Genomic DNA, 51,115 nt, shown 5'->3' with positions numbered 1-51,115 from the left:
CTGGTCGCGGTGATGCGCAAGATGCTGGTGATCCTCAACGCCCGCAAGCGTGACGCGGAGGCCCAGATGGCCTCCGCCTGACAAGACAGTTGCTACAGCCAACGGATCTGGCCGTCGATGACCGGCTGCACCTGGCCGCCGATCCATACCGTGCCCTGCGCATCGACCTGTACCTGCACGCGACCATCGCGACCGACTTCGCGGCCCTGGCTGGCCACGTAGCGGCCCTCGCGGCCGGGCAGGGCATTGTGCTGCCGCAGCCAGGCGCCTATCAGTGCATTGGCACTGCCGGTCACGGGATCCTCGGGCACGGCGGGCGCATCAGCGGGGCAGAAGGCACGCACCACGCGGGTGTGGCCGGTGCCGGCTTCATCGGCGAAGACGGCCAGGCCTGTAGCGTCGGTGGCGAGGCTCCAGTCGGCCAGCGCGGCCATGTCCGGCAGCAGGCTGCGCACGGCGTCGGCATCGCGCAGTGGCAGCAGCCACCAGCGTGCGCCGTTGTCCCAGAGTTCCGGCACCTGCCCGTCGGCAGCGAGCGCCAACAGCGCGGCGGGCGCTCCGCCTGCCTCCGTGTCCAGTTGCCGTGCCGGCGGGCTGGCCAGCTGGATCTCCAGTGCCTCGGCCGGGCCGCTCACCCATACCGGCAGCAACCCTGCCGCGCATTGCTGCAGCAGGGCGCCGGCGCGCGGTTGGGCCAGGCCGCAGGTCACCGCCGCCCAGGCGGCGCCGACGCTGGGGTGGCCGGCGAAGGCCAGCTCACGGGTCGGGGTGAAGATGCGGATGTGGTAGTCGGCGCCGGGCGCGGTGGGGCGCAGGAAGAACACCGTCTCGGACAGGTTCAGCCAGGCGGCCAGGGCCTGCATCTGGCTGCTGGAGAGCGCGTCGGCGTCCAGGATGACGCCCAGTGGATTGCCGGTTCCGGGGCGGGGGCCGAAGACATCGAGCTGCAGGTAACGGAGGACGGCCATCTACGGGGATATTGCGCTTAGAATCAAAGGTTCCGCCCCCGAGGGCGGCTTCCCCACATTCTACATAGCCAATCCATGTCAGCTTCCCCCCTTGTCGATCGTTGGATCGTACTGAAGTTCGGCGGCACTTCGGTGTCGCGTCGTCACCGCTGGGACACGATCGGGAAGCTGGCGAAAAAACGCGCGGAAGAGACCGGATCGCGCGTGCTGGTGGTGGTATCGGCGCTGTCCGGGGTCACCAACGAACTGACCGCGATTGCCGACGGCGCGCCGGACAGCGGTGATCGCGTGGCAGCGCTTGTCGAGCGCCATGAGGGCTTCCTGGCCGAACTCGGCCTGGGCCGCGAGGTGCTGGCCGAACGGCTGGCGGCGCTGCAGGGCCTGCTCGACGATGCGCGGGCGGCCACCCGTCCGCTGGATTGGCAGGCCGAAGTGCTGGGCCAGGGCGAGCTGCTGTCCTCCACCCTGGGCGCGGCCTATCTGCGCGCCTCGGGCCTGGACATGGGCTGGATGGATGCCCGCCAGTGGCTGGACGCGATGCCGCCGCAGCCGAACCAGAGCGACTGGTCGCAGCGGCTGTCGGTGAACTGCCAGTGGCGCGCCGACGCGGAGTGGATGCAGCGCTTCCGCGCGCAGCCGACCCGCCTGCTGATCACCCAGGGCTTCATTTCGCGGCATGCCGATGGCGGTACCGCCATCCTCGGCCGTGGTGGCTCGGATACCTCGGCGGCGTACTTCGGTGCGCTGCTCGGCGCCAGCCGGGTGGAGATCTGGACCGATGTGCCGGGCATGTTCAGCGCCAATCCGAAGGACGTGCCGGACGCACGCCTGCTGACCCGCCTGGACTATTACGAAGCGCAGGAAATCGCCACCACCGGCGCCAAGGTGCTGCACCCGCGCTCGATCAAGCCGTGCCGCGATGCCGGCGTGCCGATGGCCATCCTCGATACCGAGCGCCCGGAACTGCCGGGCACCAGCATCGATGGCAGCGCCGCACCGGTGCCGGGGGTGAAGGCGATCAGCCGCCGCAATGGCATCGTGCTGGTGTCGATGGAAGGCATCGGCATGTGGCAGCAGGTCGGCTTCCTGGCCGATGTGTTCAACCTGTTCAAGAAGCACGGCCTGTCGGTGGACCTGATCGGTTCGGCCGAGACCAACGTCACCGTGTCGCTGGACCCGTCCGAGAACCTGGTCAACACCGATGTGCTGGCCGCGCTGTCGGCCGACCTGTCGCAGATCTGCAAGGTGAAGGTGATCGTGCCGTGCGCGGCGATCACCCTGGTGGGCCGCGGCATGCGGTCGCTGCTGCACAAGCTGTCGGACGTGTGGGCCACCTTCGGCCGCGAGCGCGTGCACATGATCTCGCAGTCGTCCAACGACCTGAACCTGACCTTCGTCATCGACGAGGCCGATGCCGATGGCCTGCTGCCAATCCTGCACGCAGAGCTGATCGACAGCGGCGCGATGCCGGTGGAGGAGACCGAAGTGTTCGGCCCGCGCTGGCGCGAGATTGCCGGCACCGTGCGCCCGCGCGGCACGCCGTGGTGGCGCGGCCAGCGTGCGCACCTGCTGCAGCTGGCCGATGCCGGTACGCCGCGCTACGTCTATCACCTGCCGACGGTGCGCGCCCGCGCCCGTGCACTGGCCGCAATCAAGCCGATCGACCAGCGCTACTACGCGATCAAGGCCAACAGCCACCCGGCCATCCTGCAGCTGCTGGAAGCCGAAGGCTTCGGCCTGGAGTGCGTGTCGCACGGCGAGCTGAAGCATGTGTTCCAGCACCTGCCGGAACTGTCGCCCAAGCGCGTGCTGTTCACCCCCAGCTTCTGCCCGCGCAGCGAGTACGAGGCGGCGTTTGCGCTGGGCGTGACCGTGACCGTCGACAACGTGGAAGCGCTGCAGCGCTGGCCGGACCTGTTCCGCAATCGCGAGCTGTGGCTGCGCGTCGATCTGGGCCGGGGCGAGGGCCACCACGCCAAGGTCCGCACCGGTGGCAAGGAGTCCAAGTTCGGCCTGCCGATCGCCCGCGTCGACGAGTTCGTGCGCGCGGCCACCGAACTGGGCAGCCGCGTGGTGGGCCTGCATGCGCACCTGGGCAGCGGCGTGGAAACCGCGCAGCACTGGCGCCTGATGTGCGATGAGCTGGCCGGTTTCGCCCGCCGCATCGGCAGCGTGCAGACCATCGATATCGGTGGCGGCCTGCCGATTCCGTACAGCGATGAAGACGAACCCTTCGACCTGGACGCCTGGGCCGAGGGCCTGGCCGAGGTAAAGGCACTGCACCCGGCATTCCGCCTGGCGATCGAGCCGGGCCGCTACCTGGTGGCCGAATCGGGCGTGCTGCTGACCCATGCCACCCAGGTGGTGGAAAAGGACGGCGTGCGCCGTGTCGGCCTGGACGCCGGCATGAACGCACTGATGCGCCCGGCGCTGTACGACGCCTGGCATGACATCGAGAACCTCAGCCGCCAGGGCGGTTATGCCGAAGCGGCGTTCGACGTGGTCGGCCCGATCTGCGAATCCAGCGATGTGTTTGGCAAGCGCCGCAAGCTGCCGGTGTCGACCGCGCCGGACGACGTGATGCTGATCGCCGATGCCGGTGCCTACGGCTATGTGATGGCCAACACCTACAACCAGCGGATGCTGCCGCGCGAAGACGTGATCGAATGAACACCGCCCGCGCCCTGCACCCGCCCACCGACACGCCCCGCGCCCTCGCGCGGACCCGTGCCTGACCGGATACACCATGACTGCTTTCGACAAACACCAGGTTTCCCGCTTCCGCTTCGTCCGCTGCGACTTCGCGGCGGATACCGGCGTGGCCCGGCTGGTCTACGCCTTCGACGACGGCCCGGAGATGGTGGAAACCATCACCGTGCCCGGCGCCCCGTTCGTGCTGGACGAGGCGCGCGCCGCCGCCGTGCAGCGTGCGCTGCAGCTGCTGCACCTGATCGCCGGCGTCAGCTACTACAAGGCCGGCGTACCGGATACGGTCAGCATCGACAGTTACAGCATCGATGCCGATACCGCCGCACTGGTGGAGACCATTTACCTCAATGGCCTGGGCGAATTCGCCTACCGCAACGGCCTGAACCTGCGCGGCCGCTTCCGGTTGCCGGTGCAGGGCGAGGCCGTGCAGGCGCCGGCGCTGGGCCTGCGGCCGCACGCGCTGGTGGCCATCGGCGGCGGCAAGGATTCGCTGGTCAGCATCGAAGCGCTGCGCCGTGCCGGCGTGGACGAGACGGTGACCTGGATCGGTGGCTCGCAGCTGATCCGTGCGTGCGCCGAGCGCACCGGCCTGCCGACATTGAACCTGGGCCGCACGCTGGCACCGGAACTGTTCGAGCTCAACCGCCAGGGTGCCTGGAACGGCCATATCCCGGTGACGGTGGTGAACTCGGCAATCATGGTGCTGGCCGCGTTGCTGCACGGCGTGGACCAGGTCGTGTTCTCCAACGAGCGTTCGGCCAGCTACGGCAGCCAGATTCCGGGCACCGGCGAAGTGAACCACCAGTGGTCCAAGGGCTGGGCCTGCGAGCAGGCGTTCGGCAGCCATGTGCGGAAGTACGTGGCGGCGGATCTGCAGTACTACTCGCTGCTGCGACCGATGTCCGAGCTGGCGGTGGCCCGCCAGTTCGCCAAGACTGATTTCTACGACGCGCACTTCTCCAGCTGCAACCGCAATTTCCACATCCTCGGCGAGCGCCCGGTGAACCGCTGGTGTGGCGTCTGCCCGAAGTGCCATTTCGTGTTCCTGGCGCTGGCCCCGTTCATGCCCAAGACGCGCCTGGTGCGCATCTTCGGCCGCAACCTGCTGGACGATGCCGAGCAGGCCGGTGGCTTCGATGCGCTGCTGGAATTCCAGGACCACAAGCCGTTCGAGTGCGTGGGTGAAGGCCGCGAATCGCGTGCGGCGATGGCGACGCTGGCGCAGCGCCCGGAGTGGAAGGAAGACGTGCTGGTGAAGCGCTTCTGCAACGAGATCCAGCCGCAGCTGGATGCCGCCGAACTGGAACTGGCACCGCTGCTGCAACTGCAGGGCGAGCACCGCGTTCCGGCTGCGCTGTGGGAACGGGTGCGTGAAGATTTCGAAGCTTGAAGGAAAGCGCGTCGTGCTGTGGGGCTGGGGCCGCGAGGGCCGCGCCGCGTTTGCGGTGCTGCGTGAGCGCCTGCCCGCGCTGCCGCTGAGCCTGTTCTGTCCGGCGGCCGAAGTCGGGGCCGCACGCGTGGAAACACAGGGCGCGCTGGACGTCCGTGGCGAGCCTTCTGCTGAAGCACTGGCCGCGTTCGACGTGGTGATCAAATCGCCCGGGATCAGCCCCTATCAGCCGATCGCGCTGGCGGCGGCAGCGCAGGGCACCACCTTCATCGGCGGCACCGCGCTGTGGTTCGCCGAACACGCGGCCGACGATGGCATCGTGCACGACACCGTGTGCGTGACCGGCACCAAGGGCAAGAGCACCACCACCGCGCTGGTCGCGCACCTTTTGCGCGCGGCCGGGCATCGCACCGGACTGGTCGGCAACATCGGCCTGCCGCTGCTGGAAGTGCTGGACCCGCAGCCGGCGCCCGAGTACTGGGCCGTCGAGCTGTCCAGCTACCAGACCGGTGAAGTGGCGCGCAGTGGCACCCACCCGCAGGTGGCAGTGGTGCTGAACCTGTTCCCGGAACACCTGGACTGGCACGGCAGCGAACAGCGTTACATCGAGGACAAGCTGCGGCTGGTGACGGAAGCCGCGCCGCGCATTGCCGTGCTCAATGCCGCCGATCCGCACCTGGCGGCACTGTCGCTGCCCGATAGTGAGGTGGTCTGGTTCAACCAGCCGCAGGGCTGGCATATGCGGGGCGACATCGTGCATCGCGGCGAACAGGCGGTGTTCGATACCCGCAACACGCCGCTGCCGGGCCGCCACAACCGCGGCAACCTGTGCGCGGTGCTGGCCGCGCTGGAGGCACTGGGGCTGGACGCGGTGGCGCTGGCACCGGCGGTGCAGGATTTCCGCCCGCTGCCGAACCGCCTGCAGCGCATCGGCGTGGCCGATGGCCTGACCTACGTCAACGATTCGATCAGCACCACGCCGCACGCCAGCCTGGCCGCACTGGAGTGCTTCGCCGGGCAGCGCATCGCGCTGCTGGTGGGCGGGCACGACCGTGGCCTGGACTGGACCGACTTCATGCAGCACATGGCGCACGATGTGCCGCCGGTGGAGATCGTGACCATGGGCAGCAACGGCCCGCGCATCCATGCCATGCTGCAGCCGCTGGCCGATGCCGGTCGCTTTGGTCTGCACGCGGCGTCGGATCTGCCCGAGGCGATGGCCTTGGCGCGCGCCGCGCTGGGGGCGCAGGGCGGTGTGGTTCTGCTGTCGCCGGGCGCGCCAAGCTTTGGTGCTTACCGCGACTACGTGGCGCGTGGCCGCCATTTCGCCGTACTGGCCGGATTCGATCCGGACAGCATCAGCGCGATTCCGGGGTTGGGTATCGCCTGATCCGCCGGATCGGGGTCGGATCCCTTTCCTCAGGAAAGGGCTCTGACCCCGGCGAGTTACCATGGGCGCATCCCCGGACGGACCCGGATAGCCGCGTGTGCACCTTCATTACCCTGTTCCTGCCCGCATCCTTATCGCACATTGAAGCCGCCGCGATCATGCAGCGCAGTGGCCGGCGCCTGTTCGCGCAGGATTCGCCCAGCCTGCAGTCAGCGGTCGGGCCCGGTTGGCAGCCGTGGTTGAGTGCCGTGCACTGCGATTGCGGCACGTCGCTGGCCTCGGCGCAGGCGGTTCGTGCGTGGAACGGCGATGCCGAACGCTGGCGCAGGAAGGGCTGGAGCGAAGCGAAGATCGCGCGCGCGTTGGCGGCGCAGTTGGCGCGGCATGAACAGGATCAGCAGGCACGCCGCGATGAAGCGCTGGACGATGCCGGCCAGTGGTTGCAGCGTATCGACGCGCTGTTGCAGGCTGGGGCCGCGCGCATCGGCCTGCTGGTGCGCGATTACGAGGGTTCGGTGGGTGCCCGGCAGCCGAAGCCGCCGGAACGCCACTGGCCGCGCGCGCATCTGGCGGCGTCGGATCTGCTGGCATTCGAGCCGGGCACGTTGCACTGGATCGAGCGTGGGTGAGGCCGTCATCCACGCATGGCGTGGATCTACTGTAGAGCCGAGCCCACGCTCGGCTGCCTTCATCCGTCTTCATCGATGAACGCGTAATCGCCATCGATCAGCTGCTGCAGATACACATCGAAGCTCCGCGCAATGACCGCATAGCTGTCCGGATCGTGCAGGTAGCGCACCACCTGGCCGACGGTGCCGCCTGGCGCGGGATCGAAATCCAGGTACAGCATCGACGTGCCACCGTTGTTCATGCAGTGCGAGAAACACAGCCGGCGGTTCATCGGCAGATCCGCGTCGATGCCCTCGCCGAGAATCTCCGGTTCCTCATCCAGCCACTCTTCGTAGATGGAACGGATGCTGTCGTCCCACTGCTGCTGGTCCTCGAAGATCTGCGCGACCGAGCGCAGGTAGTACGGGTAGCCACCGTCCTCCACGTCCGAGCCCAGCATCAGTACGCAGACCTTGCCGCCGGGGTACTCCCGGTAGTGGGTGCCATCCACGCGCGATAGGAGTTCCACCAGGCTGTCCGGCACCTGCGGCCACTGCGCACGCAGGCGCTGCAGGTCCTCGGCGCTGGCGCCCTGGACATGTGCCCACTGCGGGGCATCCTCGGCAGGCAAACGCGGGATCAGGACAGACAGAAAGCGATCAACAGGATTCATGCGAAAAAAGGGGACGGAGGGGACTAAGTCGTATCCAACCACACCTGCGTCACGCCGCCAATGCAGAATGCGGCGCGGGAGGGGCGATTACGGCTTAATCCCCTCCGTCCCCTTTTTCTTGCGGAGCAGGCGCATGAATCGTTGGCGTTGCGGTGTGGCGATGATGCTGGGGCTGGCGGCGATGCCGGCCTGGGCGGCGATGAAGACGCAGCCGGTGGAATGGAAACACCAGGGCACGACCTTCAGTGGCGTGCTGGTCTATGACGACGGCGAGCATGACAAGCGCCCTGGCCTGGTGATGGTGCCGAACTGGAAGGGCGTGAACGAATCGGCCATCGAGAAGGCCAAGCAACTGGCCGGTGACGACTACGTGGTGCTGGTGGCCGATGTCTACGGCAAGGGTGTGCGGCCGAAGACCGATGCCGAGGCCGGGCCGGTGGCGACCAAGCTGCGCAACGACCGGCCGTTGCTGCGTGCCCGCGCGCTGGAGGCGGTGAACGTGCTCAAGGCGCAGGCCGGCAAGGTGCCGCTGGATGCCGGCCGGATCGGTGCGGTCGGTTTCTGTTTCGGTGGCACCACGGTGCTGGAGCTGGCCCGCGCCGGTGCGCCGCTGGCTGCTGTGGTCAGCCTGCACGGTGGGTTGGGTTCGCCGTTGCCGGCGCAGGCCGGTGGCACCCATCCGTCCGTGCTGGTGCTCAACGGGGCCGACGACAAGAGCGTGACCGCCGAGGACATCGCCGCTTTCCAGAAGGAAATGGACGTGGCCAAGGTCGATTGGGAGTTCACCAACTACAGCGGTGCCGTGCACTGCTTCGCCGAGCGCGACGCCAACAGCCCGCCGGGCTGCCAGTACAACGAGCGGGCGGCCAAGCGCGCGTGGAAGGCGCTGGATGAGTTCTTCGAGGAACGCTTCCGGTAATAAACGGCGTGCCGACCAACGGTCGGCACCCACCGGAATGCCGGTTTGGTGGGTGCCGACCGTTGGTCGGCACACCTCAACCCATCAATGCGAGCGCTGCACCGCGTAGCGGGCCAGGCCGCGCAGGGCAGCCACGGCGTCATTGTCGCCCAGGCCGTCGAGCGCACGCTCGGCGGCTTCGGCGTACTCTTCGGCACGGCGGCGGCTGTACTCCAGGCCGCCGGTGGCGCGGATCGCGGCCAGCACTTCCGGCATCGCCGAGGCGTCGCCGTCCTGCACGATGGTGCGCAGGCGCTCGCGGGTAGCGTCATCAGAGTGGGCCATCGCGTGGATCAGCGGCAGCGTGGCCTTGCCCTCGGCGAGGTCGTCGCCCAGGTTCTTGCCCAGCTCCTCGGCGTTGGCCGAGTAGTCCAGCACGTCGTCGGCGATCTGGAATGCGTAGCCCAGGTGCATGCCGTAGTCGAACAGGGCCTGCTGGGTCGCTTCATCCACGCCGCTGGCCAGCGCGCCCAGGCGGGTACCGGCGGCGAACAGCACCGCGGTCTTGCGCTCGATCACGCGCAGGTAGGCGGCTTCGTCGGTATCCGGGTTGTGCACGTGCAGCAGCTGCAGCACTTCACCCTCGGCGATGCGGTTGGTGGCATCGGCCAGGATCTGCATCACCGGCATGCGCTCCAGCTCGACCATCAGCTGGAAGCTGCGCGAGTACAGGAAGTCGCCCACCAGCACGCTGGGCGCGTTGCCCCACAGCGCGTTGGCGGTGCTGCGGCCACGCCGCAGGCTGGACTCGTCCACCACGTCGTCGTGCAGCAGGGTAGAGGTGTGGATGAACTCGATGATCGCCGCCAGCTGGTGGTGCTCCGGGCCGGCCTGGCCGACCGCGTGGCCGGCCAGCATCACCAGCATCGGGCGCAGGCGCTTGCCGCCGGCGGAAATGATGTGGTCGGCGATCTGGTTGATCAGCACGACGTCCGAGGACAGCCGGCGCCGGATCAGGGCGTCGACGGCGGCCATGTCGGCCGCGGCAAGCGACTGGATCTGGGGCAGGCCCAGGGCGGGACGGGTGTCTTCGGTGATGGTCATGCGATCAGGCTTTCAGGCTCACCATCGATTATAGGCGCTGGCCGTGAATTCGGGCGCAAACCGGCCCGGGCGGCAATTCCAACCCGGCCTGCGCGGCCCTTCGCGTGAATACGTATGCAGGTTGCGCCATGCCCGCGAGGCCACCGCTAAGCTTGCCGGATCAGGATTTCGGCCCGCTGCCGGCGGGTCCCGCATGCCCGGAGGGGGGCTGTCGATGTCGCACTATCCATGGTGGCGCGGAGCCGTCATCTACCAGATCTACCCGCGCAGTTTCCTCGATGCCAACGGCGATGGGGTGGGCGACCTGCCGGGCATCATCGAGCGCCTGGACCACATTGCCGCGCTGGGCGTGGATGCGATCTGGATCTCGCCGTTCTTCAAGTCCCCCATGGCCGACTTCGGCTACGACATCGCCGACTACCGCGACGTCGACCCGCTGTTCGGCAGCCTGGACGACTTCGACCGCCTGCTGGCCAAGGCCCATGGCCTGGGCCTGAAGGTGATGATCGACCAGGTGCTGAGCCATACCTCGATCGAGCATGCCTGGTTCCGTGAGAGCCGCCAGGACCGCAGCAATCCGAAGGCCGACTGGTACGTGTGGGCCGACCCGCGCGAGGACGGCACCCCGCCGAACAACTGGCTGTCGCTGTTCGGCGGCTGTGCCTGGCAGTGGGAGCCGCGCCGCGAGCAGTACTACCTGCACAACTTCCTGGTCGACCAGCCGGACCTGAACTTCCATCACCCGGACGTGCAGCAGGCCACCCTGGACAATGTCCGTTTCTGGCTCGATCGCGGCGTGGATGGCTTCCGCCTGGATGCGATCAACTTCTGCTTCCACGACGCGCAGCTGCGTGACAACCCGCCCAAGCCGGCGGAGAAGCGGGTGGGGCGCGGCTTCAGCCCGGACAACCCGTACGCTTACCAGTACCACTACTACAACAACACCCAGCCAGAGAACCTGCCGTTTCTGGAGCGCCTGCGCGCGCTGTTGGATCAGTACCCGGGCGCGGTCAGCCTGGGCGAGATCTCCTCGGAGGACTCGCTGGCGACCACCGCCGAGTACACCCGCGAAGGCCGCCTGCACATGGGCTACAGCTTCGAGCTGCTGGTGGATGACTACAGCGCGGCCTACATCCGCGACACGGTCTCGCGGCTGGAAGCGGCGATGACCGAAGGCTGGCCGTGCTGGGCGGTGTCCAATCACGACGTGGAGCGGGCGGTCAGCCGCTGGGGCGGTCACCCGGCCGATCCGCGCCTGGCGCGGATGCTGGTGGCGATGCTGTGCTCGCTGCGCGGCTCGGTCTGCCTGTACCAGGGCGAGGAACTGGGCCTGGCCGAGGCCGAGGTACCGTTCGAGGCACTGCAGGACCCCTACGGCATCACCTTCTGGCCGAATTTCAAGGGCCGTGATGGCTGCCGCACCCCGCTGCCATGGACCGATGCGCCGTTAGCAGGTTTCACCAGCGGCCAGCCCTGGCTGCCGATTCCGGCCGAGCACCGGGCGGCGGCGGTGGCCGTGCAGGAACGCGACCCGCATTCGGTGCTGGCGGCGTTCCGGGCGTTCCTGGCCTGGCGGCATACCCAGCCGGCGCTTCTGCATGGCAGCATCAGATTCCTTGAAAGCGCCGAGCCAGTGCTGCTGTTCGAGCGTATGCTTGCAGATGAAACCCTCCTGCTGGCCTTCAACCTGTCGGCCGAGGCAGTGACCCATCCGCTGCCGCCGGGCAACTGGCAGCAGGTGGCGGTACCGGGCCCGGATGTGGGCACGGTGCAGGGCAATGAACTCCAGCTGCCGCCGCGCGCGGTGTATTGCGCCCGACGCAGCTGACCGTTTTCTCCGGTGGCGGTACTTGCGGGGACGGGGCCGAAGCGCCCCGTCCCTTTTTTGTGGGTGGGCCTTGCCGACCAACGGCCGGCATCCGCGCAAAAGAAAACCCGCTGCCTGCGCAGCGGGTTTCCGGTCCTGCTCCTGGCTTCCGTCGCCGGGCATGGCCCGGCGCTACCGATGGGGTGGTTGCCGGCCAGCGGCCGGCACTACCCGGCTGTGGTCAGAACTTGTAGTTCACGCCCAGCATGTAGGTGCGGCCCCACTCGATGTACTCCAGCGGGCGGTCCTTGCTGCCGGCGTAGGTGCGGTACGGCTCGTTGGTCAGGTTGCTGCCCTGCAGAAGCAGGGTCAGGCCACGCAGGGCACTGCTGTCGCTGAAGGTGTAGCTGATCTGCGCATCGGTCACGTTCTCGCCGACCACGTAGCGCAGGCTGCGGTTGCCGTTGAAGTTGCCGATCTCACCGATGAAGTCCGAACGGCGGCGCTGGCTCACCCGTGCCTCGAAGCCGCTGCGCTCGTAATACGCGGTGAAGTTGTACACGCGCTTGGACAGGCCCGGCAGGCTGATCGGATCACTGCCCACGCTGGAGGCGCTCTCCGGGTCCAGGATGGTGATGTCGCTCTTGTTGAAGGTCGCGCTGGCCTGCACGCCGAAGCCACGCAGGCTGTCGGTCAGCATCTCCAGCGGGAACGATGCGGTCAGTTCCAGGCCCTTCAGCGTGCCGCCCTTGCCGTTCTGCGGGGCGGAGAAGGTGCCGGTGGTCAGCACCGGTGCCGTCATGCCCGGCGGCGGCACGTAGCTGCCCAGCAGCGCGGTGAAGTCGTAGTTGTCGACCGATTGGGTGTAGACGTAGCTCTTCAGGTCCTTGTAGAAGATCGCGGCGGCCACGTAGGCCTTCTCGCCGAAGTACTTCTCGTAGGACAGGTCCAGCGCGGTGGCACGCCACGGGTCCAGCAGCGGATTGCCGCCGCTGCCGCCGGGGCGGCCGGTGCCGGTGTCCACGCCGAACTCCAGGCCGGCGCGCATCTGGTCCACGCGCGGGCGCGCGACCTGCTTGGCGACGGCGAAGCGCAGCGTCTGCTGGTGCGGGAACAGGAAGGCCAGGTTCAGGCTCGGCAGCCAGTCGTTGTACGTGCGGCCCGCGGAGTAGGGCTGGATGTTGTTGCCGGCCGTTTGCGAGCTGTCCCAGTAGCGCGAATCCGAGCTCTGGTCGGTGTGCTGCATCTGCACGCCGATGTTGCCGCGCACGCCAACCACGCCGATGTCGGTGTTGATGTTCAGGCGCGCCCAGGCGGTGGTGATCTTCTCCTGCACCGTCCACGACTTGGGAATCAGGTAGTCCAGGTTGTCGACCGGGTTGAAGGTCATGTAGCGGCCCACCGCGGCGGGCACGTTCCAGGCCGGGATGGTGCCGAGGCCGGCGAAGCCGAGGTTGACCGGGCGATACTGCAGGTCCGAGGCGATGTTGGCATCGCCCTGCGCACCCAGCAGGATGTTGCCTTCGGACTGGGTCTTCACCTTGCGGCGGTCGGCGTAGTTCACGCCGATGTCGATGTCCGGCGCCCACGAGGCGATCGCTTCGGGCAAGGCGATCGTTGCGGCCAGCTTGCCACCCTTCAGGCGGTCTTCCACCTGCGGCACCTTGCCGTAGCCGGAGCCGTAGATGGTGTTGGTCAGGAACAACGCGTCGGGGTTGGAGTAGTTCAGCCCCGGGCTGATCTGCGAGAAGCCGTCCTGGCGGATCGACACGCCGACCGTATCCAGCTGCGGCATCGGCGTCAGCTGCAGGTTGTTTTCCAGGTTCAGCTCGTCGCGCGTGGCCTTGGAGTAGTTCAGGTCGGCGACCAGCTTGACGCCACTGAAATTGAACTCGTTGTTCCAGCCGAACGCGTCGATCTTGTCCTTGCGCTTGTTGTACATGCCGCGTACCAGCGGGTACACGCCGCTGGCGGTGCCGCCAGTGAACGAACCATTGGCGTTGACCTGCGGGTTGCTGACCAGCAGGCCCGGGGTGTAGTTGCCGTTGTAGTTGCTCAGGTTGAGCTCGAACTGGTTGGCGGTGTCGATCTGCTCGGCTTCGGTGTGGAATGCATCGAAGGTGCTGGTCCAGCTGTTGTTCGGCCGGAACTGGATCGTGGCCATCACGCCGTCGCGCTTGTTGTTGCCGGTGCGGCGCAGCGCCTTGATGCCATCGGAGAAGTAGGTGCCGGCACCCACGCCCGGACGGTCGCCCTTGTCGGTGTGCTCGGTGGTCCACGGTTCGTACAGGCCGACCTGGTTCTCCTGGATCGGCATGTCGCTGTGCGCATAGCCGATGGCGATGCCCAGGGTCTTGTCCAGGAACTGGTCGATGTAGCTGGCGCTGAAGCGGTTGCCGTACGGATCGGTGTTGGCGGCGCGGCCCAGCGAGCTCTTCTGGTAGCGGCCACTGACCGCGATCACGCGCTCGCCGAAGCTGAGCGGGCGCGCGGTCTGCATGTCGATGGTGCCCGACAGGCCCTGGCCGACCAGCGCCGCGTCCGGGGTCTTGTACACGGTCACGCCGTTGACCAGCTCGGACGGATACTGGTCGAACTCGACGCCACGGTTGTCGCCGGTGCTGACCACTTCGCGGCCATTGAGCAGGGTGGTGGCGAAGTCCGGCGACAGGCCGCGGACGCTGATTACCTGCGCGCGGCCCGCCACGCGCTGGGCGGCCAGGCCGGGCAGGCGCGAGATCGATTCGGCGATGCTGACGTCGGGCAGCTTGCCGATGTCTTCGGCGGAGATCGCTTCGACCACCGAGGTGGCGTCCTGCTTGACCGCGATCGCGCTCTCGATGCCGCGGCGGATGCCGGTGACCTGCACCGTATCGAGGTTGGTGGCGGCGGTGCCGGCCGGTGTGGTGGTGCTCTGCGTGGACTGTGCCGACGCCAGCGTCGGCGCCAGGACAACGGCCAGCGCGATGCTCAGCGCGCTGCGCTTGTGGTTCAACATTTTCCCCTCCCAGGCAATGTTGCAGATCGATTTGTGAGCGTTCCGGCGGGGCCGTGAACGTGCGACGCGGTGGCCGCTGTCGTCGCCGCTATGGTAGGCAGCGCGTTCTTCGCGGGAATCACCCTGCATACGTATTCAATGGCGTCTGCAGGGATGTAATCGCTTTCATGTGTCTCGTTCTGTAGAGCCGAGCCCATGCTCGGCTGCATTTCGGTGCTACGCACCGCCGCCCGAGCGTGGGCTCGGGCGCTACGGGGGCGCATGCAGGAAAACGTTCAGCGGATCGGCGTGAAGCGAATGGCCTGGCCACCGCCGGGTGCCAGCACCAGCGTCACTGCATCGGCGCTGGTCACTTCGCGGGTTTCGCGAACGAACGCGAATGGATTGCTGCGGAAATCCGCGCCCTCGCCATCGCGGTAGATCTCGGCGCGGTAGCGCACGCCAGGTTCCAGGAAGCCCAGTGACACCGGCAGCACGCGGCCGTGTTCATCGGTGATGCTGCCGAGGAACCAGTCGCGGCTGTTGCGGTCGCGGCGCACGATCGTCACGTAGTCACCCACTTCGCCATCGAGCACGCGGCTCTGCTCCCAGTCCACCGCCACGTCCTCGATGAAACGGAACGCCTCGCGATGCTGCAGGTAGTGTTCGGGCAGGTCGGCGGCCATCTGGATCGGGCTGTACAGCACCACGTACAGCGCCAGTTGGCGGGCCAACGTACTGGGGATGGCCTGGCCGTGGCGGCCCTTCAGGCTGAGGATGCCGGGGGTGTAGTCCATCGGCCCGGCCAGCATGCGGGTGAACACCAGGTTGACCTCGTGCTCCGGCGGGTTCGGTGGTTGGCCCCAGGCGTTGTACTCCATGCCGCGAGCGCCTTCGCGCGAGATCCAGTTGGGATAGGTGCGGCGCAGGCCGGTGTCCTTGATCGGCTCATGCGGGTTCACCGACAGGTGCCGGCGCGCGGCTTCCTGCACCACCTTCAGATGGTGGCGGGCCATGAACTGCCCGTCATGCCACTCGCGCCACAGTGGGCCCCCCGTGGGATTGCGGCGGTCGACCTGGCCGTCGTCGCAGACGTAGCCGGTCTTGAACTGGTCCACGCCCAGCCGTGCGTACAGGTCCAGCGCGGCGCCCAGCTGGGCCTCGTAATGTTCGATGGCGCAGCCGGTTTCGTGGTGACCGATCAGGTGCACGCCCTTGTTCAGGCCATACGCCGACAGCGATTCGATATCGAAATCGGGCGTGGCGCGGGTGAAATCAAAGTCGTAGCCATTGCCCACCCACATGCCGTCCCAGCCCGGATTCCAGCCTTCCACCAGCACGCCGCGGAAGCCGTGCGCCGCGGCGAAGTCGATGACTTTTTTCGTCTTGGCGGTGGTAGCTGCATGCTTCCGCCCGGTCGCCCAGCTCTCGTTGTCCAGGTGCATCGACCACCACACGCCCAGGTACTTGGCCGGCTTCACCCAGCTCACATCACCCAGCGCATTGGGTTCGTTGAGATTGAGGATCAGGTCCGATTCGACCAGGCCACCGGCGCGGTCGGCGATCTGCAGCGTGCGCCACGGCGTGGCGAAGGGCAGGGTGCGGCGCACCTTCCAGCCTTCGGCCGAGGGCGAGAGCTGCGCGCGCAGGCGCTGCCCCTCGCTGCGGCGCAGCCACATGCCGGCGTAGTCCACCAGCGCGGCCTCGTGAATGGCCACATGCAGGCCATCGCGGCTGCGCAGGGTCATCGGCGTATGCACCAGCGGTACTTCGCGCAGCGGGGTGCGCTGGTACAGGTACTCGTAGTGGATCGGCTCGCCGGCGGGGATCCACCAGGCGGTGGAGTCCTGTGCGATGGCGAACTCGGTCAGCTCGTCATCGATGATGGCCTCGCGCAGATTCGGCTGCTCGGGGAATACGTAGCGGAAGCCGAGGCCATCGTCGTAGACGCGGAACACTACATCCAGCCGGCGCTTGCTGCCGGTGGTTTCGGCCAGCTGCACGGTCAGTTCGTTGAAATGGTTGCGGGTGAGCCGGCGTTCGCCCCACGGCTGCTCCCAGGTGTCATCGACGCTGTGCCGCTGCTGGCCCAGCAGGGTGAAATCGCGGTCCAGGCGACCGTCGCGCAGGGCGAAGCCGAGCTTCGAATCCTCCACCACAGTGTCGCCCAGGCGCTCGACCCGGTAGCGGGCCGTGCCGCCGTCCAGCACCAGGCTGACCTTCAACACCTTGCCCGGCGATTCGACGCTGGCCACCTGGGGCGCGGCCTGTACCAGCGTGGCCCATCCGATCAGGGCCAGGCCCAGCATGTGCGCGAATACCGCGCGTACAGCAGTGGGTGACATCGGCAATTCCCCTCCCAAGGCGCCGTTGGCAGACCCGGACCATAAGCCAGCGCGGCGGGTGCGCTACCGCGCGACGCCATGAATACGTATGCAACTGGACGCAGCCGACAGCCCCGCGTCTACCATGGCGCCAGGGCACCTTGAGGGAGGGGCCGCGCCCGCCCGCCGGCAACGACGGTGCGGACCTACAACGCGTGCAGAGAGGGAGGGAGGCCGACGGGCGCGAGCCGGTCCGCCGCTTCGATGCTGAAGATCATTTGCCTGACCGCTGCCCTGGGGGCAGCGCTGGGGACGACCGCGCAGGCGGCCGACCTGCAATTCGACGGCCGCCATGCGCGCGCCGAAGCCGTTGCCAAGGGCAGCTTCGTGCTGCATGCGCGCACACCGGAAGGGCGCGGCGAGGTGCGCATCGCGCCGATGCCGATGCGCAGCCAGACCGGCAGCGTGATGTTCGATGCCCTGTTCGCACTGGCCCAGCAGGAGATGGACCAGGACCGCGTGGATGCGATCCGTGATCCCGCCTTCGACGAAGGCCGGCCGGTGCCCTGCGAGTGCTTCCAGACCGGCGCGCGCTGGCCCTATGTGTGGACGCGCGATGTCAGCTTTGCCGCCGATCTGGCGCTCGCACGCCTGGACCCGAAGCGCACCCGGCAGTCGCTGCAGTTCAAGCTGTCGGCGGCGCGCGATGGCCATACGCCCGGCCTGTTCGTTGCGCAGGACACCGGCTCCGGCGGCAGCTGGCCGATCAGCAGCGACCGCGTGGTGTGGTTCCTGGCCGCGCGTCACCTGCTGGAGGATCGCGCGTTTGCAGATCAGGTCTGGCAGGCGCTGCAGGCCACGCTGGCGCAGGACCGCGCGATGGTGTTCGACGCGCGGATGGGCCTGTACCGCGGCGAGACCTCCTTCCTGGACTGGCGCGAGCAGACCTATCCAGACTGGACCCGCGAGGATGTGCGTTTCATCGGTGATTCCTACGCACTGTCCACCAACGTGCTGCACTACCAGGCACTGCGCCTGGCCGAACGCCTGGCCGGGCAGCACGGCGATGCCCGCGCGGCCGACTACAAGGCTTGGGCCGATGCATTGGCCCAGCAGATCGATGCGCGCTTCTGGCGCGAGGATATCGGCCAGTACATGAGCTACATCGGCGAAGCCGCGCACCCGGTGCCGTACGCCAAGGTCGATCTGCTCGGCCTCTCGCTGGGCATCCTCGCCGAGGTGCTGCCGCCCGAGCGCGCGCGGCGTGCGCTGGCGGCGTATCCGATGGGCCCGGCCGGCAGCCCGGTGGTCTGGCCGCAGGAAGCACAACAGCCGATCTATCACAACCGGGCAATCTGGCCGTTCGTCAGTGCCTACTCGCTGCGTGCGGCGCGGCAGCTGGACGATGCGCCGCGCATTGCCGCCGAGATCCGCTCGCTGATGCAGGGTGCCGCGCTGGCCGGCTCCAACATGGAGAACTACGAGCTGGTCAGCCAGGCCGTGCATGTCGATGAAGGTGCGCTCAGCGGGCCGGTCGTCAATTCGGAGCGCCAGCTGTGGTCGGTGGCTGGATATCTGTCGATGGTGGTCGAGGGCGTGTTCGGCGTGCAGGACGATGGCCGCGTGCAGCCCAAGCTGCCAGCCGCGCTGGTCCCCGAACTGTTCGGCAAGCAGCGCCGCATCTCCCTGGAGGCCGATGGCAAGCGCTATGTGCTGGAGCGGCCGAAGCAGGTGGGTGATGGCCTGCTGGTGGCGGGCGAGGTAAAGACGCGTGGTGCCACCACCACCGTGCAGCTGGTGGCCACCGCAGCGGCACCGCGCAGCGTGGCGACGACGGCCGACGCCAATGCGCGCGCACCGGCCACGCCGGCCGCACCGCAGGCGCGACGCGAGGGCAGGGGCTGGAATGTCGAGGTCGCTGCCGGCCAGGTGCTGTGGCAGGACGGCCGCGCGCTCACCGCCAGCAATGGCCTGGCACGCATCGGTGACGATGGCCTGCAGCATTGCCTGAGCCTGACCCGGCGCGACGGCGCATTGGAATCGCTGCACAGTCCGATGGTCTGCGTCGGTCCGCAGCAGCGATTGAAGGGTGCCGAGCGCTGGCAGTTCACCTCGGCCAAGGCGGGGCAGGTGCGCCTGCGCCTGCAGTACAGCAACGCGAATGGGCCGATCAACACGGGCGTGACCGCCGCGGTGAAGCAGCTGGTGCTGCAGTGCCCGGGCCAGCCGTTGCAGCGGCACACCGTCACCCTGCCGCACAGCGTGGCCGTGCAGGACTCGACCTCGGCGACGTTCCCGGTGCCGAAGGGCCGATGCGCGGTCACGCTTGAAGAGGGCTTCAACATGAGCACACTGCAGCACTTCGCGCACTACACCGGGGGCAAGGGCGGGCGCGACGGCGTGCTCAACCAGGCGCAGGTGCAGGCGCTGACGGTGGCGCCCGTGGCCGTAGAGGGCGCGCGATGAATCGCCCCGCCAAACCCCAGCTGTCGTTCTGGCAGATCTGGAACATGTGTTTCGGTTTTCTCGGCATCCAGTTCGGCTTCGCCCTGCAGAATGCCAACGCCAGCCGAATTTTCGAGACGCTGGGCGCGGACATCGACGCGGTACCGGGGCTGTGGATCGCCGCGCCGCTGACCGGCCTGCTGGTGCAGCCGGTGATCGGTTACCTGTCCGATCGCACCTGGACGCGCTGGGGGCGGCGCCGTCCGTTCTTCATGATCGGTGCGGTGCTGACCACGCTGGCCCTGCTGGTGATGCCGAATTCACCGACGCTGTGGATCGCGGCCGGCACGCTGTGGGTGCTCGATGCCTCGATCAACGTATCGATGGAGCCGTTCCGAGCCTTCGTCGGCGACCAGCTGGCGCCACGCCAGCGTCCGGCCGGCTATGCGATGCAGAGCTTCTTCATCGGTGTGGGCGCCATCGTCGCCAGCTTCCTGCCGTTCATCCTGGCCCACTTCGGCGTTGCCAATACGGCCGCCGCCGGTGAGGTGCCGGACACCGTGCGCTATGCGTTCTACTTCGGCGCGGCGGTGCTGCTGGCGGCGATCACGTGGACGGTGGTCAGCACCCGCGAATATTCACCAGCAGAGCTGGCTGCCTTCGATGATGCCGAGCCGCCGGCGCATCATGCGGGAGCGGTGATCAACGGCCCGGCGCCATGGACGCGGGTGGCCCTGTGGCTAGGGCTGGGTGTGCTGTTGGCGCTGCTGATCACCTGGCGACAAGGCGACAGGATGCTGTACGTGCTGGCAGGCCTGTGCGCCGGCTACGGCCTGCTGCTGGCGGCCGCGCGTGCGTTGCCGGCCACGCATATGCTGGCCGCCATCGTCGGCGACCTGCGCGCGATGCCGGTGACCATGCGCCGCCTGGCGTGGGTGCAGTTCTTCTCATGGTTCGCGCTTTTCGCCATGTGGATCTACACCACTGCTGCGGTGGCCGGTACCCACTTCGGTTCGACCGATCCACAGTCGGCGGCCTACAACGAAGGTGCCAACTGGGTGGGCGTGCTGTTTGGCGCCTACAACGGCTTCGCTGCGCTGGCGGCGGTGCTGATTCCGCCGATGGTGCGTGCGATCGGCCTGCGCTGGAGCCACCTGGTCAACCTGTGGCTGGGCGCTGCCGGCCTGGTCTCGCTGATGTTCATCCGCGACCCGCACTGGCTGCTGCTGTCGATGGTGGGTGTGGGCTTTGCCTGGGCCTCGATCCTGTCGTTGCCGTATGCACTGCTGTCCGACAGCGTGCCTGCGTCGAAGATGGGTGTGTACATGGGCATCTTCAATTTCTTCATCGTGATCCCGCAGCTGGTGGCGGCCAGTGCGCTCGGCTTTGCCCTGCGCGCATGGCTGGGTGGCCAGCCGATGCATGTGCTGGTGCTGGGCGGCTGCAGCCTGTTCGTCGCCGGCTTGTGCGTGCTGCGGGTTCCGTCCCGTCCGGAGGTGGTGTGATGCGTGGTGTACTGGCTGTTGCCGTTTCCCTTGCCCTGTTCGCCGGCCAGGCCGTGGCCACGCCGCGCCCGGACTACGTCGGCACCACCGAACCGTTCGCCAGCGATGCGGTGTACTTCGTGGTCACTGACCGCTTCGTCAACGGTGATCCATCCAACGATCATCGCGGCCAGGGTGGCGCGCACCGCACCTTCGACATCCCGGTGCCATGCCCGGACAAGGTGGACGGCAACATCGGCTACCTCGGCGGCGACTTCCGTGGCGTGCTCGACAATGCGCAGTACATCCGCAACCTGGGGTTCGGCGCGGTGTGGATCACGCCGATCATCGACAACCCCGACCAAGCTTTCACCGGCAGCAAGCCGATCAGCTGCACCAGCACGCTGACCGACCGCGGCAAGACCGGCTACCACGGCTACTGGGGCATCAACTTCTACAGACTCGATGAGCACCTGCCCAGCAGGGACCTGGACTTCGCCGGACTGACCAAGGGCCTGCACGGTGCCGGCCTGAAGGTGGTGCTGGACATCGTCGGCAACCACGGTTCGCCGGCCTGGACCATGCCGACACGGCAACCGCAGTTCGGTCAGATCTTCGACAAGGATGGAAAGTTGATCGCCGACCACCAGAACCTGCCGCCGCAGAAGCTGGACCCGAAGCACAACCCGCTGCACGCGTTCTACAACAACATCGGTCCGGTCGACAGCAAGGACGGCTCGATCTTCGACGGCAACCTGGCCGAGCTGTCCGACTTCAACCAGGACAATCCGGCGGTGATGGATTACCTGGTCGGCGCTTACCTGCAGTGGACCGCGCAGGGCGTGGACGCATTGCGCATCGACACCATCGGCTGGCTGCCGCACCCGTGGTGGCATGAATTCGTCAAGCGCATCCGCGCCGAGCACCCGGGCATGTTCATGTTCGGCGAAGCCTTCGACTACAACGCGGCGACCATTGCCGAGCACACCTGGCCGGCCAACGCCAATGTCAGCGTGCTCGACTTCCCGTTGCGCGGTGCTCTGGAGCAGACCTTCGGCACTGCCGGCAAGGGCTTCGAGACCCTGGCCGAGCCGCTGCACCTGAGCGGCGGCCCGTATGCCAATCCGTACGAGCTGATGAGCTTCTACGACAACCACGACATGCCGCGCCTGCAGGCCAGCGACAACGGCTTCATCGACGCGCACAACTGGCTGTTCACCGCACGCGGCATTCCGGTGGTCTATTACGGCTCGGAGACCGGCTTCATGCGTGGCCGCGCCGAGCACGCAGGCAACCGTGCCTACTTCGGCCAGCCGCGTGTGGACGCTGCGCCGCAGAGCCCGATCTTCGCGCCGCTGCAGCGTATCGCCAAACTGCGTGAAGCGACCCCGGCACTGCAGCGTGGCTTGCAGGTGAACGAGCGGCTGCAGGGCGATGAGGCCGTGTTCTTCCGCGTGCTGCAGCACGGTGACGTGGCGCAGACGGCGCTGGTGCTGCTGAACAAGGGCGATGTGGCGCGCACCTTCGAGGTGGATCGCTACCTGCAGGCCGGCACGTGGCGTGACGCGCTGGATGGCGGCACGGTGAAGGTCGAGCGGCAGCTGAAGACCGACGTGCCGGCGCATGGGGTGAAGGTTTACGTGCTGGATGCGCCCGTGCAGCAGCCGGCACTGCAGGCCGAACTGGACAAGGCGATGGCCGACCAGAAGGCGCGGGACGTGCGTCTGGGGCGTTGATCGGCCTGGGCCAGGCGGCTGTAGAGCCGAGCCAATGCTCGGCTGCGCCTCTGAGGCGCGCAGATAGGGGCAGCCGAGCGTGGGCTCGGCTCTACAATAGGAGCCCCTATCTCCCCGCCGTATCGCCATGACCGACCTCGCCCCGCAGACCCCGATCGAAACCCTGCTGAAGGCGGCGATGGACGGGGCGGTGCCGATCCGCGCCTTCATGGAAGCCTTCGTCGCCTCCGAGGTGGTGCTGCAGACCGGCAGCCTGGTGACCCCCGATGGCAGCGGTTTCGACCCGCTGCTGTTCGACAAGCAGGGCACGCTGCACGTGGCCGTGTTCACCGATCCATCGCGGGTGGGCATCTACAGCCAGCAGGCCGAACACCAGATCCGCTGGCTGATGCTGGACGTGCTGCGCCGCGTGCCCGGTGGCTACGGCGTGGTGATCAACCCCGGCACCCCGCTGGGCTTTGAGATCTCGCCCAGCGGCGTCGGCGAGATCCTGAAGGACTTCGCCCAGGGTTGATTGTCATGTAGAGCCGAGCCCATGCTCGGCTGCCGTTCGCGCAATGCCGGATCAGTCGAGCACGGCGCGACTCTACAGAAGGCTTCCCTTCGGGTGCAGTACGTGGTTCCTTTTGGATAACACCAGGATCGAGGCTCTGCTGTGGAATTGAAGGAATTACCTGTCGGCTCACCGGCACGATCACGCCATTCCCGCTCCGCACTGATCTTCCTGATCGCAGCCATCGTTGCCGCGCTGGTGTCCGTGCCCCTGCTGCGCGCGGTGGGCATGGTGCAGTGGCCGGCCTTCGCCATTGCCTGGCTGATCAACCTGGGTTCGACCTGGTATCTGGCCCAGTGGGCACGCGAGCAGGGTCGTTCGGCGTGGGCATTCGGATTGCCGGCGGTGCTCGGTACCGTCGCTTCGATCGTGGTCTATGTGCTGTTGGCGTTGCTGGGGCCGAAGGCCGGGGTGCGCTGAACCTGCGCGGCTGGCGTGGGCTGTTGGCCGAGCATGGCTCGGCACTACGGCAAGATCAGGCCACCCAACAAGGGCGAGGCAAAGGGCGACCGCACCCTGCGGCGCTTAGCCGCGCAGGGACGATTCCCGCACCACCAGCTTCACCGGGATGCTCTGGCTCTCCACCGGCTGCCGGCCGATCAGCGTCAGCAGGCGCTCCACCAGCAGCTGGCCGGCCTGTTTGGTGTCCTGCTGCACCGTGGTCAGCGCCGGGGATACCGAAGCGGCCAGCGGGATATCGTCGAAGCCGGTCACCGCCACGTCCTGCGGGACCCGCAGCCCGGCCTCGCGCAGGGCGCGCATCGCACCGATGGCGATCAGGTCGCTGGCGGCGCAGATCGCATCGATCGGCTCGCCGCGCGCCAGCAGGGCCTGGCAGGCCTCCTGGCCGGAGGCTTCGGTGGTGATGGCGTCGTGCTGCAGCGCCGGTTCGGCGGCCAGGCCATGTTCCTGCAGGGCCGCGACGTGGCCGCGGTAGCGCTCCTGGAATTCGGGGTAGTGGCTGGAGGCATGGCCGAGGAAGGCGATGCGGCGGCAGCCCTGCAGCAGCAGATGGGTGGTGATGTCATGCCCGCCCTGGAAGTTGTCGCTGCCGATCGAGACACCGGGCTGGCCAGGCAGGGCGGCGCCCCAGCGCACGAAGTGCGTGCCCTGTTCGACCAGCCGCTGCAGGCGGTCGCGCGATTCGTGGTAGTCGCCGTAGCCGAGCAGGATGATGCCGTCGGCCTTGTTGCTGTCTTCGTAATCGGCCTGCCAGTCGGTGGACAGCTGCTGGAACGACACCAGCAGGTCCTGCCCATGCAGGGCGCAGGCGCGGGTGATCGAGCCCAGCATCGAATGGAAGAACGGGTTGATCAGCGAGTCGTCGTTGGTCGGGTCCTCGAAGAACAGCAGGGCCAGCGTGCCGGCATTGCGCAGGCGCAGGCTGGAGGCGTTCTTGTCGACCTTGTAGTTCAGCTCGCGGGCGATGCGCAGGATGCGCTCGCGGGTCTCGGCGTTGACCATCGGGCTGCCGCGCAGGGCCCGCGACACGGTCGGCTGGGAGACCCCGGCCAGGTGGGCGATGTCGAGGGAGGTGGCTTTGCCTTTGATCGTCATGGGCGGGCGGAGCGGGCAGATGGAAGGTGCCCGGGCATGATGCCATGCGCCGACGCGAATGCCCCTCTGAACGTCGGTCGGGGCGCAGGTAAGTCATTGCCGGACAAGGAAATCAGCCTGATCCTTCGGGGCGGTCGGGGTCTCCTGACCGGGCGGACGGCGGCGGCAATGGTAAGATGCGTCGTTCTCGCATTCCCCCAAATTTCACCAGGGGCGGCCCAGCGTACTGCACCCCGCCCGGGGCTGTGCTATCACTGGCGGTCTGCCCCTGGACAACGGACGAAGGTACCTATGGCGCGCGGCATCAACAAAGTCATCCTGGTCGGCAATCTCGGCAACGACCCGGACGTGAAGTACACCCAGGGCGGCATGGCGATCACCCGCATCAGCCTGGCCACCACCAGCGTCCGCAAGGACAAGGATGGCAACCAGCAGGAGCGCACCGAATGGCACCGCGTGGTGTTCTTCGGCAAGCTCGGCGAGATCGCCGGCGAGTACCTGCGCAAGGGCAGCTCGGTCTACGTCGAAGGCAGCCTGCGTTACGACAAGTACACCGGCCAGGACGGCGTGGAGAAGTACTCCACCGATATCATCGCCGATGAAATGCAGATGCTGGGCGGCCGCGGTGAAGGCGGCGGCGGCGGTGGCGGCAACTACGGCGGCGATCGTCCGCAGCGCCAGCAGGCGCCGCGCCAGGAGTACGGCGGCGGTGGCGGCGGCCAGCGTGGTGGCCAGGGCGGTGGCTATGGCAACCAGGGCGGCAACCAGGGCGGCGGTTACGGCAACCAGGGAGGCAACCAGCGTCCGCAGCCGCAGCAGGCGCCGCCGATGGACGACTTCGCTGACGACGATATTCCGTTCTAAGCGCATCTTCGGTGCATCCCGACAAGGGCTCCTGGCATGCCTGCCTGGGGCCCTTGTCGTTCTTGAGGCACTGCCGGGATCCTGTTGTCCGGCGGCGGCCGATGCGGACGTTCCTCGATGTTGTCACCGATTACCGAACACGCCCTGGTCCAGCAGGCAATCAATGAACGCACCCAGCAGGGCGGGGCGGTGCCGCCTGTTCGGGTAGTAAAGAAAAAGCCCGGGGCGCGAGACCGACCAATCCGCCAGTACCCGCACCAGCAATCCCTGGGCCAGCAGTTCCCCCACGCGATCCTGCTCGAAGTGATAGGCGATTCCAAGGCCGGCCAGTGCCGCTGCAATCCCGACGTCAGCGTGATTGGTGACGACAGGCCCGTCCACGGCGACCTCCAGGTGGCGGCCTCGCTTCTTGAACTCCCATCGGTACTGCCTGCCGTCACTCTGCAGCCGCCAGTTGATGCAGGCATGGTCCTGTAGTTCCGCCGGAGATCGCGGTGTTCCACGGCGTGCCAGGTAATCTGGTGACGCCACGGCCACCATGTTCAGGTCCGGGGTGAGGCGGATGGCCACCATGTCCTTCTCGAGCTGACCACCCACGCGGATGCCCGCATCAAACCGGCCACTGACGATGTCGCTGAGCGCGTCGTCGACCACGATGTCGACAACGACATCAGGGTAGGCCTGGTGGAAGCGGGCAAGCCGCGGGGCAATCAGTGTTCTCGCGGCGATGCCCAGCGTATTGATTCGCAGGGTCCCGTTGATCCGTCCGCTCGCTTCGCTGGTTTCAGCGACCGCTACCGCCAACTCCTGGAACAGCGGCGCGATGCGCGCGTACAGTCGTCCGCCACTTGCCGAGGGTGCCACGCTTCGTGTTGTGCGATTCAGAAGGCGGGTGCCGAGACGGCCTTCCAGTTGACGGATGGTCTGGCTCAGGGCCGAGGGCGATACCCCCAGATGTTCCGCCGCCCGCGCGAAGCTCTGACGTTCCACTACCGCCACGAAGGCCTTCAGTTCAGCGAACTCGGATCCGCGCATTATGTAAGATTCTTGACATAACCCATTCGGATTATAGGGCATTCACTTAACCGACCTGCGTGCACATCCTGAGCGCCTCACCACTGCAGGAGCCAGGAATGAATGCGTTGACTCTCCCAGAACCCATCGCCGCGTACTTCGCGGCCGAACATGACCCCGAAGTGCTGGCGCGTTGTTTTGCCGCCCAGGCTGTGCTGAAGGACGACGGGCACACCCTCGTCGGCGTCGACGCCATCAAAGCCTTCCTGGCCGAGGCATCGGCCAAATACAGCGCCACCAGCGTGCCGAGCGCCATCGAACGGCAGGGGAAACACCACGTTGTCCGTGCCATCGTGAGCGGCAACTTCCCCAGCAGTCCGATTCTGCTGAGCTACCGTTTCGAACTGGAACGGGGCCTGATCGCATCGCTGGAGATCACCGCATGAGCTTCGATCTTCAACTCGGTGGCCTGCGGGCCGTGGTGACTGGCGGCACGGCCGGTGTGGGGGCGGCCGTGGTCAGGACCCTCGCCGAGGCCGGGGCCAGGGTGATGACGTCGGCGCGCAGCCTGCCGGCACGCCCGGTGGAAGGAGTCGCCTACGTAGCCGCCGATCTGTCGACGGCCGAGGGCACCGGCATTTTCGCCCACGCCGTGCTGCAGGCATGGGGCGGCGCAGACATCCTGGTCAATGTGCTGGGGGGATCAAAGACACCTGGCGGCGGCTTCGCAGCGATCAGTGATGCGCACTGGCTTGCCGAGCTGAACCTGAATCTGATGCCGGCGGTGCGTCTGGATCGTGCCTTGCTGCCATCCATGCTCGCGCAGCGCGCTGGCGTGATCATCCACGTCAGTTCGATCCAGCGCATGCTGCCTCTGCCGGAGTCCACCACCGCGTATGCCGCCGCCAAAGCGGCACTCACGACCTACAGCAAGTCGCTTTCACGAGAGGTCACCCCCAAGGGCGTGCGGGTGTTGAGCGTAGCGCCGGGCTGGATCGAGACAGAAGCATCCCGGGAATTTGCAGAGCGGATCGCGGCAGAAGCGGGAACCGATTATGAAGGTGGCAAGAGGCTGGTCATGGACTGGCTCGGCGGGATCCCGGTGGGACGGCCCGCGGCACCGCAGGAGGTGGCCGATCTGATTGTGTTCCTGGCGTCTCCCCGGTCGGCGTCGATTGCCGGAACGGAGTATCGGATCGACGGCGGCACGATTTCGACGCTGTAGCCAACAGGCGTCGTCCTGCTCCCACCGCCAGAAGGAAAGCCCCGCTCACGCGGGGCTTTTGTTTTCCAGGTCGGCTGCGGAGTTGTGCCTCGCAGCATTGATTTTCGTGCACTGCGACTTGCAAACACACAAATTCCTCCCCTATGGTGCAATCGATTGCATTGCAGTGAATCCTCAGTGTTTGATGTCGGTTGGGAGGCCGGCAGATGGATGTCCATCCATTCGATCAGACCGGCCCCGGCGATGGGCATCACGCGACGCGACGCGCTACGCCTTGCGGTTGCCGGCGGCATTGGCCTGGGGGCTGCAGGTGTGCTCCCTGCATTCGCGGCCGATGCCCCCCTCAAAGGCACCTTGAAGCACTCCGTCGCCCGTTGGACCTTCCCGCAGCTGTCGGTTGCCCAGCTCTGCGCGACGGTGAAGGACATCGGTTTCGCCGCGATCGACCTGGCCGGTCCCGAAGACTGGCCCACGCTGAAGGCCCATGGCGTGTACAGCTCGATGTGCAACGGCGCGGAGCTGGGCCTGACCAAGGGTTTCGCCGGCCGCGAGTTCCATGACCAGCTGGTAGAGCGCTACACGCGGCACATCGATCTGGTGGCCGATGCCGGTTACCGAAATCTCATCTGCTTCTCCGGCAACCGCAATGGCATGGACCCCCACGACGGCTTGGCCAATGCCGAAGCCGGCCTCAAGCGCATCCTCGGGCATGCCGAGAAGCGCGGCGTCGTGCTGGTGATGGAACTGCTGAACTCCAGGGTCGACCATCGCGACTACCTGTGCGACCACTCCGCATGGGGCGTGGAGCTGTGCCAGCGGCTCGGCTCGGACAATTTCGGCCTGCTCTACGACATCTACCACATGCAGATCATGGAGGGCGACATCATCGCCACCATCGGAAAACACCACGCCTGCTTCAAGCATTACCACACCGCAGGCGTGCCCGGCCGGAACGAGATCGGAGACCAGCAGGAGCTCAACTATCCGGCCATCTGCCGCGCGATCCGCGACACCGGTTTCAAGGGGTATCTGGCGCAGGAGTTCATGCCTGCCGCGCCCGATCCCGTTGCTTCATTGCGCGAGGCGATCCGCCTCTGCGACGTCTGAAACGATATCCACCCAGGTGAGAGACCCATGGCAGATAATCACTACGACGCCATTGTTGTTGGCTCGGGAATCAGTGGCGGCTGGGCAGCGAAGGAGCTGACCGAGAAGGGCCTGAAGGTCCTGATGCTGGAACGCGGGCGCAACATCGAGCACGTCAAGGACTACGTCAATGCGATGAAGGAAGCGTGGGACTTCCCGCATCGCAACCGGCCGACGCAGGCGATGAAGGCCGCTTTTCCGGTGCTGATGCGCGACTACGGCCTCGCCGAGAACCTGGAAGGAATGTGGGCCAACGAGCAGGACTCACCCTACATCGAAACCAAGCGTTTCGACTGGTTCCGCGGCTACCACGTCGGTGGCCGTTCGCTGTTGTGGGGCCGTCAGAGCTACCGCTTCTCCGACCTGGATTTCGAGGCGAACCTCAAGGAGGGCATCGCCACCGATTGGCCGATCCGCTATGCCGACATCGCGCCGTGGTACGACCATGTGGAAAAGTTCGCCGGCATCGCCGGCACGCGCGAGGGACTGGACGTGCTGCCGGATGGTGAGTTCCTGCCGCCGATCCCGTTGAACATCGTCGAAAAGGATGTGGCCGCGCGTATCAAGAAGGCCTTCGGCGGAACGCGCCATATGATCCACTCGCGCACCGCCAACATCACCCAGCCGATGCCCGAGCAGGGGCGCGTCAACTGCCAGTACCGCAACAAGTGCATCCTTGGCTGCCCCTTCGGTGCCTACTTCTCGACTCAGGCGGCAACGTTGCCGGCGGCGATGAAGACCGGCAACCTGACCCTGCGGCCGTTCTCGATCGTCAAGGAAGTGCTCTACGACAAGGATCGCAAGCGCGCGCGTGGCGTGGAGGTGATCGACGCCGAGACCGGGCAGACCTACCAGTACACGGCCAAGGTCATCTTCCTCAACGCATCGTCCTTCAACTCGACCTGGCTGCTGATGAACTCGGCTACCGACGTCTGGGACGGCGGGCTGGGCTCCTCGTCCGGCGAGTTGGGGCACAACGTGATGGACCATCATTTCGGTGCGGGCGCCTCGGGCCGGGTCGAGGGCTACGAAGACAAGTACTACTTCGGCCGCCGTCCCTGCGGCTTCTACATTCCGCGGTTCCGCAACGTCGCCGCCGACAAGCGTGGCTATCTGCGCGGCTTCGGCTACCAGGGCGGTGCCAGCCGCACCGGCTGGTCGCGCGAGATTGCCGAGCTGAACATCGGTGCCGACCTGAAGGAGGCGCTGACCGTGCCAGGTGACTGGCGCATCGGCATGACCGGATTCGGTGAAATGCTGCCGCACCACGACAACACGATCCGCCTGGACCACGACCACAAGGACAAGTGGGGGCTGCCGGTGCTGGCGATGGACGTGTCCATGCGCGCCAACGAACTGGCGATGCGCAAGGACATGGCCGCGGACGCTGCCGAGATGCTGGAGGCGGCCGGGGTCAAGGACGTGAAGATGCACGACAACGACTACGCCCCGGGCAAGGGCATCCATGAGATGGGGACTGCGCGTATGGGACGGGACCGGAAGAGCTCGGTATTGAACGCGCACAACCAGGTCTGGGATGCCCCCAATGTGTACGTCACCGACGGTGCCTGCATGACCTCCAGCGCCTGCGTGAATCCGTCGCTGACCTACATGGCGCTGACCGCGCGCGCGGCCGACCACGCCGTGCGCGAACTGAAAGCGGGGAACCTGTGATGGATCGCCGCGAACTGCTGAAGATGATCGTCGCCGCCACCGGTGCGGCCATGGTCGGCCTGCCTGCGCTGGTGCAAGGCAAAGCGCCAGCGGCCGGGGCGATGGTCCCGTTCTCCGATGCCGATATCGGCACGCTGGACGAGATTGCCGAGACCATCCTGCCGCGGACCCGGACACCCGGGGCGAAAGACGCGGGCGCCGGTGCGTTCATGGCGACGTTCGTCAGCGACTGCTACACCGCCAGGCAGCAGGCGGTGTTCCGCGCCGGGCTGGCGGACATCGACAAGCGCGCCGGTGGCCGCTTCGTGTCGCTCACGCCGGAGGCGCGCACCGGATTGCTGCGTACACTGGATGCCGAAGCCAAGGCGCGCAATGCAGACGTGACCGAGACCGGAACGCCCGAAGAGGGCGAAGCCATGCCGCATTACTTCACGATGATCAAGCAGCTGGCCATCTTCGGCTTCTTCACCTCCAAGGTCGGTGCGACCGGGGTGCTGCAGTACGTCGCCGTGCCGGGGCGCTACGACGGTGACCTCGCCTATGTCCCCGGCACACCTGCCTGGGGGACCAGCTGATGGACACCAACCTGATGATCCGCCCTGCGTTGATCACCGCCGGCCTGCTGGCCGCTGCATCTGCGTTCGCACAGGACAGTGCCGACGCTGTGCGTGACCCGAAGAAGACGGAAGTGTGGACCCCTGTGCCCGCGACCGTGGCAACGCCACCCGGCAAGGCACCGTCCGATGCGATCGTGCTGTTCGATGGCAAGGATCTCTCCGCGTGGGAATCGGAGCAGGGTGGCCGCGTGCCCTGGAAGATTGCCGGAGGCGCCATGACGGTTGTTCCTGGCAGCAAGGGCATCCGTACCCGGCAACCCTTCTGCGATGTCCAGCTGCATGTCGAATGGCGTACGCCCACCGAAACGAAGGGCTTCGACGGCCAGAACCGGGGCAACAGCGGGATCTTCCTGCAGGGACTCTATGAGTTGCAGGTACTCGACAGCTACAACAACCCGACCTACGCCAATGGCCAGGCGGGTTCGATCTACAAGCAGGCCATGCCACGGGTGAACGCCTCGCGCGCACCGGGCCAGTGGCAGGCCTACGACATCATCTGGAAGGCCCCGCGCTTCTCGCCGGGCGGCGGCCTGACGTCGCCCGCACGGATCACCGTGCTGCACAACGGCGTGCTGGTACAGGACGACACCGTGCTGGCGGGCAGGACCGAATACATCGGTGCGCCTTCGTACGCACCGCATGGGTGCGCGCCGCTGTATCTGCAGGAACATGACTCCAGGGTCAGCTACCGCAACATCTGGGTGCGCGAGCTGTAGCGCCCGCCCGCTACTTCGCCAGGTAGCTGGCGATGTCATCGATCTCCTGCTGTGACAGCTGCGGGAAGGGGGGCATCAGACCGCCGCCCTTCCTGATCCTGTCCTTGACCTGGGCGGGCTGCAGCCGCTTGCCGACATCGGTGAGCGCCGGGAACGTCGGCGGTACACCGGTGCGTTCAGCACCGTGGCAGGCGGTGCAGTGCTGGGCGTAGAGTTTCGCGCCGGCGGCCGGGTCGTCCTTGGCCCACGCTGCCGTCGCAACGTTCATGCCGCCCAGGGCCACGGCCACTGCCAGGATCATTTTCATGTGGGGCTCCTTGATGCGTCAGCGGTGGGCACGGGTGGGCGGGTTGGTGGTCAGGTGTTCACGCAGGTAGTCCGCGCCGGCCTGGATGACCTTGGCCGGGTCGCGTGGCTGGTCGTGTTCGACGATGTACCACTGCACGCCAGCGGTGGCGGCGGCCGGCAGGATCGCGTCCCAGTCCAGCACGCCCTGGCCGACCGCAGCGAATCCACCTTCGTCTTCGGCCTGGCCCTTGGGCGCATTGTCCTTGGCGTGTACCGCAAATATGTGGCCGCGGAACTTGCCAAGCATCACGGCCGGGTCCAGGCCCGCGCGCGCGACCCAGGCCAGGTCCAGTTCGGTCTGCAGCTCGGGGCCGGCGGCGTCGAACAGCAGCTCCAGTCCGGTCCTGCCATTGAAGTCGACCAGCTCGAAGTCGTGGTTGTGGTAGGCCAGCTGCATCCCCTTGCCGCGCACCTGCCTGGCAATCCGGCCCAGCTCCCGTCCCAATGCGGTCCAGCCGGCGGCATCGCGCGGACGGTCCTTCTGGTCCAGGTAGGGCACCACCAGCGTGCTGTTGCCAATCGAGCGGTTGAAGGCCACCACGGCATCCAGGTTGTCGCGCAGCTCGGCCAGCTGAACGTGCGACGAAACCGCTTTGATCGAGTAACGGTCCAGCAACTGTTTCAGTTCCGCAGCGCTTGCATTCTGCGTACCGACGGTCTCCACCGCACGCACGCCCGCGTCGTGGACGATCTTCAGCTGCTGGTCGAGCGGGCCGGCGTTGCGCAGCGTGTACATCTGCACGGCGATGGGCTTCTGCGCACCGGCTGTGTTTCCTGCGAAGGCGGGCAGGGCGGCGAGCAGCAGGACGAGGATTGCAGTTCTACGGACAGGGATGTTCATCAACAGGTCCTCCCGGGATTCAACCGATGGCGGTCCAGGTGCGTGACCTGGCCGATGCAATGACACGATCGACGATCCGCGCCGAGCGCAGGCCGTCTTCGAAGGTGGGCAGGCCCTGCAGCCGCTCGCCTTCAATGGCGCGATAGGTGTCGGCCACGAACGCTTCGAAGCACTGCCCGTAGCCCTGCGCGTGCCCCGCTGGCAGCGGCGACAACCGGCGTTGTTCGGCACTGCCGGCGCCCGGGCCGCGCACGAAGATTTCCTCGCGCTGCTCGGGCAGGCCGATCCACAGCCGCTCGGCATCCTCCTGGTTGAACGCCACGCTGGCGTTGGCGCCGTCGATCTCGAACCAGAGCCGGTTGTGGCGTCCGGCCGAGACCTGGCTGACCGTCAATGACGCCAGCGTGCCCGCGCCGGTCCTGAACATCGCTGCGGCCACGTCCTCGCTCTCGACCGCTTGCTTTGCGCCGTCTGTCGCCGGCGTGCTGAAACTCTGGGAAGTGGTTGCGCTGCGCTCGGGGATCACCGTGGCAAACGCCGCGTTCACTTCGGCGAAGCACTCGCCGCTGACCCATTCAACCAGGTCGCACCAGTGCGACCCGATGTCAGCGAACACGCGCGATGTGCCACCCAGTGCCGGGTCGACCCGCCAGTTGTTGCTGGCCGGGTCCAGCAGCCAGTCCTGCAGGTAGCTGCCATGGATCAGGTGCAGTGGCCCCAAGTCGCCCTGCGCGATGCGTGCACGTGCCTCGCGGACCACCGGGTGGTAGCGGTAGACGAAGGGGACGGTGGCGACCAATCCGGTCGAGGCGGCCAGCGCCGCCAGCGCCTGCGCATCGTCCAGCGTCGTCGCCAACGGTTTCTCGCAGATCACGTGCTTGCCGGCGTCCAGTGCGGCCTGCGCCATCGCGCGGTGCAGGTGGTTGGGCGTGCAGATGTGCACGACCTGTACCTGGGGATCAGCGACGACGTCCTCGATATCGCGATAGGCGCGCGGGACATTCCACGCGTGCGCCACCTCGCGCGCGCGCTGCGGCGACGAGGCGGCCATGCCGCGCACCTCGGCGCCCGCCAGCAGTGCCGCGCGGCGATGCACCGCGCCGATCATGCCGGTACCAACGATGGCGATTCCAAGCGGGGGCATCGGCCGGTCTCCTCAGGGTGTGGACGACGCGGCCGCCGCTACCGGGCGGTCGCGGAACAGCAGCAGGAAGGCGATCAGCACCACCAGTGCGACGCCGGCCGGGAACAACCAGATCTGCTGCCAGTCCGGGCCCGCTGCAGTGGTGAAGTGCTCCACTACCGCGCCGGACAGGAAGGTGCCGATCAGCATGCCCACGCCATAGGTGGCCAGGGTGATGAAGCCCTGCGCGCTGCTGCGCGCGGCGGGGCCGGCGTGGGCATCGGTGTAGATCTGGCCGGTGACGAAGAAGAAGTCGTAGCAGATGCCATGCAGTACGATGCCGATCACAAGCAGGGAGAAGCCACTGCCCGCATCGCCGAAGGCGAACAGCGCGTAGCGCACGACCCAGGCCGCCATGCCGACCGCCAGCATGGTCTTCACCCCCAGCCGCACGAACAGGAACGGCATGGCCAGCATCAGCAGCACTTCGGACACCTGGCCCAGCGACTGCAGGCCGGCCGCGCCCTGCACGCCCAGGTCGTTGAGATACGGATTGGTGAAGTTGTAGTAGAACGACAACGGGATGCAGATGGCGATGGAGGCCAGGAAGAACACCAGGTAGGCGCGCGACTTCAGCAGCCGCAACGAATCCAGTCCCAGGATCTGCCCCAGCCCGGCATCGCGCTGCTGTGCCAGTGGCGGCGTGTGCGGCAGGGTGAACGCATACAGGCCCAGCACCAGCGATGCCGCCGCCGCCATCCGGAAGGTCAGTTCAAGCCGATGCGCCTGTTCCCAGCCCAGCCAGCCGATCAGCACCCCTGCGACGATCCAGCCGACGCTGCCGGCCACGCGTACCAGCGGGAACTGCTTCTCCGGCGATTGCATGTGCCGCATCGCCACGCTGTTGGCCAGTGCCAGCGTCGGCATGAACAGCAGCATATAGCCCATGACGCACGCGGAAAACACGCTGAAGCTGGTGGCGGTGGACGCCAGCCACATCAGCACCGCGCCGGCCAGGTGCAGTACCGCCAGGATGCGCTGCGCCGCGAAACAGCGGTCTGCGATCAGGCCGACCAGGAACGGTGCCACGATGGCACCGATGGACTGGCTGAGAAACGCCGTTGCCACCTGGCTTGCGCTGGCCTGCAGCGGGCCCTGTACCAGGTAGGTGCCCAGGGTGACGAACCACGCCCCCCAGATGAAGAACTGCAGAAACATCATCGCGCCCAGGCGCGACATGGCGTGCGTCATGGCTTGCCCTCCCGGGGCGGTCTTGGCTCAGATTCCCAGCATGCGGCGCAGTGATCCAGCGTCCGTGGCGCTCCCGGCAAAGTCGTCGAAGGCGCGTTCGGTTACATGGATGATGTGATCGCGGATGAAGGCGGCACCCTCGCGCGCGCCGTCCTCCGGGTGTTTCAGGCAGCACTCCCACTCCAGCACCGCCCAGCCGGGGAAGTCGTACTGGGCGAACTTCGAGAAGATCGCCTTGAAGTCGATCTGGCCGTCACCGGGTGAGCGGAACCGGCCCGGACGATCGATCCAGTCCTGATAACCCCCATACACGCCGCTGCGCGCGCTGGGGCGATACTCCGCGTCCTTGACGTGGAAGATGCCGATGCGGGCGTGGTAACGGTCGATGAAACCGAGGTAATCCATCTGCTGCAGCAGCAGGTGGCTGGGGTCGTACAGGATCTTCGCGCGAGGATGATGGTCGACCTCATCGAGGAAGCGCTCGAAGGTCGCACCGTCATGCAGGTCCTCGCCCGGGTGGATCTCGAAGCACAGGTCCACGCCGCAGGCATCGAACACATCCAGGATCGGGCGCCAGCGGCGGCCGAGTTCGGCGAAGGCTTCTTCCACCAGGCCCGGCGGGCGCTGCGGCCACGGATAGAAGTAGGGCCAGGCCAGCGCACCGGAGAACGTGGCGTGCGCGCTCAGCCCGAGGCGCTGGCTCGCCTGCGCGGCGAGCCGCAGCTGTTCCACGGCCCAGGCCTGGCGCGCGGGCGGGTTGCCGCGCACGTCTACGGGTGCGAATCCGTCGAACAGGCTGTCGTAGGCGGGATGGACCGCGACCAGCTGCCCCTGCAGATGAGTCGACAGTTCGGTGATCTGCAGGCCGTGCCCGGCCAGCATGCCGGCAACATCGTCGCAGTACGCCTGGCTGCGTGCCGCCTCGGCCAGATCGAACAGGTGGGGCGCGGAGGTGGGAACTTGTACGCCAGAATAGCCCAGACCCGCGGCCCACCCGGCCAGCGTATCCAGCCGATCAAAAGGAGCTGTGTCGCCGATGAACTGCGCCAGGAACAGCGCTGGACCCTTGAGCGTCTTCAACGTGATTCGCCCTCGATGCAATCGATTGCATTATCCTAGCAGGGGCGCACGCAGGACCTGTTGTGCACTGCACAGCGGACAGGAGAACTAACGCCATGGCCACCATCTACGACATCGCCAGGCACGTCGGCGTCTCCGCAGGCACGGTGTCACGGGCGCTTTCCCGGCCAGACAAGGTGCTGCCGGCCACCCGTGCGCGCATCGAGCAGGCCGCCGCCGCATTGGGCTATGTGCCCAACACGGTGGCCCGCACGCTCAAGACCCAGCGCAGCGGCAAGATCCTGGTCACCGTCCCGGACATCGCCAATCCGTTCTTCGCACAGATCCTGCAGGGTGCGGAGGAGGCCGCGCAGGCGGTCGGCTACGCGGTTTTGCTGGGCGATACCCAGCATCAACCCGATCGTGAGGAGCGCTACGCACAGATGCTCCGGCGCAACGAGGCCGACGGCATGATCGTGCTGGGCCATCGCCTGCCACCGACCGCGCGCGAAATCGTCGAGCAGCGCGGCGCAGCTGCGCCGGTGGTCAATGGATGCGAGTTCGACCCCGCACTGGGCATCCCCAGCGTCCATATCGACAACGCGGCCGCCGCACGCGCGGTGATGGAGCACCTGTACGGCCTGGGGCACGAACGGATCGCCGTGGTCGGCGGGCCACCTGACAACCCCCTGCACCAGCAGCGGCTGGAAGGGGTCCGGGCCGCCGGCAAGGCGCGGGGTCGCCTGCGCCAGCTGAGCATCGTGCCCGGGGACTTTTCCGTTGAGTCCGGGCATGCGGCGGTGATGGCGCTGCTGGACGGCACGCCCGTGCCGACCGCGGTGTTCTGCTTCAGCGACCAGATGGCACTGGGGGCACTGGCGGCCTGTCGCGACCGGGGCATCCGCGTTCCGGAAGCGCTCTCCATCGTCGGCTTCGACGACCTGGCCTCTTCGCGTTATCTCACCCCGCCGCTGACGACCATCCGGCAGCCGATGCGTGAAATCGGTGAGCGCGCGGTCAACCTGCTGCTCGCCATCATCGAACAGGTCGATGTACCGCTTCAGCAGACGCTGGAGTTCAGCTTCATGCTGCGCGGTTCGACAGCGGCGCCTGGGCGGTAGCGCAGGCGAGGCAGGGCAGCCGGAGCAGGGCGGCCGGCCCGCGCGTGGTGCCGCGACCTTGATCCCGAATTGACGCAAAGCTGTCAGACTCATCGCAGGCAGCCCGGCAAGGGCCGTGGCAGCAGGTGCGATCGCGCAAGGGGGGGGGCAATGCCATTCTTCACCGATTCGGCGGAAGGCGCGGTCGAAGGCATTGGCGCGGCACGTCGCATCGGCTGGATGCGTTTCGTCGGCAATGCACTGGGGGCAATCCCCATCGCTTCGATCATCCTCGAGCGCCACGATGGGCCGCTGGCGTGGGTCCTGCTGCTGCTCAACGCGCTGGCGTGGCCTGCGCTGGCATTGATGCTGACCCAGCGCTCCGGCCAGCCCGCGCTCGTCCAGTTCCGCTGCATGGTGGCCGACTCCTTTTTCGGTGGTGGCTGGATCGCCTTCATGGCGTTGAGCGCGGTGCCCAGTGCACTGTTCGCCGCACTGCTGGTGGCCGACAAGATCGCTGCCGGTGGCGTTCGCCTGGCGATGCGCGCCACGCTGGCCCTGATGCTGGGCTTCGCTCTCACCTGGTGGGTGCTCGGCTTCCCTTACCAGCCGGTCACCTCGCAGCGCACGATCGTGCTGAGTGTCCCGTTCCTGTTCGTGTATGGCATCGGCCTGAGCATTCTCAGCTGGCAGCTGGCGCGCCGGGTCAAATCGCAGAACCGCCAGCTGCAGCGTCTCAGCCGGATGGACCCGCTGGTCGAGCTGGCCAACCGTGGCTTCCTGATCCTGCGTGCGCAGCAGGCGCTGGACCGGGCACAGGGCCAGGGCGGGTTTGCCTGCCTGCTGATGCTCGATGTGGACGACTTCAAGCGCATCAATGACTCGCATGGCCACCGCGCCGGTGACGAGGTGCTGCGGCATATCGCGGCGACATTGCGCACCGTTGCCCGGCCGGGTGATACGCCCGCGCGGCTGGGGGGCGATGAGTTCGTCGTGCTGCTGCGCGACTGCGCGCCCGTCGATGCGATGCACGTGGCCGAGCGGGTGCGCCTGCACCTGCTCGAGGCCGCGCGGCAGGCCACGCCGGGTGTGGAATTCAGCGTCAGTATCGGCATTGCGGCCACGCCGCGTGGCGGCAGTGTCGAGGACTGGTTGGCACTGGCCGACCGCGCGCTGTACCACGCCAAGCGCCAGGGCAAGAACACCGCCAGCTACGGCGAGTGAGCGCGCGTGGGGACGGCACGGCTGCCGCCGAACGAGGATGAAATACCCATTCAGCCTGCACGCGGAATCGGCACGCCAATCCTCTACCATGGGCCACCCCGCCCGGACGCGCTCCCATGCAAGACGCTCTCGTTGCCCAGCCCAAGCCCCCCATTCCAAGGATCGCGGCGTGGCTGATGATGCTGCTGGGCATGTGGCTGGCGCTGAAACTGGGCCTGGTGGTCACCCTACTGTCCGGCCTGCTGGTGTTCCAGCTGACCCACCTGCTGGCTTCCACCGTGGAAGGCAGGCTGCCGCCGGGACGTGCACGGGCAATCGCCGTGATCGTGCTGTCGGCGATCATCATCAGCGCGCTGGTGCTGGCCGGGATCGGCGTGGCCTCGTTCTTCCGCAACGAGACCGGTGGCCCGGATGCTTTGCTGGCGCGCCTGATGGAGATTCTCAACACCTCGCGGCACCAGGTGCCGGCGCTGCTGCAACCCTACATTCCCGAAGACATGCCAGCGCTGCGCGCGGCGCTGAACGACTGGGCCGCCGAGCATCAGCGCCAGCTGGGCGTGGCCGGTACCTCGGTGGTCCAGGTGGGTGTGCGCGTGCTGATCGGCATGGTGCTGGGTGCGATGATCGCACTGTATGACGAACTGCCGCTGCCGAAGATGGGTCCGCTGGCGCAGGAGCTGGTCGGGCGCACCAGCCGCCTGGCCACCGCGTTCCGCCAGGTGGTGTTCGCGCAGGTGAAGATCTCGCTGCTGAACACCGTGTTCACCGCGATCTTCCTGCTGGGCGTGCTGCCGTTGTTCGGCGTGCACCTGCCGCTGTCCAAGACCCTGGTGCTGATCACCTTCCTGGCCGGCCTGCTGCCGGTGGTGGGCAACATCATCTCCAACACGATCATCACCATCGTCGCACTGTCGGTCTCGTTCTACGTGGCGGTGGCGGCGCTGCTGTACCTGATCGTGATCCACAAGCTGGAGTACTTCCTCAACGCGCGCATTGTCGGTGGCGAAATCCAGGCGCGTGCCTGGGAGCTGCTGCTGGCCATGCTGGTGATGGAGGCGGCCTTCGGCCTGCCGGGCCTGGTCGCCGCGCCGGTGTTCTATGCCTACGTGAAGCGCGAACTGGTCGACCAGCGCTGGATCTGACGCGGCGGGGCATGACGTATTTGTCCCGATTCGAGTGTCCGCGCGGCCTTGTCGGTGCGTTCGCGGCGGGCACGGTGTACCGACGGCCACGGTTGGCCCGCTAGCGGCTTGGCGCCTGTGCAGACGGCCGCTACAGTGTTCCGCACGACAGGGGAAATGTGCATGGCCCGCAAGGCGTCGCCCATCGGATTGCGGACCTGGGTCTGGATCCTGGCCGGGCTGTTCGTAGTCTGTACGCTGCCGCTGATGGCCATCGCACTGGTGCAGGGCACGCTGCGCTTCACCGCCGCCGAGGACAACCTGGTCAGCCTGCGCCGGCTGCAGCAGACCTTCGACCTGGCCAACCGGGTGTCGGCCGAGCGCGGCCCCGCCAACAGCCTGCTGGGAGCCAATACGGCCGATGCGGCCGAACAGGCGCGGCTGGCCGCGCAGCTGGCGGTTGCGCGCAAGCGGGTCGACACCGCCCTGCTGCAACTGGACACCGTGTTCAAGGCCGATCCGGGCGTGGTCGACGAACATGGGCTGCTGGCCGACGCGCAACGTCGCCTGCAGTCGGCGCGGGCCGCGGTGGACCAGGTGGCGGCACAGCCGCACGACGCGCGCCGGGTGGAAGACGTGGAGCGCGCGATCAGCAGCATGTTCGCCGTGGTCGATCGCCTGCACGTGTTGACCTCGACGCAGATCAGCGTGCTGGTCAGTGCCGACCGCGAAGCGGCGATCCCGGCGATGCAGGGCCAGGTGCTGATCGACTTGCGCGAGCATGGCGGCCGCCTGGCCTCGAACGTGATGGCGCCGGTGGCGGTACCGGGGGCCTGGCGTGACGAACAGGTGCGGGCGGCATTGCAGACCGAAGGCCGCCTGCTGGAACTGTGGCGGCTGGCAGGCAGCCATGAAGCCGTGTTCCGCAGCGATCCGACGCTGTCCTGGCATTGGGACATGGCACGCCGGCAGTTCTTCGGCGAATCGCTGCCGATGATCGAACGGCTGATCGAAGATGGACGGCGTGGCGTGTCGCCGCCGTGGACCGCCGCCGAGTTCACCACGCGCTACGTACCGACCCTGCGGTCGCTGGAAGCGCTGCGTGACGGTTACCTGAGCGTGTCCATCGCCCGTTTCGAGCGCACCCGCAACCGCGAAGCGACGCGCCTGGTGGTGCTGGTGGCGACGGTGCTTGGCACGCTGGTGGTGCTGGGCGTGGCGCTGCGCATTGCCCATCTGCAGATCCTGCGGCCGCTGCTGCAGGCACAGAAGCAGGTGATCCAGATCGCCTCGGAAGCGCCCGGCCCGGAACAGCACGTGACCCACCCGCTGGCCGAGATGCAGCGCCTGTTCGATGCCATCGAAGTGCTGCGCGAGAAGTCGCGCGAGCGCTCGGCGTTGACCAGCGAGCTGCGCCAGCTGGCCGGCACCGATGAACTGACCGGGTTGTTGAACCGGCGCGCGCTGGACCAGAGGGTGCAGCAGCGCCATGCCGACGGTGGCAACAGCGCGGTGGTGATCCTGCTGGACATCGATCGCTTCAAGGCCATCAACGACGGCCATGGGCATGCTGCTGGGGACCAGGTGCTGGTGCAGGTGGCACAGCTGCTGCAGCGCCACCTGCGCCGCAGCGACAGCATCGCCCGCTACGGTGGCGAGGAATTCCTGGTGCTGCTGGCCGACGGCGATCTGGCCGGCGGCCGCCAGTTGGCCGAGTCGCTGCGCGTGGCCATGCGGCAGCTGGACATCGCACTGGCCGCAGGCAACGTGCTGCGGGTCACTGCCAGCTTCGGCGTAGCCGAGGGGGGCACCGATGCGCTGGGCTGGCGCACCCTGCTGCGCGCCGCCGACGCGGCCATGTACCAGGCCAAGGCGCAGGGCCGCGACCGCGTGCGGGTGGCCGGCGGCGGCCGCAACGCACGTTGAGGACACGCATCAGCCGATGCGCGCATGCACGCGCCGCAGCGTGCGCGCGATCATCCGGCGCGCGATGGGACGCGGCATCGAGAGCCCGCGCCAGCGCAGCGCACCCACCCGGAAGGTGGCGCTGGCGGTAGCCAGTACCTTGCCGGCCGGGTCGGTCAGCCAGCCACGGGTGAAGGCGATGCTGCCCTTGCTGTGCTCGACTTCGCCCCAGCCGATGATCCGCCCCGGCCGTGCCGGGTTGACGAAACTGGTCTTGGATTCCACCGTGACCGCGATGCGGTTGGCTGGCAGGGTGGCGTAGATCGCCGGCCCCATGCAGTCGTCCAGCATCGCTGACAGGAATCCGCCCTGCACGTTGCCCATCGGGTTGGTGAGCACCGTCCCGGCGTCGAACTCGACCTGGATGCGGCGCAGTGCATCGTCGTAACCGACGAAGCGCCAGCCGAGCAGGGTGCCGGCCTGGGAACGTGGAAGATCACCGTTGACCACGCTGTAGAAGATCGATTCGGGGTTCATCGTGGAGCCTCGTGGGGGAGGGGAGAGAAAGGGAACTCACTGCGGTAGCGACAACAGCGCCAGCACGAATCCGATGACCGACAGCAGCACCACCGCGGCGCCGGCGGGTACCGGAGTACGCGCACCGGTGCGTCGCCGCACGCCGGACGCAACCAGGACCGGCGGCAGGGTGGCGACCAGACAGAACAGCTGGAACGCCAGCAGCTGCGGCAGTGCCAGGTGCCCCCCGAAGAAGATCAACCAGGCCAGCATCACGCCGGCACCGGCCAGTGCGATCCACCCGGCGCCGACCACGCGGATGAGTGCCATCAGCAGCACCTGCATGCGCGGTTCGATCTCCGCCCACGACATGCCCACGGCCTGCGCGTGGTAGGGCATGAAGTCGGAACGTTTCAGATAGGCCGCAGCAAACAGCGAGACAATGAAGAACGCCAACAGATAGCAGCCGAACGCGAGCCAGGCGAACAGATCCATGTGGAGGCCATGCGGTTGGGGAGGAGTCGCCGCGTGCACGCCGGCTGCCATGCCGGTCGTGCCACGGGGTTGCGCGATTCTCGGGCAAGCCCCTGTTAGCTGGGTGTGGTGCTCCGCAGGGGCGTTCCTCTATCTGCTTTTAACGTAAGCATGGTGGTGTGGAGTGCGTCACGCACGGACCATGCGCCGTATCTCGTTTCCCGTGAAGAGGCCGCAAGTGCTCATCCACTTTCCGGTCACCGCTCTGCGCAGACGCTGGGCGTCCCTCCGATCAAGGACCGCGCCGTGACCGAGCTCACCCTCCCAGAACTTGCCAAGAAAATGGCCGGCATCGATTTCACGATGCTGCAGACCCACGCCAGTGGAGAAATTGCCGGTCGCCCCATGAGCAACAACGGTGACGTGGACTATGACGGTGACAGCTGGTTCTTCACCATGGAAGACACCGACATGGTGCGCGAGATCGAGGCTGACCCCACCGTCGCACTGGGTTTCTCCGGCAGCAAGTCGCTGCTGGGCAAGCCGCCGCTGTTCGTGCACGTGCAGGGAAGGGCGGCGCTGGTGCGCGATCGGGCCACGATGCGCGAGCACTGGGTGAAGGACCTGGAACGGTGGTTCGAACAGGGAGTGGATACACCGGGACTGGTACTGATCCATGTGTGCGCCAGCCGTATCCACTACTGGGATGGCGAGGACGAGGGCGAAATCGTGATCTAACCGGAACCGCTCAGCGCCCGGCGCATCGCGTTCCAGGGTCAGCAGTGCGTAGGGTGTGCCGCCGAATCCCCAAGATTGGCCAGGTCCGGTGCCAAGGCGTGCTCCACCGCACGACGCAGCAGTGCCGGCGCGACATAGCGCCGGTGCCCGACGTCGATCAGTGCCATGTACATGCCGCCGAACGCATTGAGGGTCTGCACGCGTGAGCCCAGGCTGACCTCGACATGTCCATTGCTACGCCGCTGCACGCGCACGCTGCTGCGGAAACGCAGGTGCCGATCGTCGGCGCCGAGCAGGACTTCGGCGTCGTTGTCCTGCGTATCGATGTGCGAATCCAGCACCGGAAATCGACCAGCGAACAACCGGCTGTGATCGGTAGACAGCAGTGACGACACCGGGCATCCCAGCGGCGACGTGCGCAACCGCAACGGTGCCACCAGTCGGTTTCGCAGCGCCATCAGATAGCCTACGCCGCTGGGTGGATTGCGCAGGAAGCCGTCCAGTACATCGGCCAGCAGTGCCGATGCGGAACGGTGGATCACCTGCGAGGGTTCCAGGCACAGGGTGGTCAGGTCCTGGTAGTGGCTGTGCGGTAGCGCTGTGGGCAGCAGGCCATCGGTGGCGGCGGGCCGCGAATGGATGGGATAGGCCGGTGTGGCGCGTTCGACGAACCCGCGCAGCGGCCGGACGGGGATGCGGCGCAGCGGGCCGAGCAGGGCACGGGTACGCGCGCACAGGTGTGCGCACAGGCTGGGAGGCGCCGCCTGCAGCGACAGTCGCAACAGCGGTGCCGCCGCAAGCGAGGTGCCCGAAGGCCAGTGCGATTCCGGAAGCACCTCGGTCAGGCTGGGGATATCGGCAGCATTGCGCTCCACCTGTGCACGCGCCTGCTCGCTCATCGAGCCGGCCAGTTCATTGCTGTGGCAGGACAGCGCGAACAGCGCCGGATGTGCAGGATGGTTCGACGCGAACTGGTGCCAGGTGCCGCCGCCGAAGCGCACGGTAAAAAGGCAGTCCGGTGGGATGCGGATGCGCCGAAGCGTGCGCGCGAAGGCACCGGGATCTGCTGCCAGCTGCGTGTCGGAGACGGTGGCGAAACGCAGCTCGGCTCCCGCGCTGCCGGCGATGGCGGTGAACATGCGCGGGCCTGCATGGCGATGAAACGGGTGGCCACCGGCACCGACGGTGAAGCTGTACAGCGAGGAGGCATCCCCGTGCTGCAGGTGCATGCCACCCAGTCGCGCCGAAGGTTCATCCAACGCATCGATGAACGCCGGGTGGTGGCGCTGACGCTGGCCGGCGTCACTCACCAGCGCGTCACCGGCACCGATGCCGAGCTGCGCGATCAGGGTGACTTCGGTCGGGCTGCCACCCTCCAGTGCCGGAAGCTGTACTCCTGGAAACGAACGGCGGTCGCGGGTCGAACCAGGCATGGTCATGCTCCTCGGCGGAGTGGCTTAGCGGGCAGGGGACTTGCGGCGGGCGCGTGCTTCGCGCTTCAGCGGGCCACCGACCGGACAGACTTCGGCCGCCCACGAGAACAACGTGTTGGCCAGGCGGTCGGGCACCTGCCGGAAGTACACGAACTGGCCGCGCTTCTCCCGTTCGATCAGGCCGGCTTCCTCAAGGATGCGCAGGTGGCTGGACAGCGCCGGTTTGCTGAAATCGAAGCGCTCGGCCAATTCACCCGCGCTGAGCTCACCGGCGCTGAGATAGGCCAGGATCTGCCGGCGGGCGGTGGAGGCGAGGGCTTCGAAGATACGGTCCATGGCGAGCTAATTAACTAATTCGTTAATTGATAATCTTCCCGCCCAAGCCTGCTGTCAAGCCATGACCATTGCGCGCCGCGCCAGGGCTTTGCCATCCTCCCTGCTGTTTTCCGTACCGTGGAGTTCCAATGCGCCCTGCCTCCTGGCTGATCCTGGCCCTGCTGCCTGCCCTGGCGGCGGCGCAGCCTGCACGTGCACCGAAGGCCAGCGCACAGGCGCAGGACCCTTTCAGTGAGTTGTTCGATACCGCCTGCATGCAGCACATCGGCGCACCGGCGCGGTTGCAGTCGTTGATGGAATCCAACGGGCTGTCACCGCTGCAGCCTGCCGAGGCGGCAACGTTGCTGCAGGGGCAGTCGGGCGTGGCCTGGATGGTGCCGCTGGCCAGCGGCCGCTATGCGGTCAGCTGGGCTGACGATGGCACGTGCACGGTCTACGCCGAAAAGGCCGACGCGGCGGTCGTGCAGAAGGGCTTTGCCCGGTTGGTGCAGGCGGCGCCAACGCCGTTGCAGGCGCGCTCGCTGCCAGGCCGTGGGCCGTTGTCGGCGGACCAGGTGGCGATCCAGTACGGCTGGGCCACGCCCGGGCAGGCCAAGCTGCAGGTGCGTTTCCGGCTGGTCACGCGGCAGGCGGCCGAGGCCGGCGTGCAGGCGATGGCCTCGGTGACGCCGGGCGAAGCGATGCTGGAGCAGGCTGCACCCAGCCAATAACGCTGGCCCCGCGCCGCGCAGGCTGCCCATGCCCGCGATTCAGCCTTTCATGCAGGTTGTGATATATCGTTTATCGATAAATCCACCCTGGGGCGGCGAGGCCGCCCCAATGCCGGAGGCCGCTTGACCGCTCGTCCCGCCCGCGCCAGACCCGCGCGAGGCTTGTTCACCCTGGCCCAGGCCGCCGTCCAAGCTGTCCGGGCGATGTGCTGGCTGGGCATCCTGGCCGCACTGCTGGCCGTGCCGCTGGTCGCGCACGACCGTCGCTGGCTGCTCGACAGCGTCCACGATGCCGCTGCCGCTGCTGCACACGGCAACGCTCTGTTCCTGCACTTTTGCCTGGGGCTGGCTGCGATCGTCGCGCTGCTGGTGCTGTGCCTGCTGTTCCTGCGCCATCTGCTGCGGCTGCTGAAATCGGCGGCGCGCGAAAGGCCGTTCACCCACGCCAATGCGCAGCGACTGCAACGGATGGCGTGGCTGATGCTGGCGATGGAGCTGCTGTCGATCCTGATCGGCGCCTACGCGGCCTGGATGGGCCCGGACTTCACCTGGATGGAGGTGGGCGGCGGCATGTCGATCACCGGGCTGGTGGCGGTGATGATGCTGTTCGTGCTGGCACGCGTCTTCGCCGTGGGCGCGGCGATGCGCGATGACCTCGACGGTGTCATCTGATGGCAATCGTCATCACCCTGGACCGCGTGCTGCAGGAACGGGGCATGACCCTGTCCGAGCTGGCCGGGCGCATCGACATCACCCTGGCGAACCTGTCGATCCTGAAGACCGGCAAGGCGCGCGCCATCCGCTTTTCCACGCTGGATGCGATCTGCCGGGAGCTGCAATGCACGCCTGGCGACCTGCTCGGGTACGACCCGTCGCACACGCAGGACGCAGACTGAGTGTTTGTTCTTCTCCCTTACCTACTGACGAAACGGACCTGAAATGGAATGGTTGGCTGACCCCTCGATATGGATGGGCCTTGCAACCCTGGTCGTGCTTGAGATCGTGCTCGGCATCGACAACCTGGTGTTCATCGCGATCCTTGCCGACAAGCTTCCGCCACACCAGCGCGACCGCGCGCGGGTGATCGGCCTGGCACTGGCCCTGCTGATGCGGCTGGTGCTGCTGGCGGCGCTGGCCTGGATCATGAAACTGACCGAGCCGCTGCTTACGCTGTTCGAGCACAGCTTTTCCGGGCGTGACCTGATCCTGCTGGGCGGTGGCCTGTTCCTGCTGTTCAAGGGCACCATGGAGCTGCACGAACGGCTGGAAGGCCGCGCGCACCACGAAGATGGCAAGAAGGTCTACGCCAGCTTCGCCATGGTGGTGGCGCAGATCGTGGTGCTCGATGCGGTGTTCTCGCTGGATTCGGTGATCACCGCGGTCGGCATGGTCGACAACCTGGGCGTGATGTATGCCGCCGTGACCATCGCGATGGCGCTGATGTTGCTGGCGAGCAAGCCGTTGACCCGCTTCGTCAACAAGCATCCCACCGTGGTGGTGCTGTGCCTGGGCTTCCTGCTGATGATCGGTTTCAGTCTGGTGGCCGAGGGCCTGGGCTACAAGATCCCGAAGGGCTACCTGTACGCGGCGATCGCCTTTTCGATCCTGGTGGAAGCCTTCAACCAGTGGGTGCGTTTCAACCGTGAGCGCAACGAGCGTCGCCAGCCGTTCCGGCAGCGCACCGCTGATGCGGTGCTGCGCATGCTCGGCGCGCGCCCGGCCAATGGCCACGACGATGAAGGCCTGGGCGCGCAGGTGGACGCCGAAGAGCGCCTGCAGCCGGCCGAACACGAAATGATCCGCAGCGTGCTGGGCCTGGCCGACCGGCCGGTGTCGAGCGTAATGACCGTGCGCGCCGATGTGCAGTGGATCGACCTGGCGCGTGGGCAGGAGGACGTCGTGGCGCGCCTGGTGGCGTCGCCGCACACCCGCCTGCTGGTGGGTGAGGGTGACCTGGACAGCCTGCGTGGCGTGGTGCAGAGCCGCGATCTGCTGGCCGACCTGCTGCAGGGCAGGCCGCTGCAGCTGGAAGGCAACCTGCGCGAGCCGCAGTACGTGCTGTCCAGCGCCAGTGCGCTGCAGGCGCTGGAACTGATCCGCCAGCATCCGGTACCGCTGGCAGTGGCGGTGGATGAGTACGGCAGCGTGGAGGGCCTGGTGACCGCCAACGATCTGCTGGCGGCGATTGCCGGCGATCTGGTCGATACCCAGGACGAGCGCTATGGCGTGGTCGCGCAGGGCGAGGAGCAGTGGGAGGCCGACGGTGCACTGACTCTGGACGACCTGCAGCGGCTGACCGGCGTATCGCTGCCACGCAGTGCCGACTACATGACCATCTCCGGGCTGGTGCTCGAGCAGCTGGGCCGGCTGCCGGACATCGGCGATGCGGTGGAGGTGGCGGGCGTGCGCATCACCGTGCTGGCGATGGAAAAACGCCGTATCGCCCGCCTGCGGGTGCAGCGCCTGGGCCATCCGTAGAGTCGGGCCTGCTCGACTGGCTTTCTGTAGAGTCGAGCCGTGCTCGACTGCGTCCCGAGCAGCCGAGCGCAGGCTCGGCTCTACACAACATCTCCCGCAACCTTCACCATGGCGGGCTCGTTTCCCCTTCTGGATGGTTGCAGTGCTGAGTACGATCGGTTTGTTGATGGGCCTGTATGTGGCCTGGCGCCTGTTCTGGCCACTGCGCATGCCCACTTGGCTGAAGGTCGTGCTGTCGCTGCTGCTGGTGGGCGTAGCCGTGCAGCTGCGTATCGTCGCCACCTTCTGGGGCACCATGGCGTCGCCGGAAATCCCGAAGCTGGCCATCGCCACGCTGGCCACCGGCTCCACGGCGGTGTTGCTGTTGGCGTTGCTGATGCTGGCGATGGATGTGGGCCTGCTCGCGTCCCGCCTGCTGCGCTGGCCACGTGCGGTAGCCGCATTGCGCACGCGGCGCTTGCGGCCGGCGGCCGGCGTGCTGGCCCTGCTGGTCAGTGGTTATGGTGTCAGCCAGGGCATGGCAGTGCCCCAGCCCCGGCAGATCGAGGTGAGCGTTGCCGGGCTGCCAGCGGCGTTCGACGGCTATCGCGTGCTGCAGCTGACCGACATCCATGCCAGCCGCCTGCTGACCGGCGACTGGGTGCGCAGGGTGGTGGATGAGAGCAACGCATTGGCGCCGGATCTGATCGTGATCACCGGCGATCTGATCGACGGCAGTGTGGAGGCCCGTCGTGACGACGCGCGTCCTCTGGCCGATCTGCGGGCGCCGGACGGTGTCGTCGCCATTACCGGCAACCACGAGTATTACGCGCAGTACCAGGCATGGATGCAGGCGTTCCGCGCGCTGCACATGCAGGTGCTGGAGAACAGCCACCTGCAGGTACGACGCGGTGATGCAGCGCTGACCATTGCCGGGGTCACCGATCCGGTGGCCGCACGCTACGGCCTGCCGCTGCCGGATCTGGACGCCGCCTTGGCCGGCGCCGATCCCTCTGCGCCGGTGATCCTGCTTGACCACCGCCCGCGCAACGCGCGAGAGGCGGCGGCGCGCGGCGTGAAGCTGCAATTGTCCGGGCACACTCACGGTGGGCAGATCATCGGCATGGACCAACTGGTGAGGCGGGCCAATGGTGGCTTCGTCTCCGGCCGCTACGACGTGGAAGGGATGACCCTTTACGTGAGCAATGGTGCGGGTCTCTGGGCCGGTTTCCCGGCACGCATCGGCGTGCCGTCGGAGATCACCCTGGTGACATTGCGCCGCGCGCCGTGACCTGAAGTGGGGCAGATCCCGTTCCCGCAGGGAAAGGGAACTGACCCCTGACAAACCACATGGAAGGAACGAAGGCCCATCCCCGTGCCCTGATGGAACGCCTGATCCGAGCCAATGCGGATGAGATCAACCGGTTGCCGCGGGCCATCCGGGAGAGTGCTGCGTTGCGCTGGCGTGACCCGGAACGCAAGCTGCTGCACACCCAGGCCTGCGCGGCGTTCCACCAGCACTACGAACGGCTCGCGTTTCCAGGTGGCTACGCCAACGCGCTGAAGCAACTTGCCGAACACGATCCCGATACGCTGGATGTCGCGCTGGCTACGGGACGCTGGAAACAGGCGTGGATCAGCAGCAGTTCTGCCTCGACGGTGCGCTGCTGGTCTACCGCGCGTTCGAGCAAGGACGCTTCTGCTTCGGCTTTGACGGTGAGCGCTTCAGCGGCCATGAAGCCCAGTACATGCAGGCAGCCGATAGCCGATGACCGGTATTTCACCCCGTCCATGCCACGCTGCGCCGAACCTGCCCAACCGGGATCGAGGCTGTTGAAGGCGAATACGCAATGACTGTGGCGCGACAGCGCTCGATGTGGGTGGCCGGCCTGTCCACGGTGGTGGAGTGGTACGACTTCACCCTGTACCTGTACTTCGCCACGGTGCTGTCGCGGGTGTTCTTCGGCGGTGGCGAACAGGCGCTGCTGGTCACCTTGGCCGGATTCGCCGTGTCCTACCTTATGCGTCCGCTGGGCGCGCTGTGCTTTGGTCACCTGGGTGACCGGCTCGGCCGGCGATGGATGTTGCTTGCGTCGATGGCGTTGATGGCAGCGGCAATGCTGGCCACCGCGCTGCTGCCGACCGCGGCCACCGCAGGCGCCATGGCCGGCGTGCTGCTGCTGGTGCTGCGCTGCGTGATGGCGTTCTCGGTGGGCGGCGAATATACCGGCGTGGTGGCGTACCTGCTGGAAAGCGCACCGGCGCGCCGACGCGGCCTGGTTACGTCGTTGGCTTCGGCGGCCAGCGAAGTGGGCGCACTGCTGGCGGTGGCGATCTCTGCACTTACCGTCGCGCTGCTGCCCACACCGCAGCTGGACAGCTGGGGCTGGCGGATTCCGTTCCTCGTCGGCGCTGCGCTTGCGCTGGTGATCCTGATTGCGCGTTCGGGCATGCACGAGTCGCCGGAGTTCGAGCGCCAGCGCCGCGAAGGCAGCATTCCCGCCACACCGCTGCGGCATGTGCTGCAGCATCATCCGTTGGCGGTGGCGCGCACGTTCGCGTTTTCGGCGCTGGGATCGATCACCTACTACGTGGGCAT

46 protein-coding genes (1 of these 46 running past the window's edge) are annotated in these 51,115 nt (G+C 67.1%); 30 read left to right on the top strand and 16 right to left on the bottom strand.

The window, feature by feature from the left end; translation table 11 throughout:
- Positions 1-92: 92 nt before the first annotated feature.
- Entirely contained in the window at positions 93-968 is an 876-nt protein-coding gene (locus tag AC2A1N_RS13545; RefSeq protein WP_484372546.1) for a PhzF family phenazine biosynthesis protein, read from the bottom strand.
- 75 nt (positions 969-1,043) lie between these two features.
- Here AC2A1N_RS13545 and AC2A1N_RS13540 point away from each other — a divergent pair, with 75 nt between their 5' ends.
- The 4 genes from AC2A1N_RS13540 (at position 1,044) to AC2A1N_RS13525 (ending at position 7,086) form a co-directional block, all read left to right on the top strand.
- Positions 1,044-3,638, top strand: coding sequence for a bifunctional aspartate kinase/diaminopimelate decarboxylase (locus AC2A1N_RS13540; protein WP_061479209.1), 2,595 nt, complete (start codon positions 1,044-1,046; stop codon positions 3,636-3,638).
- A gap of 76 nt (positions 3,639-3,714) precedes the next feature.
- Positions 3,715-5,067 carry a UDP-N-acetyl-alpha-D-muramoyl-L-alanyl-L-glutamate epimerase gene (murL, locus tag AC2A1N_RS13535; protein WP_061479208.1) on the top strand — a complete coding sequence of 451 codons (1,353 nt, stop codon included), beginning with the start codon at positions 3,715-3,717 and terminating at the stop codon, positions 5,065-5,067.
- Positions 5,048-6,457: a UDP-N-acetylmuramoyl-L-alanine--D-glutamate ligase gene (murD, locus tag AC2A1N_RS13530; protein WP_484372543.1), complete on the top strand. Its 1,410-nt coding sequence runs from the start codon at positions 5,048-5,050 to the stop codon at positions 6,455-6,457. The genes murL and murD overlap by 20 nt, the downstream gene beginning before the upstream one ends.
- A gap of 95 nt (positions 6,458-6,552) precedes the next feature.
- The gene (locus tag AC2A1N_RS13525; RefSeq protein ID WP_061479206.1) at positions 6,553-7,086 is read left to right on the top strand and encodes a hypothetical protein; all 534 of its coding nucleotides are present in this window, start codon (positions 6,553-6,555) and stop codon (positions 7,084-7,086) included.
- Between the two features lie 59 nt (positions 7,087-7,145).
- Here the strand turns inward: AC2A1N_RS13525 and AC2A1N_RS13520 are convergent, their stop codons facing one another.
- Positions 7,146-7,739, bottom strand: a complete 594-nt coding sequence (locus AC2A1N_RS13520; protein ID WP_484372541.1) for an SMI1/KNR4 family protein — start codon at positions 7,737-7,739, stop codon at positions 7,146-7,148.
- Positions 7,740-7,872: 133 nt separating this feature from the next.
- Here AC2A1N_RS13520 and AC2A1N_RS13515 point away from each other — a divergent pair, with 133 nt between their 5' ends.
- Positions 7,873-8,658, top strand: coding sequence for a dienelactone hydrolase family protein (locus AC2A1N_RS13515; RefSeq protein ID WP_484372539.1), 786 nt, complete (start codon positions 7,873-7,875; stop codon positions 8,656-8,658).
- A gap of 84 nt (positions 8,659-8,742) precedes the next feature.
- Here AC2A1N_RS13515 and AC2A1N_RS13510 read toward each other — a convergent pair whose 3' ends face one another.
- The gene (locus tag AC2A1N_RS13510; RefSeq protein WP_061479203.1) at positions 8,743-9,741 is read right to left on the bottom strand and encodes a polyprenyl synthetase family protein; all 999 of its coding nucleotides are present in this window, start codon (positions 9,739-9,741) and stop codon (positions 8,743-8,745) included.
- A gap of 214 nt (positions 9,742-9,955) precedes the next feature.
- On the opposite strand from AC2A1N_RS13510, the gene AC2A1N_RS13505 reads away from it, so the two are divergent.
- Positions 9,956-11,569: an alpha-glucosidase family protein gene (locus tag AC2A1N_RS13505; protein WP_484372537.1), complete on the top strand. Its 1,614-nt coding sequence runs from the start codon at positions 9,956-9,958 to the stop codon at positions 11,567-11,569.
- 220 nt (positions 11,570-11,789) lie between these two features.
- Here the strand turns inward: AC2A1N_RS13505 and AC2A1N_RS13500 are convergent, their stop codons facing one another.
- Positions 11,790-14,546, bottom strand: a complete 2,757-nt coding sequence (locus AC2A1N_RS13500; RefSeq protein ID WP_346477072.1) for a TonB-dependent receptor — start codon at positions 14,544-14,546, stop codon at positions 11,790-11,792.
- 275 nt (positions 14,547-14,821) lie between these two features.
- Positions 14,822-16,876, bottom strand: coding sequence for a glycoside hydrolase family 97 protein (locus AC2A1N_RS13495; protein WP_484372534.1), 2,055 nt, complete (start codon positions 16,874-16,876; stop codon positions 14,822-14,824).
- A gap of 237 nt (positions 16,877-17,113) precedes the next feature.
- On the opposite strand from AC2A1N_RS13495, the gene AC2A1N_RS13490 reads away from it, so the two are divergent.
- The 5 genes from AC2A1N_RS13490 (at position 17,114) to AC2A1N_RS13470 (ending at position 23,487) form a co-directional block, all read left to right on the top strand.
- Positions 17,114-19,315, top strand: a complete 2,202-nt coding sequence (locus AC2A1N_RS13490; RefSeq protein WP_484372532.1) for an MGH1-like glycoside hydrolase domain-containing protein — start codon at positions 17,114-17,116, stop codon at positions 19,313-19,315.
- Positions 19,312-20,799: an MFS transporter gene (locus AC2A1N_RS13485; RefSeq protein ID WP_164092705.1), complete on the top strand. Its 1,488-nt coding sequence runs from the start codon at positions 19,312-19,314 to the stop codon at positions 20,797-20,799. The genes AC2A1N_RS13490 and AC2A1N_RS13485 overlap by 4 nt, the downstream gene beginning before the upstream one ends.
- Entirely contained in the window at positions 20,799-22,514 is a 1,716-nt protein-coding gene (locus tag AC2A1N_RS13480; RefSeq protein WP_061479198.1) for an alpha-amylase family glycosyl hydrolase, read from the top strand. Before AC2A1N_RS13485 ends, AC2A1N_RS13480 begins: the two co-directional genes overlap by 1 nt.
- A gap of 127 nt (positions 22,515-22,641) precedes the next feature.
- Entirely contained in the window at positions 22,642-23,028 is a 387-nt protein-coding gene (locus tag AC2A1N_RS13475; RefSeq protein WP_061479197.1) for an SseB family protein, read from the top strand.
- Between the two features lie 141 nt (positions 23,029-23,169).
- Positions 23,170-23,487 (top strand): hypothetical protein, encoded by a 318-nt coding sequence (locus AC2A1N_RS13470; RefSeq protein WP_484372529.1) that lies wholly within the window; start codon positions 23,170-23,172, stop codon positions 23,485-23,487.
- A gap of 105 nt (positions 23,488-23,592) precedes the next feature.
- On the opposite strand, the gene AC2A1N_RS13465 is transcribed toward AC2A1N_RS13470, so the two are convergent.
- Positions 23,593-24,624, bottom strand: a complete 1,032-nt coding sequence (locus AC2A1N_RS13465) for a LacI family DNA-binding transcriptional regulator (RefSeq protein ID WP_484372527.1) — start codon at positions 24,622-24,624, stop codon at positions 23,593-23,595.
- A gap of 291 nt (positions 24,625-24,915) precedes the next feature.
- Between AC2A1N_RS13465 and AC2A1N_RS13460 the strand changes: the two genes are divergently transcribed.
- Positions 24,916-25,488 (top strand): single-stranded DNA-binding protein, encoded by a 573-nt coding sequence (locus AC2A1N_RS13460; RefSeq protein WP_043034165.1) that lies wholly within the window; start codon positions 24,916-24,918, stop codon positions 25,486-25,488.
- 123 nt (positions 25,489-25,611) lie between these two features.
- Here AC2A1N_RS13460 and AC2A1N_RS13455 read toward each other — a convergent pair whose 3' ends face one another.
- Positions 25,612-26,523 carry a LysR family transcriptional regulator gene (locus AC2A1N_RS13455; protein ID WP_242893556.1) on the bottom strand — a complete coding sequence of 304 codons (912 nt, stop codon included), beginning with the start codon at positions 26,521-26,523 and terminating at the stop codon, positions 25,612-25,614.
- 98 nt (positions 26,524-26,621) lie between these two features.
- Between AC2A1N_RS13455 and AC2A1N_RS13450 the strand changes: the two genes are divergently transcribed.
- The 6 genes from AC2A1N_RS13450 (at position 26,622) to AC2A1N_RS13425 (ending at position 31,880) form a co-directional block, all read left to right on the top strand.
- Entirely contained in the window at positions 26,622-26,948 is a 327-nt protein-coding gene (locus AC2A1N_RS13450) for a nuclear transport factor 2 family protein (RefSeq protein WP_061479192.1), read from the top strand.
- Positions 26,945-27,727, top strand: coding sequence for an SDR family oxidoreductase (locus AC2A1N_RS13445; protein WP_061479191.1), 783 nt, complete (start codon positions 26,945-26,947; stop codon positions 27,725-27,727). Before AC2A1N_RS13450 ends, AC2A1N_RS13445 begins: the two co-directional genes overlap by 4 nt.
- Positions 27,728-27,937: 210 nt before the next feature.
- The gene (locus tag AC2A1N_RS13440) at positions 27,938-28,834 is read left to right on the top strand and encodes a hydroxypyruvate isomerase family protein (protein WP_484372524.1); all 897 of its coding nucleotides are present in this window, start codon (positions 27,938-27,940) and stop codon (positions 28,832-28,834) included.
- Between the two features lie 27 nt (positions 28,835-28,861).
- Positions 28,862-30,547, top strand: a complete 1,686-nt coding sequence (locus AC2A1N_RS13435; protein ID WP_484372522.1) for a GMC oxidoreductase — start codon at positions 28,862-28,864, stop codon at positions 30,545-30,547.
- Positions 30,547-31,122 (top strand): gluconate 2-dehydrogenase subunit 3 family protein, encoded by a 576-nt coding sequence (locus AC2A1N_RS13430; RefSeq protein ID WP_134969200.1) that lies wholly within the window; start codon positions 30,547-30,549, stop codon positions 31,120-31,122. The genes AC2A1N_RS13435 and AC2A1N_RS13430 overlap by 1 nt, the downstream gene beginning before the upstream one ends.
- Positions 31,122-31,880: a 3-keto-disaccharide hydrolase gene (locus tag AC2A1N_RS13425; protein WP_484372520.1), complete on the top strand. Its 759-nt coding sequence runs from the start codon at positions 31,122-31,124 to the stop codon at positions 31,878-31,880. Before AC2A1N_RS13430 ends, AC2A1N_RS13425 begins: the two co-directional genes overlap by 1 nt.
- A gap of 10 nt (positions 31,881-31,890) precedes the next feature.
- On the opposite strand, the gene AC2A1N_RS13420 is transcribed toward AC2A1N_RS13425, so the two are convergent.
- The 5 genes from AC2A1N_RS13420 to AC2A1N_RS13400 are packed head-to-tail and all read right to left on the bottom strand — an operon-like array spanning position 31,891 to position 36,523.
- Positions 31,891-32,187: a c-type cytochrome gene (locus AC2A1N_RS13420; RefSeq protein WP_005415640.1), complete on the bottom strand. Its 297-nt coding sequence runs from the start codon at positions 32,185-32,187 to the stop codon at positions 31,891-31,893.
- 18 nt (positions 32,188-32,205) lie between these two features.
- Positions 32,206-33,069: a sugar phosphate isomerase/epimerase family protein gene (locus tag AC2A1N_RS13415; RefSeq protein WP_484372518.1), complete on the bottom strand. Its 864-nt coding sequence runs from the start codon at positions 33,067-33,069 to the stop codon at positions 32,206-32,208.
- 19 nt (positions 33,070-33,088) lie between these two features.
- The gene (locus tag AC2A1N_RS13410; RefSeq protein ID WP_484372516.1) at positions 33,089-34,213 is read right to left on the bottom strand and encodes a Gfo/Idh/MocA family protein; all 1,125 of its coding nucleotides are present in this window, start codon (positions 34,211-34,213) and stop codon (positions 33,089-33,091) included.
- A 12-nt stretch (positions 34,214-34,225) separates the two neighbouring features.
- Positions 34,226-35,443 (bottom strand): nucleoside permease, encoded by a 1,218-nt coding sequence (locus tag AC2A1N_RS13405; RefSeq protein WP_484372514.1) that lies wholly within the window; start codon positions 35,441-35,443, stop codon positions 34,226-34,228.
- Positions 35,444-35,470: 27 nt separating this feature from the next.
- Entirely contained in the window at positions 35,471-36,523 is a 1,053-nt protein-coding gene (locus AC2A1N_RS13400; protein WP_484372512.1) for a sugar phosphate isomerase/epimerase family protein, read from the bottom strand.
- A gap of 95 nt (positions 36,524-36,618) precedes the next feature.
- Between AC2A1N_RS13400 and AC2A1N_RS13395 the strand changes: the two genes are divergently transcribed.
- The 4 genes from AC2A1N_RS13395 to AC2A1N_RS13380 all read left to right on the top strand — a co-directional run bounded on the left by AC2A1N_RS13395 (position 36,619) and on the right by AC2A1N_RS13380 (position 41,873).
- Positions 36,619-37,623, top strand: a complete 1,005-nt coding sequence (locus tag AC2A1N_RS13395; RefSeq protein WP_134968075.1) for a LacI family DNA-binding transcriptional regulator — start codon at positions 36,619-36,621, stop codon at positions 37,621-37,623.
- 150 nt (positions 37,624-37,773) lie between these two features.
- Entirely contained in the window at positions 37,774-38,826 is a 1,053-nt protein-coding gene (locus tag AC2A1N_RS13390; protein WP_061479183.1) for a sensor domain-containing diguanylate cyclase, read from the top strand.
- Positions 38,827-38,942: 116 nt separating this feature from the next.
- Positions 38,943-39,968, top strand: a complete 1,026-nt coding sequence (locus AC2A1N_RS13385; protein ID WP_053497611.1) for an AI-2E family transporter — start codon at positions 38,943-38,945, stop codon at positions 39,966-39,968.
- A gap of 162 nt (positions 39,969-40,130) precedes the next feature.
- On the top strand, positions 40,131-41,873 hold the full coding sequence (locus AC2A1N_RS13380; RefSeq protein ID WP_061479241.1) for a GGDEF domain-containing protein: 1,743 nt from the start codon (positions 40,131-40,133) through the stop codon (positions 41,871-41,873).
- A gap of 9 nt (positions 41,874-41,882) precedes the next feature.
- Here AC2A1N_RS13380 and AC2A1N_RS13375 read toward each other — a convergent pair whose 3' ends face one another.
- Together AC2A1N_RS13375 and AC2A1N_RS13370 are read right to left on the bottom strand one after the other, a co-directional pair.
- Positions 41,883-42,389 carry a PaaI family thioesterase gene (locus tag AC2A1N_RS13375; protein ID WP_242893546.1) on the bottom strand — a complete coding sequence of 169 codons (507 nt, stop codon included), beginning with the start codon at positions 42,387-42,389 and terminating at the stop codon, positions 41,883-41,885.
- Positions 42,390-42,425: 36 nt separating this feature from the next.
- A complete protein-coding gene (locus AC2A1N_RS13370; protein WP_484372508.1) occupies positions 42,426-42,863 on the bottom strand; it encodes a hypothetical protein in 438 nt (145 codons plus the stop codon).
- A 285-nt stretch (positions 42,864-43,148) separates the two neighbouring features.
- On the opposite strand from AC2A1N_RS13370, the gene AC2A1N_RS13365 reads away from it, so the two are divergent.
- Positions 43,149-43,580, top strand: coding sequence for a pyridoxamine 5'-phosphate oxidase family protein (locus AC2A1N_RS13365; RefSeq protein WP_484372506.1), 432 nt, complete (start codon positions 43,149-43,151; stop codon positions 43,578-43,580).
- A gap of 38 nt (positions 43,581-43,618) precedes the next feature.
- Here AC2A1N_RS13365 and AC2A1N_RS13360 read toward each other — a convergent pair whose 3' ends face one another.
- Positions 43,619-45,013 carry a DUF2867 domain-containing protein gene (locus AC2A1N_RS13360; RefSeq protein ID WP_134968079.1) on the bottom strand — a complete coding sequence of 465 codons (1,395 nt, stop codon included), beginning with the start codon at positions 45,011-45,013 and terminating at the stop codon, positions 43,619-43,621.
- Positions 45,014-45,037: 24 nt separating this feature from the next.
- Positions 45,038-45,349 carry a metalloregulator ArsR/SmtB family transcription factor gene (locus AC2A1N_RS13355; protein WP_004147836.1) on the bottom strand — a complete coding sequence of 104 codons (312 nt, stop codon included), beginning with the start codon at positions 45,347-45,349 and terminating at the stop codon, positions 45,038-45,040.
- Positions 45,350-45,477: 128 nt separating this feature from the next.
- Here AC2A1N_RS13355 and AC2A1N_RS13350 point away from each other — a divergent pair, with 128 nt between their 5' ends.
- The 7 genes from AC2A1N_RS13350 to AC2A1N_RS13320 form a co-directional block, all read left to right on the top strand.
- Positions 45,478-46,059, top strand: a complete 582-nt coding sequence (locus AC2A1N_RS13350; protein WP_111201174.1) for an NMCC_0638 family (lipo)protein — start codon at positions 45,478-45,480, stop codon at positions 46,057-46,059.
- 204 nt (positions 46,060-46,263) lie between these two features.
- A complete protein-coding gene (locus AC2A1N_RS13345; RefSeq protein ID WP_134968089.1) occupies positions 46,264-46,731 on the top strand; it encodes a DUF2975 domain-containing protein in 468 nt (155 codons plus the stop codon).
- Positions 46,731-46,955 (top strand): helix-turn-helix domain-containing protein, encoded by a 225-nt coding sequence (locus tag AC2A1N_RS13340; RefSeq protein ID WP_061479178.1) that lies wholly within the window; start codon positions 46,731-46,733, stop codon positions 46,953-46,955. The genes AC2A1N_RS13345 and AC2A1N_RS13340 overlap by 1 nt, the downstream gene beginning before the upstream one ends.
- Positions 46,956-46,998: 43 nt before the next feature.
- Complete coding sequence (locus tag AC2A1N_RS13335; RefSeq protein ID WP_484372503.1) at positions 46,999-48,537, top strand: TerC family protein; 1,539 nt, start codon at positions 46,999-47,001, stop codon at positions 48,535-48,537.
- Between the two features lie 133 nt (positions 48,538-48,670).
- Entirely contained in the window at positions 48,671-49,807 is a 1,137-nt protein-coding gene (locus tag AC2A1N_RS13330) for a metallophosphoesterase (protein WP_242893543.1), read from the top strand.
- Between the two features lie 92 nt (positions 49,808-49,899).
- Positions 49,900-50,370 (top strand): hypothetical protein, encoded by a 471-nt coding sequence (locus tag AC2A1N_RS13325; protein WP_478491007.1) that lies wholly within the window; start codon positions 49,900-49,902, stop codon positions 50,368-50,370.
- Positions 50,367-51,115, top strand: partial view of an MFS transporter gene (locus AC2A1N_RS13320; RefSeq protein ID WP_484372500.1) — the 5' portion only. Its footprint extends 511 nt past the window's final position; only the first 749 of its 1,260 coding nucleotides appear in the window; it begins with the start codon at positions 50,367-50,369; its stop codon lies beyond the right edge, outside the window. The genes AC2A1N_RS13325 and AC2A1N_RS13320 overlap by 4 nt, the downstream gene beginning before the upstream one ends.

The sequence above is a fragment of the Stenotrophomonas maltophilia group sp. SKK55 genome (assembly GCF_057179845.1).
The sequence above is the reverse complement of the archived record's forward strand: the minus strand, read 5'-3'. Positions and strand labels throughout refer to the sequence as shown.

Coding starts and splice junctions, on each gene's coding strand:
- AC2A1N_RS13545 (WP_484372546.1), bottom strand. CDS start 968: ATGGCCGTCCTCCGTTACCTGCAGCTCGATGTCTTCGGCCCCCGCCCC.
- AC2A1N_RS13540 (WP_061479209.1), top strand. CDS start 1,044: ATGTCAGCTTCCCCCCTTGTCGATCGTTGGATCGTACTGAAGTTCGGC.
- murL (WP_061479208.1), top strand. CDS start 3,715: ATGACTGCTTTCGACAAACACCAGGTTTCCCGCTTCCGCTTCGTCCGC.
- AC2A1N_RS13520 (WP_484372541.1), bottom strand. CDS start 7,739: ATGAATCCTGTTGATCGCTTTCTGTCTGTCCTGATCCCGCGTTTGCCT.
- AC2A1N_RS13515 (WP_484372539.1), top strand. CDS start 7,873: ATGAATCGTTGGCGTTGCGGTGTGGCGATGATGCTGGGGCTGGCGGCG.
- AC2A1N_RS13510 (WP_061479203.1), bottom strand. CDS start 9,741: ATGACCATCACCGAAGACACCCGTCCCGCCCTGGGCCTGCCCCAGATC.
- AC2A1N_RS13505 (WP_484372537.1), top strand. CDS start 9,956: ATGTCGCACTATCCATGGTGGCGCGGAGCCGTCATCTACCAGATCTAC.
- AC2A1N_RS13500 (WP_346477072.1), bottom strand. CDS start 14,546: ATGTTGAACCACAAGCGCAGCGCGCTGAGCATCGCGCTGGCCGTTGTC.
- AC2A1N_RS13490 (WP_484372532.1), top strand. CDS start 17,114: ATGCTGAAGATCATTTGCCTGACCGCTGCCCTGGGGGCAGCGCTGGGG.
- AC2A1N_RS13485 (WP_164092705.1), top strand. CDS start 19,312: ATGAATCGCCCCGCCAAACCCCAGCTGTCGTTCTGGCAGATCTGGAAC.
- AC2A1N_RS13480 (WP_061479198.1), top strand. CDS start 20,799: ATGCGTGGTGTACTGGCTGTTGCCGTTTCCCTTGCCCTGTTCGCCGGC.
- AC2A1N_RS13475 (WP_061479197.1), top strand. CDS start 22,642: ATGACCGACCTCGCCCCGCAGACCCCGATCGAAACCCTGCTGAAGGCG.
- AC2A1N_RS13465 (WP_484372527.1), bottom strand. CDS start 24,624: ATGACGATCAAAGGCAAAGCCACCTCCCTCGACATCGCCCACCTGGCC.
- AC2A1N_RS13460 (WP_043034165.1), top strand. CDS start 24,916: ATGGCGCGCGGCATCAACAAAGTCATCCTGGTCGGCAATCTCGGCAAC.
- AC2A1N_RS13455 (WP_242893556.1), bottom strand. CDS start 26,523: ATGCGCGGATCCGAGTTCGCTGAACTGAAGGCCTTCGTGGCGGTAGTG.
- AC2A1N_RS13450 (WP_061479192.1), top strand. CDS start 26,622: ATGAATGCGTTGACTCTCCCAGAACCCATCGCCGCGTACTTCGCGGCC.
- AC2A1N_RS13445 (WP_061479191.1), top strand. CDS start 26,945: ATGAGCTTCGATCTTCAACTCGGTGGCCTGCGGGCCGTGGTGACTGGC.
- AC2A1N_RS13440 (WP_484372524.1), top strand. CDS start 27,938: ATGTCCATCCATTCGATCAGACCGGCCCCGGCGATGGGCATCACGCGA.
- AC2A1N_RS13435 (WP_484372522.1), top strand. CDS start 28,862: ATGGCAGATAATCACTACGACGCCATTGTTGTTGGCTCGGGAATCAGT.
- AC2A1N_RS13430 (WP_134969200.1), top strand. CDS start 30,547: ATGGATCGCCGCGAACTGCTGAAGATGATCGTCGCCGCCACCGGTGCG.
- AC2A1N_RS13425 (WP_484372520.1), top strand. CDS start 31,122: ATGGACACCAACCTGATGATCCGCCCTGCGTTGATCACCGCCGGCCTG.
- AC2A1N_RS13420 (WP_005415640.1), bottom strand. CDS start 32,187: ATGAAAATGATCCTGGCAGTGGCCGTGGCCCTGGGCGGCATGAACGTT.
- AC2A1N_RS13415 (WP_484372518.1), bottom strand. CDS start 33,069: ATGAACATCCCTGTCCGTAGAACTGCAATCCTCGTCCTGCTGCTCGCC.
- AC2A1N_RS13410 (WP_484372516.1), bottom strand. CDS start 34,213: ATGCCCCCGCTTGGAATCGCCATCGTTGGTACCGGCATGATCGGCGCG.
- AC2A1N_RS13405 (WP_484372514.1), bottom strand. CDS start 35,443: ATGACGCACGCCATGTCGCGCCTGGGCGCGATGATGTTTCTGCAGTTC.
- AC2A1N_RS13395 (WP_134968075.1), top strand. CDS start 36,619: ATGGCCACCATCTACGACATCGCCAGGCACGTCGGCGTCTCCGCAGGC.
- AC2A1N_RS13390 (WP_061479183.1), top strand. CDS start 37,774: ATGCCATTCTTCACCGATTCGGCGGAAGGCGCGGTCGAAGGCATTGGC.
- AC2A1N_RS13385 (WP_053497611.1), top strand. CDS start 38,943: ATGCAAGACGCTCTCGTTGCCCAGCCCAAGCCCCCCATTCCAAGGATC.
- AC2A1N_RS13380 (WP_061479241.1), top strand. CDS start 40,131: ATGGCCCGCAAGGCGTCGCCCATCGGATTGCGGACCTGGGTCTGGATC.
- AC2A1N_RS13375 (WP_242893546.1), bottom strand. CDS start 42,389: ATGAACCCCGAATCGATCTTCTACAGCGTGGTCAACGGTGATCTTCCA.
- AC2A1N_RS13370 (WP_484372508.1), bottom strand. CDS start 42,863: ATGGATCTGTTCGCCTGGCTCGCGTTCGGCTGCTATCTGTTGGCGTTC.
- AC2A1N_RS13360 (WP_134968079.1), bottom strand. CDS start 45,013: ATGCCTGGTTCGACCCGCGACCGCCGTTCGTTTCCAGGAGTACAGCTT.
- AC2A1N_RS13355 (WP_004147836.1), bottom strand. CDS start 45,349: ATGGACCGTATCTTCGAAGCCCTCGCCTCCACCGCCCGCCGGCAGATC.
- AC2A1N_RS13350 (WP_111201174.1), top strand. CDS start 45,478: ATGCGCCCTGCCTCCTGGCTGATCCTGGCCCTGCTGCCTGCCCTGGCG.
- AC2A1N_RS13345 (WP_134968089.1), top strand. CDS start 46,264: ATGTGCTGGCTGGGCATCCTGGCCGCACTGCTGGCCGTGCCGCTGGTC.
- AC2A1N_RS13340 (WP_061479178.1), top strand. CDS start 46,731: ATGGCAATCGTCATCACCCTGGACCGCGTGCTGCAGGAACGGGGCATG.
- AC2A1N_RS13335 (WP_484372503.1), top strand. CDS start 46,999: ATGGAATGGTTGGCTGACCCCTCGATATGGATGGGCCTTGCAACCCTG.
- AC2A1N_RS13330 (WP_242893543.1), top strand. CDS start 48,671: ATGGTTGCAGTGCTGAGTACGATCGGTTTGTTGATGGGCCTGTATGTG.
- AC2A1N_RS13325 (WP_478491007.1), top strand. CDS start 49,900: ATGGAACGCCTGATCCGAGCCAATGCGGATGAGATCAACCGGTTGCCG.